This window comes from Brachyspira innocens ATCC 29796, assembly GCF_000384655.1.
GTDB classification, from domain to species: Bacteria; Spirochaetota; Brachyspiria; order Brachyspirales; family Brachyspiraceae; genus Brachyspira; species Brachyspira innocens.
This window is the reverse complement of sequence record NZ_ARQI01000116.1, coordinates 1-57,671: the sequence shown is the minus strand read 5'-3', so window position 1 is coordinate 57,671 and position 57,671 is coordinate 1. Positions and strand designations below refer to the sequence as shown.

Below are 57,671 nucleotides of genomic sequence, written 5' to 3'. Positions count from 1 at the left end.
ATACTCCTATATCATTAGAGCCGTCCTGATAGGTTCTTGAGGCACAAGTTTTGCATACGCCTACTTCACTAATCGGAGTTTTTTCTCTTGCTTCTTGAATAATATTAGCTATATTATTGCTGTTATTTCTTATATTATTATTGTTTCTTATATAAGGAGCATTATTACGTATACTTATTTCCATAATTTTATACCTCTTAAATATTATTAATTCTACCCCTATATTAGTAATTATAAACTTATAAGAATAAATATCAATACAGATTTATAATTATTACCTTGTTATGTTTACTAATTATTGATTTTTATTTGTTTTTTTAGTAAATTTTTATTTAGTAAGCATAGTTTTTTTATTTCCGATAATTGAATCGGTATTTTACAGCTTGGATTTTATGATGAAAAATATAATTATTTTTTTGTTTTTGATAATATTTTTTAATACATATTTATTCTCCGCTCAAAATGATGAGCTTATGGACTCTATAAGAGATAATAATATAGAAAGAATAAAAATTTTATTAAGAGACGGAGAAAATTTAGATTTATACAATATAAAATATGGAATGAGTCCTTTAATGTATGCCGCTCAGCTTGGTAATATAGATATAGTTAATGAACTTCTTGATTTCGGAGCTAAAGATTTTGATTTTTCTTTTTATGTAGCCTGTGCTGAAGGATATTGGGATATTGCAAAACAAATGATGAAAGCTGGTGCTAGTAATTATAATATAGCATTATCATATGCAGCACTTGGCGGAAAATTAGATATAGTAGAAGAGCTTATTAAACTTGGTGCTAAAGACCTTAATCCAGCTTTGGTTTCTGCTTGTGAAGGTGATAATTTAGAAGTAGTTAAATATTTAATAGATAAAGGTGCTAATGTTAACACAAGAGCTTATATAGAAGCATATAGAAATTATGAAGGTGCTGAGAAAAAATCTCCATTAACTGCTGCATCAAATATTGATATAATAAGAGAATTAGTAAATGCAGGTGCTACAAACTTAAATGAAGCTATTATATATAATGCTGTAATGGTATCTACTAATTTTGACAGCAGTTATTCTAAAGAAATATTTAATGAATATGTAGATTTAGGTGCTGATGTAAACTCTTTCAATATGGGAGACGGTAAAACTTTGCTTATGTACCTAATAGAAAAAAGGCAGTTAGATTTTGATTTGATTAAAAAAGTTATAGAGCTTGGTGCTGATGTTAATGCCCGCGACAGAAACGGAAATACCGTATTAATACGTGCTGTAATGTATGAATACGAATCTCCAGTTGAAGACCCTAGCTTAAACAGAAAAGTATACAGAACTATAGGAACACCTATTAATATAATAGAAGAACTTTTAAAAGCTGGTGCTAATCCTAAAGACAGAAACAGCTATGGAAATACGGCATACAGACTTGCTGCAAAAAAGAATAGAGATGATATCATTAAACTTTTTGATGAATATTCAAAGTAGTTTAAAAAGACATAATATTTTCTGAAACAATTTTATTTTTCAATTATTATATTTTTGTAAATGCATTATCAACTTTTTCCAGCATTCGCTATAAATTTTCGATAAAGTTTTTATCATTCGTATACAATTAATTAAAAACTCAATTATCATAACTTTATATGTTTTAAATGTATGACATTTTACAAAAATTATAAACTGCCCATAAATATAAACTTTACTAAATGCCGTTTTTGGCTGCAGGCGATAAAATATCGTTTTTATAGCTTTTACTTAGTATTTTATACTGTCACAAATAACTGCGGGGTATGAAATGTGCATAGCAATAGCCACAAATAAATAAGATTAAAAACAATTTTTTACAAACTTAAAAATTGTAAGTATAAATATATTATAAAGTATTTTATCATAATATTAAAAATTATTGACTTTTAGGTAAAAATAACATAAAATAGTATAGTTAATTAATATCAAATTTAATTTTTGTAATTGAAAATATTTTGTTATATTATAAAATATTAAAAAGTTATTTCCGATAATAAACTAACTTGTAAATATAAATGGAGGCATTTTAAATGGCAGAACAGCTAGAGCAACAAACTGCAGAAAGTACAGAAAGCAGAGCTGATGTTGAAGATAGTACCAACCTTGTTACTTTTAGACTAGGCAGCGGTGAATATGCTATAGATATCATGCAGGCTAAAGAGATAATTAAAATGGAAAAGATTACTCTTATACCTAATGCCCCAGATTTTGTAGAAGGTGTAATAAATTTACGCGGAAATATTATACCTATCATAGACTTAAAAAAGAGATTCCATTTAGAAGAAACTGAAGGCGATAAAAATACTGGTATCATTATTGTAAAAATAGAAGATGTTGATATGGGTATTATTATTGACTCCATATCTAAAGTAGTATCCATTTCAAATTCTGATATTCAGCCTCCTCCTCCAATGCTTTCTGGTATAGGGCAGAAATATATTAAAGGTGTAGGTAAATTAGAAGATAAATTGTTAGTTGTACTTGATTTGGAAAAATTATTTACTACTGATGAAGATGATGAACCTGATAAATAATATAAATATTATATGATAAAAAGAAAATTAATTAAAAAATAGCTGTTATTACTTTGCTTTCGCTGATAATAATGTCTAATATCTCGTCATTATCATCTTTTGGTATAGATGGCAGTATTTGATAGTCATAAGCTAAACCTATTCTAAGGGCATTTCTATTTCTTTTTAAGATATTATCATAATACCCCTTTCCAAATCCAAGTCTATTGCATTTCTCATCAAATGCCAATGCTGGAATAATAAACATAGAAACTTCATCAATACTGCAGTCTCTACAATATTCAAAAGGCTCTCCGTTACCAAACCTAGTATTTCTATTAATATCTTTATTATAATCAGTAATATATTTTAATTTCATGTTATGATCATCTATAAGAAAAGGAACAGATACTTTAATATTATTATCCATTGCATATTGAATAATTTTTTGAGTTTGTACTTCATGATTAAAGTCGATATATACACATATAGAAGTAAATTTACTAATATTAACTATATTTTTAAATTTTTTATATATAATATTACTTTTAGCTTCTATAAAAGAGTCATCTAAATTGTTTCTAATAAGTTTAAAAGAAGTTCTTATTAATTGTTTAGCTTCTTTTATATCAGAATCATTATGAAGAGAAGTTCTCATCTTTAAATTCTACTAATATTTCCTGTAATAGTTTATCGCGGATAATTTGGTCAATAATTTTTTGTGAAGCCATACCTATATCAATAAACTGCACAGCAAAACCTTTAGGCAAATCAGGTTTTTGATTATCATTATTAATCCAAACTACCTTAGCTTCAGTAAAGAGTTTAAAATCTTTGAAGGATATTGTAAGACCAAGCATATCACCTTTATCTGGTATATTAGTATCAGAAGATATATAAGCACCATTACCGCTTATTGAAAGGATATTTCTATCTATTGTGCCTCTAATTTTATCTTTATAAGCTATAATAACATTTAAAGGCCAATTTACTCTGGAATACTGTCTTCTTCTTTTAGAAGAATCTTCTGCATTACGAGATATTTCGGTAGTAATAGTATGTACAATTGTGTTTATATCAGTATTTTTAGGGAAAGTTAAGGCGTTAGGATAATCTTCTGCATTAAAGTTATCAGATATATCAGTAAGTACTAATCTTATTTGCGGATTTATCTTATTAATTTTATCTGTAAAAAACTTAATACTGTCTTTTTCATCTTCATTATATTTAATTATATAAAAATATATACTCAAATTATTTTCTATAATATATGCCAAAGATGAATTAGTATCCGTAAAACTGCTTATAGTAAATTGATCATTAAAAGCTGATTTATATTTATTTAATATAGAAGGGTCTTTTTCTATAATAACGCCTTTTACTTGTTCTTTATCCATTTTATTAAAACTCCTGTTAATACTTACTTTTTAAGTATAACATAATTTATTATTTATGCAATATTTTCAATAAAAAAATATAATACTAAATATATTTATAATTTTTATTTATATGTTATAATATACGGAAAATATATTATTTTTTATAGGAGTTATTTATGAGCGATATGAAAAGTAAAGCAAAAGAATTATGGGATAAGTTCTCATTGGATATTACATTAGATAAACTTAAATCTATATTTGATAAATCAAAAGAAATACTAAATTTATCTTCATCAGCACATCTTTCTAAGTTTTTAGATAAAATACAATTAATGATAGATATGATAGGAGATTATATAAACGGCAGCTATAAAAATATACCTTGGAAAACTATAGCTTCAATAGCAGGTGCATTAATATATATTATAATGCCCATAGATGCAATACCAGATATTATACCTATAGCTGGATTATTTGATGATGCTTTTATAATAGGACTATGTTTAAAATATTTTTCTGATGATTTAAATAAATACAAAACTTGGAAATACGGAGAAGATGCTGTTAATACAGAAGAAAATGCTGAAAATAAAGCAGATGATAATATCAATGAAGCAGAATATGAAATAGTTGATGATAATCACAAATAAAATACAATAGGAAAACAAAGTCTTGCAAAAAAGTGATTACAGCAAAGAAATTTTTACTAAAAGTATTAAATATTCAAAGGGTGTAGGTCCTAAATACGCAGAAATATTAGCAAAAAAAGGAATAGAAACACTATATGATTTAATAGCTTTTTTTCCAAGAACCTATGATGACAGAAGAAAAACGCTGAAACTTCATGAGGCATTAGAAAATAAAGAAAAAACAAGTGTTGTATATGTAGAAGTTCTTGATATATCCTCTTTTAATTTTCAGTATAAAAATAAACCTTTAGTTATAGTTACAGATGGAGCTGCAATATGCGAAGTACCTATTTACAGCGGAAGACTTCCCGCTGGAGTTACTAAAGGAGCTAAATTATATTTAACTGGAAAGTTTGTAAGAGGAAACAGAGGAAAACTTCAATGCAGAATGACAGAGTTTGAAAAGCCTTCTTCAAATGCATTATCATATGGCAAGATAGTTCCAATATATCCTCTTACTGAAGGGCTTTCTCAAAAAAAGTTAAGAACTCTAATCGTAGATGAGCTTGAAGTATTTGAAAAAAATATGAAATATGATATACCAAGCATTATTAAAAAAAAATACAGACTCAAAAGTTTTGTTCCTTCTATTATGGAGATGCATTTTCCTACATCATTTGAAGCTCTTGATGAAGCTAGAGAGAGTTTAATTTTTGAAGAGTTTCTAACTTTTCAGTATATACATTTAAGTGAGAGAAGACCTAATATTTTAATAAAAGATGAAAGATATAATTCTTCAAATCTGCTTGAAAAAGTAAAATCTGCTCTTCCTTTTGAACTTACCGAAGATCAATTAAATGCTATAAACGAAATAAAAAATGATTTATTTTCAAAAAAGCAAATGTTTAGACTTCTTCAAGGAGATGTAGGAGCTGGTAAAACTATAGTGGCATTTTTAACAGCATTGATACCAATAGAATCTGGATTTCAAACAGCATTTTTAGCACCCACCGAAATACTGGCTATACAGCATTATAATACTTTCAAAAAAATTATTAAATTAGCTGGACTTGAAGATACTATAAAAATAGATATACTCACCTCTTCTGTAAGTCAAAGCGAAAGAGGATATTTATTAAAAAGACTTAGAGAAGGTAAAAGCAATATATTAGTTGGAACGCATTCTATTATTTATGATGAGGTAATATTTAAAAATCTTTCTTATGCAATAGTAGATGAACAGCAGAGATTTGGAGTTGCCCAAAGAAATAAACTACTATCAAAAGGAAAAAATGTTGATTATCTTCTTATGACTGCAACCCCTATCCCTCAGTCATTGGCATTAACATTATTTGGAGAATTGGATTTATCAATTATAAAAACTCTTCCTAGCTCAAGAAAAGGAGTACTTACAAAATATAAAGAGCTTTATGAAAGAGATCATTGCTATAAATTCTTAAAAAACAGAATATCAAAAGGAGAACAGGGATATGTTGTTTTTCCACTCATAGAAAATAATGATTCTAGTTTTATAACTCTTTCAAGTGAGTTTCAGAGAGCTAAAGAAACATACTTTTCAGATATTCAAATAGAAATGATACATGGAAAAATGAAAGACGAAGAAAAAGAATATATAATGAACAGATTTGCAAAAGGAGAGATAAAAGTACTATTTTCAACTACTGTAATAGAAGTAGGTATTGATAATCCAAATGCCACAACTATATTAATTGAAGGAGCTGAGCGTTTTGGTTTATCACAGCTTCATCAGTTACGCGGACGAGTGGGAAGAGGTGATAAATTGGGCTACTGTTATCTTATACTACACAGCGAACTTAATGACATTATAAAAGAGAGAATTAATATAATATGCGAAACTACTGACGGATTTAAAATATCAGAAAAAGATCTTGAATTAAGAGGGGCTGGAGAGTTTTTAGGCGATAAGCAAAGCGGTATTCCAGATTTCAAACTTGGAAACATCATAAAAGATAAAGAAATAATGCGTAAGGCCAAAGATGAAATGCGTTCTTTACTTAAAGATGAAAACTCAAAAGAAACTTTTTACAAAGAAAATGAAGCGTTTATATTGAAAGCTAATTATCTAAAATCAAGAATAGTTAAAGATGAATAGTTTTTTATATATTTTAGTATTTTTATACAAATAAAAAATCACACTATAGTAATTTATTTTAAATAAAATATTCTGATTTAATATTGACAAAAACATCATATAATATATAATTATATTAACAGTACCCCCTGCACGTCACTTGATGATGTGGACCATTGGGGGACATTTTTTATTTATGGTTATTTTATGGATATAAAACATACTTATAAATATGAAGAACAGCTTCAAAAATTAAAAGATAGAGGCTGTATTATTAATGATGATAAAAAATGTATATCTATACTTGAATCAGTAAATTATTATCATTTTAGTGCTTATTTTTTACCTTTAAAACAAAGTAACGGAAGTTATATTAATGGTACTTCATTTGAAAAAGTTTTTAATATTTATGAGTTTGATAGAAAACTGCATACTATATTATTTAATGCATTAGAAGAGATATATATTTTTATTCGTGCTAAAATATCATATTATCATGTTCATAAATATGGAGCATTAGGATATTTAGATGAAACAAATTTTTATAATAAAAATGATGATTTAAAATATATAAATAAAAAGATAGAGTATCATAAAAAATTTATAGAAAAATTTAAAAGAGAAGTAAAAAATAATAATAAAGTATTATTCATTAAACATTATATAGATAAATATAATTCTAATTTTCCAATATGGGCAGCAACAAAAATATTTACTTTTGGTATGTTATCAACTTTTTTTGCTAATTTGAAATTAGAGGATCAGAAAATATTAGCAAAGGATATGTATAATATTACGGCTTATAAATTAGAAAGTTGGCTTCATTGCTGTACGGACTTAAGAAATATTTGTGCTCATTATGGGAGACTTTATTATAGAATTTTTCCATCTATTCCAAAAGGAATGAATAATTTAGATAATAATTCTGAGAGAAAGTTATGGGGAGCTATATTATCAGTTAAAGAATTATATCCTTTTAAAGAAAAGTGGAATAATGAAATATTATCAAATTTTATTAAACTTATTGATGAATATAAAAATGATATAGATTTTGTTCATATAGGATTTCCAGAAAAATGGAAAGATTATTTAAAAAAGTAGATATTCTTTTTAATTAATAAAATTTTATTTACATACCCACCCTTTATATTTTATTGTTTTATTTTAAAATTTTAATTTTTATTATTTTTATAGTCTAATTAAAAATTAAGGCACCCACCCAAGTTTTTATTAAGTTTAAAACTTTATTCAACGCACGGTCAGCGGAATTTTATATATAATTAAAATTAGAATTTCTAATGAGTTTATATTTATAAATTTAGCTTAACGTGCGTTGTGATGATTATAAGTTTAAATAAAGCTAGGGCGGGCATCATAATAACAGTAAAAGTAAATAAAGAAAAAGTATACAATAATAACAAAGAAAAATTTTCAATTAAAATGGGTGGGAGTTAGAATAAAGTTAAAAAATATAAAAGCCCCATTAAATAATGAGACTTTTATATTAAAGTAAATAATTATTATACTTCTTATAATTTCTATCTGTGTTCATCAAAAAAATTAAGAACTAATTTTATAATAAAAAATAAAATAGGATAGTAAATAAAAGGCAATATAATAGCAAGAAAAAATCCGCTGCTGGTTCTTATTGGGTATATAAACATAGAAACAAGCAATATAAATGGAAAGAATAAAATTCCTAAAATTACTATAAATATCCATTTTATTATAGTTAATAATAAAGAAGTTTTTGTCATTTTAGCTTTCACATTGACATCATATAATATTTCTTTATTTTCTATATTTTCATTTGTAAATGTACTTTTTAATTTAAAATATAAATTAAAAGCATTAGTCTGCATATTTGTTATTTTATAAAAAGAGTTTGATCTTAAGTTTATTTTAACTCCTTTTTCATAAAAAGTTTCATTCTTCTCTAATGTAAAATCTGCAATATTAAAATTTAAATTTTGATTATTTGATACGCTTACTAATTGAGTTTTATCAATTTCTAATTTTTGATTTAAGTAAATAATTATTTTTGGCATTTTACTTTTTTTTAAATTATTTGTGTATATAGTCATTTCTGAAGCAGTAATTTTTCCCACAGATATATCTGTACCTGTTTGTTCATTGCTTACACTTACATAATTACCTGAACAGCTTATTATAAAAGTTAGTAAAAAATTTAATAATATAATAATTTTTTTCATATAATCTCCTTAATATGATTATCAAATTATATATATTATACTTTCTTGCTATGACAAAAAATGTCGCATAAAAAAGAAGCCCCATTAAAAAATAGGACTTCTTTTATTTATTATTACTAATAAAAATTATTCTTTAATAAACTTTTTGAAATTAGCCACTTTTTCTTTGGCTACAGCAAGTCTCTTATCTTTGCTTTCTTTTACGCAAACCTCAAAATAGAATTTTATTTTAGGTTCAGTACCAGAAGGTCTTATAGTAATTTTTGTCTTATCTGCAAGTATGTATTGAAGTACATTAGATTTTGGAAGAGTGATGTCTTTTATTTTTTTACCTGTATTATCATAAACTTCTTTTTTCTCATAGTCGCTTATAGTTTCTACCTGAACACCTGAAATTTCTTTAGGTAAATTATCTCTATAATAAGTCATCAAATCAGCTATGGCTTTAGCTCCGTCAGCACCTTTTTTTGTAATAGAGATAGTCTCTTCATAGAAATATCCGTATTTTTCATAAATGCTTTCTAAATAATCAGCCAAAGTAATATTGTTTTCTTTACAATAAGCAAGTACTTCCGCAAGCATCAAACAAGAACTAACACCATCTTTATCGCGTACATTTGAATTAATACAATATCCGAAACTCTCTTCAAATCCAAATAGATATGTTCCTTCTTTATCTCTTTCTATAACATCAGCAATCCATTTAAAACCAGTAAGTACATCATAAAGTTTAACATTATTAGCATCAGTAATAGCCCTCGCAAGCTCAGTAGTTACTATTGTTTTTACTATGTACGGATTTTTAATATTTTTTTTGTTTGTAATGAGGTAGTATGCCATTATAGAGCCTATTTGATTACCTGTGAGATACATATAGCTTCCATCTTTAGTAAGCAAAGCACAACCCATTCTATCGCAGTCTGGATCAGTACCCATAACAAGTTCAGCACCTATTTCTTTGGCTTTATTAACTGCTATCTGCAATGCCTCAGGGTTTTCTGGGTTAGGAGATTCTACAGTAGGGAAATTTCCGTCTGGAGGCTGAGCACCTTCTAATGTTGTTAGATTGGTGAATCCTGCTTTTCTTAATGCCATAGGAACCATTTTGTATCCAGAACCATGAATAGGAGTATAAACTATTTTTATATTGCTGTGTTTTTTTATCAAATCTGGATTAACTAGATAGTTCATCAAATCATTCATATATTTATCTTCAATGTCTTTTCCTATAAATGTTACTCTAGAATTATCACCCATTTTTACTTCTTCAGGCTTAACTTTTAATACTTCATCTATTATGTTTTTGTCATGAGGCGGTATAACTTGAGCACCGTCAGTCCAATAAACTTTATAACCATTATATTCTTTAGGGTTATGGCTTGCAGTAACAACTATTCCAGCAATACAGCCCAAACTTCTAACAGCATAAGAAAGAAGTGAAATAGGGTGAATATCATCATATAAATAAACTTTTATACCATTTGAAGAAAGTATCTCAGCAGCAGCTTTTGAAAATACATCAGAATTATTTCTTGAATCATAGCCTATAGCAACTTTATAATCACTTCCTCCTTGTTTTAATATATAATTAGCAAGTCCCTGAGTAGCAACTCCAACAGTATATTTATTCATTCTGTTAGTACCAACTCCCATTATACCTCTAAGTCCGCCAGTACCAAACTCTAAATCCCTGTAAAACGCATCGGTTAATTCTTTTTCATTTCCTGCATCTAATAATGCTTTAATTTCTTTCTTTGTTTCTTCATCATATGGACCGTTAAGCCATGAATCTATTCTTGCTTTTACTTCTTGTTCCATTATACACACCTCTAATTTTTAAAAAATTCTATATATAAATTATAGTATACAACAACTATATAATCAAGTTAAAACTATTATGTTAATAATATTTTTCATATAATACTTTTTATTTTTATACAAATTCTATATTGTATACTTAGTTTAAAAATAATTTCAAGTTTCTAAAATAATACTATTAGCATATGTTTTGTAATATATACTGAAAATAAATATCATAATCTAGAAATTATCCACATTATAAAAGAAAGTACAATACTAGCTATAATACTTGTCATAAGAGGAAATGCAAAAGTAAAATTTTCTTTTTTTATTACTATATCACCGGGGAGTTTACCGAAAGGAATCTTTATATTAAGCAAAAAAAGTACGCCTATAACTATAAATATTATTCCTATAACTATAAAAATCTTAGCAAACTGAGTATTCATTATTTATTCAGACATCTTCTTATTCATTTTTTCTATATCTTTATCATGACCTGCAATAATTAGTATATCGCCTTCTACCATAGGCTCATCAGGATCTGGAGTACAATCTACGACAACTTTCTTTTCTCCCAATATGCCAACAGTTTCTTTTTTTATTGCCACAACATTAATTTTATATTTCTTTCTAAGGTCAAGCTCTTTAAAATTCTTGCCTGCCAAACCGCCATGAACAGGAAACTCTACTATAGAATGATATTCTGTCAGATCATAAAGCAAAACAGTATCCCCTACCTCAAGCTGCTCTGCTATGTGTATACCCATAGATTCTTCAGGGCTTACCAAATGCGTTATACCTATCATACTGAGTATCGCCTTATGCTTTTCATTTGAGTATCTGGCTATAATATTTTTAACATTAAGCTCTTTTAAAAGCAAAGCTGTTAATATACTCGTCATCATGTCCTCACCTATTGTAAGTATAACAGCATCGAATTTATTAATTTCAATAGCCTCTAATGCCTCTTTCTGAGTAGAATCAAGTCTCATAGCCTGAGTTACATTATTTTTTATAGCTTCTATCTCATTAATATCATTATCTATAGCAAATACCTCAATAGAAGGTTTCGTCATAAGCCTATTAATCAAAGCCTTACCTAAAGTTCCTACACCTATAACGGCATACTGCAGCATTTTAATACCCCTACATATTATTTAATTGATTTTATTATAGAATAATATAAAAAATTGTCAAAAAATAATTATTATAATTATAATAAAAACTATAAATAAAATCGTATATATTTTTATAATTTTGAATCTATATAAAATTATTAATATTATATCAGAATAAATCACATTATTATGTAATTATAATTTACTATATTATCAAATATATAAAAAAAATTTAAAAAAACAATGCTAAAATAAATTTTTTTTACACTTTATTTAAAATTATGTTATACTTATATTAAAAATAATAATAAAAATGAGGTCATAATATTTATGAAAAGAATAATATTAATATTAAGTATTTTATCAGCATTAGTAATTTCTTGTAACAGCAAACAAGCTCCTACAATAGGAGATAAACCATTAACAACTATTGTACCAAGCGATGATAAAACAGTAAGAGAAGGTACTTTATTATCTGATTGGGACGGAAGCACTCAGTCTTTAGCTATAAATGCATCTGTTAAAGTAAATAATACATCTGACAATAACACATCTTCAGCAAATGATAATACATCTCAAGGAAATACTCAAACTCCTGAAGGATATAATTTATTACAAAGATTATATTCTACTACTTGGTATCAGTCTGAAGAAGATTATGATGATGGAAGATTAGAAACTGAAGAAGAGTTCATATTATTCAATAGTGCATCTGAAATATGTAAAAGAGAATATGAAAATGGAAGAATTGACGGAAGAGATGAATATTCTACATTGGTATGGGTTGATGATGTTGCTCTTGATGTTCAAGATGATAAAAAAAGTAGAAATGCCTGCATAGTTCAAAATAAAGAAAGATACGATAATGATACAGAATATGAAGGATATTATTTAGTTGACAGAGATACTTTATATATAGTTGACGGCGATACGCAAGATGAAGTAAAAAGAAAATTAAATGATATAATAAGCGGCAATACTCAAAGATACACTGAAGATAAATTCGTACTTTCTACTAAAGCATTAAATTAATTTGCAGATAAAGCCAAAATAATATATAAAAACAGGGAGGCAGAAAAACCTCCTTGTTTTTTTATATAGATAAAGTTTTATTGTAATCATTTAAATTAACAATAAAACTTTATTAAATACAAAACAACCATTAATCATCATTATTAGCTTGATAATTTAATTTTACCAAATAATCTATTTTATCAACAACTTTAGAAAAAGGTTTCTCTACACTAATTAAAGCTCTTTCAACATCATGACCGTCTTCATCTTCAATATATATATCATAGTATAACTCTTTATGATCATATTCATTTTCAAAAGTGAGTCTTATAAATATAAAGTTATTAATATTAATTCTATCCATCTTAGGCTCATATTCCAAGCGTCTGATTTCAGTATTTAAAAGTTCTTTTCCCAAATTTTCTACTATAATAGTATAAATTGATTCTAACTCTTTTCTAATATAATGAACATTGTTGTCAAACATTATAAAAACTCCATAATAAATTTATTATATTTACTTAATATGTAATAAATATACCAAAATAAACCAAATTGTCAAAATATTTAATATTTATCCAATATAGAAGCTACCTCTTCATCTCCCAACTCTCTTGCAATACCCGCAAGCTCTTTAGCTTTTTTATTTCCCAAATTAGGATTGGCATTATTATTAAGAAGAAGCAAAGCAGCCTCAAAATTACTATTTTCTATAGCAGTAGAAAGAGCAGTTTCTCCGTCTTTATCTATTTTATTTACATCCGCACCATTCTCAAGCAAAATATTAATAGCTTCTATTGATATTTCACGTCCTGAAAAAGCTATTAATGGAGTTATACCTGATGCATTAGCTTTATTTATATTAGTAGTTTTAGATAATATTTTCACACTTTCTACATCATTAGCTATTAAAAGAGGCGTTATTCCCTCATCAGATATCAAATTAATATTAGCACCATTATCTGCTAAAAATGTTACTATATCAGCATTAGAGTTGTCCGCAGCAAAAAATAAAGGACTCCAACCATAATTATTAACAGCATTAACATCAGCATTGTTCATAACCAAAAGTTCAACAACATTATAATTACTGTCATATATTCCAATGCCCTGTCTTGACCATATATCTGCAGCATATAAAAGTGCTGTATAATTTCTTTTATTTTTTAAATTAACATCAGCATTATTTTGTATAAGAGCATTTACCAAATCAGCATATCCGTAATAAGAAGCTATCATTAAAGCTGTAGTACCCTCATCAAAAGTAACACTAAGATCATATTCAGTATCTTCCATATTTACTATATTTGTAGTTTCTGTAAGAGTATTATTAACATTACCAGAAGAAAGCAAATTTTTTATTATATCAATACAAGGGCTTTCTTCATATTTAGCTAAAGCCTCTTCTAACGGCATATCATGAACAATATTATCATCTATAAAAGAATTTTCATTAGTCTGTGCATTTTTATCAGTGTTAATATTAGAGCCTTGAGAACATGATACTACAAACATCAAAAATAAGAGCATGATGACTTTCATAATAATCTCCGTACGAGTTATTGTATACTAATATATTAACATAACTTATACATTATATCAAGAAATTATATTATACTTGTTTAATAATTAATTTTTTATTTTGTCATTTTTTGCATACACTGTCAAAACTTTTACCTACACAATATATAACTGAATTATAATTTTCCAAAAACAAATACATGTTTTTTAACATGTTTAATAGAATTGTTTAAAAAATGAATTTATTAATATTTATAAGTTTTTAATTTAATATTTTTTAATTATAGTTGCGGCTTTATACACCATGTGCCAAGTTCTTTTATGATGTATGTCCAACGCGACTGAAAAAAGTACCATTAGGTATGGTGTACGCCTCATTCTGTATGCTGTAGTCAGATGAGAACCCAAAAAATTTATATGTCTTAAAAATATAATGTACACAACATGTAAAACATTTGTTGTTTTAATCATTTATACTATATAATAACAAACTTGTGAAATTGTTTGCCAAGTAGTTTGAAAGATGTATAATAATATTAAAACAGTTCTAATTTTTTTATAATAAAAAAGGCCTGCAAAATACTGCAAGCCCTATAAAAATATTTATTATTTATTTATTCTTCCAAGAAGCTTTTCAGCAATGGCACGCCCAGTAGGAGTATTGGCAAGTCCTCCTTTAGCAGTTTCTCTAAATCTCTCGTCCATACCATCACCAACTTCTTTCATTGCAAGTACAACTTCATCAGGTGGTATTACACTCTTAAATCCTGCACAGGCAAGTTCAGCTGATACAATAGCATGAACAGCAGACATAACATTCTTACCCATACAAGGCACCTCAACAAAACCAGCAACAGGATCGCATATAAGACCAAGTACAGCTGATAATGACAAAGCAAAAGCATGAGCACATTCTTCTGGAGTACCACCCATAATCTCAGCACATGCTGATGAAGCCATAGCCGCAGCACTTCCGCATTCAGCCATACAGCCTCCGCCCGCACCTGCAAATGTAGCAATCTGTGCTATAATATCAGCAAGACCAGCTGCAGTAAACATTGATTTAACTATATCTTCTTTTTTGTATCCTCTATTTTCACATACTGTAAGTACGGCTGGCATTATTCCGCAGCTTCCTGCAGTAGGGGCTGCTATAATTTTACCCATACAAGCATTATATCCGCTTACAGCCATTGCTGCAGTTACTACCTCCCCTACAGTCTCGCCTAATATACTTTTTTTAGCTTTATAAAATTTCTCTACTATATCAACACATTCATTTTGCAAACCTGTTACAAAATTAAATTTATCTTTTTTACCGTTTTCAACAGACTCTTTCATTATGTCATAATAAGATGTCATCTTATCTATTATTGCCTGTCTGTCTGTTTTTTCACTTTTAGCTTCTATATCTATTACTATATCACTTATTTTTTTATTTTGCTCATTAGCTATAGCTACCAATGATTCTATAGATTTTATATCCATATTATATTATTCTCCGTATATATATTTTTTTATTATCTAAACACTCTTTAATACAATTTATCTAAAAATACAAAATCCCTTATATTTTTTATATTTCTTATTTTTTCTTCTATCTCTTTGGATATAACATTAGTCATACCTATAACAATAATAGCATATCCCTTATTAGGACCTTCAAACTGCGGTGTTACATTCATATTTTCAATATTAATATCATTTTCAAATATAATAGAAGTTACCTTAGCAATAATGCCGGGTACATCTTTGTTAACTATAGCAATAGTTGGAAAATCGCCCTTATAATGAACCTCTATACCATTTACCTTATCTAATACTATTAAACCTCCTCCAATAGATGAAGCTAGAATATTAATCTCATTACTTTCCCCTTTAGCCTCAATATAAACACTATTAGGGTGAAAAGCATCTCTTAAAGTTGTAGGTATAAATTCATATTTTAGATTAGCCTTCTCAGCAAGACTGTAGCTATCTCTAAGCCTAGGATCATCTGTCTCAAAGCCTAAAAGTCCAGCCAAAATAGCCTTATCCGTACCATGACCTTTCCAAGTCAAAGCAAAAGAACCATGAAGATAAATCTTTGCTTCTTTTACTTCCTCACCCAAAATTTTTTTGGCAAGTTTTCCTATACGGCAGGCTCCAGCTGTATGCGAACTTGAAGGACCTATCATTACAGGACCTATTATATCAAATAATGTAGCCATAATTTTCCTCCATTTATTTAACTATAATTTAACATATATAAACGATTTTTGTAACACATTATTTATTTTATTAAACAAAAAAACGAGAAAATAATAAAATTTTTTTAAATAAATTATTAATTTTTTAAATATTATTTACTTTATATAGTATTTTTTGGTAATATTTATTATATTATAATATACTTAAGAATGTATAAATAAAAAATATTTAGTTTATAAAAAGTTTAAAATAATAAACTTATTTCAAGTCCCACTTTAGTTTCATAGCCAAAATAACTTGAAGCCCCTCTAGGCTTACCATAACCCACTTTCAAAGATACAGCATATCTGTAAAACTCTACCCCAAGTCCGAAATTAACAGCTGCATGCCAAGGATCTTTTATAAGCCCTAATCTATCTTTTTTGTCCAAAATAGCTGCAATATTTATGCCTGTTATTAAGCTGATTTGATCTTTATACAAAGGAAATCTATAGTCAAGCCCTGTATGTATTCTAAATAATTGAGGACTGTTTCCTACAGCATTATATGAAATTTCAGAACCCAAATATATACTGAAATTTTTGATATAATAATAAACTGCTATAGAGCCGAATTCATAACTGCTTCCGCTCTTTATTGAAGTATCTCCCTTAAAACCATCTACCAAATGTGTTGACTGATGATACATTGGTATAAATCTTATTTTCATATTAATGCCTACAAGATTCTGAAGCCAAAGGTCAGCAAATACCATAAACTGCCCTGAAAAATCATATACATCAAATAGTCCGCTGTTTCTTCCAAGTATAGATATTTCCATAGCTCCGCCCATGCCTACAGAAAAATATTTATTTCTATAAAACATTATCTCACTTGCAAGGCGTCCTTCTACATATACAGATATTGATTTAAAATCCCAGTTAGCATCTGGAGCTATAAGCGATAAATTCTTTTCTACATTAAAATTTTTTCCAAACAATATACGTCCTATAAATGCCCTTGGATCCTGCCAGCCCATATAGTATTTATCAACACTGTATATACGAAAAGGGTTAGTAAAAGTATAATCATCTGATAAATAATTTAGTTCATTATTATTTAATTCATTTTCTTGAGGATACAAAAATAATGCTGACATAAATAAAAGCATTAATGATAAAATAATAGGTTTCATTTTTATTTCTCTATTTTTATTATTTTGTTATTATTTTGAATTGATATATAATAATATAATAAAGATTTTTTAACAATATATATTTATGCAAATAAAAAGGCAATGATAAAAAATTATCACTGCCTCATTTATGTATAATACTATTAATTCAATTTTTTAGGTATTCTGACATTCTTCAAAGCCTCTAATCTTTGAACTATTGCCTTTTCTACCTCAAAATTACTAGGCTCTACATTGTCAAAACTATATTTGCTTGCAAGCGTCAATGTTTCTTTTTCCTGAACATAATTACGCATTCTTCTGTAAATTAAAGACATTCTAAAAAGAGATAATTTTTGTCTGTATCCGTTAAGGTAAGACTGTCTGTAATAATCAATTGCAGCTGTACCTCTGTTTCTATTGCCGTAATGCTCTGCTAATCTGAAATATATTCTTCCTTTTTCTTTAGTTACATAAGTATTTTCAGCCATAGCAATAATTTCTTTTTCTATATTGGCATAATTATTTTCATCGATTAACTTTTCATAAATATATAAAAGACTAAAATAAGCATCTAATTTATAAGCAGGTATTGTAAGATTAGTAGCTAAATTAATAGCTTTTCTGTACTCTTCTATAGCCAAACGATAAGAAGCAGCACCGCCTTGCTCAGCAGGACTTCCGCCCTCTTTTTCATATATTAAACCTAAAAAATAATGAGCATCGGCATTGTTAGGATAGTACATTACCGTCTTATTCATAATGTATAAAGCATAAGGAATATCGCCGTTATATATGGCTCTCTTAGCCTCACCTATATATACCCAAGCAGGTTCTAATTTGCCGTTAAATAATGAACTATACATATTTGTATCTATTGTAACAGTTCTTACTGTATCAGCTGTTCTGTTTGGAATATTAAGAGACTGACCCTGTGCATATACATATAAAGTGCTAAGTACTAATATATTAAATATTAAAAATATACGTTTCATAAATAAGCTACATCAAAATAAATATTATTATATAAATACTTATCGGTATAATATAATTTTTACATTATATAATTTTTGCCTTAAATATATCAAATATTCATATACTTTTTCACTATTTCATCATCTTCCAAAGCTGTAAGTATTTCAACTCCGTCTTCTTTAACAGCTACTGTATGTTCATAATGAGCTGATAATGAGCCGTCTCTAGTGATAATAGTCCAATCATCATCTTCTATAAGTATGGCATGATGACCCATATTAACCATAGGCTCTATTGCTATAACCATATTAGTTTTAAGTATAGGTCCAGTACCCTGCTTTCCTCTGTTAGGTACAGCAGGCTCTTCATGCAAATTAGCTCCTACTCCATGACCTTGAAACTCTCTTACTAATGAATAACCAGCATCCTCTGCAGTTTTTTGTATGGCATAAGAAACATCGCCCAAATGAATACCATTTCTAATTTGTTTAATACCATTAAAAAATGACTCCATAGTTTTATCAATAAGCCTTGAAGCCTCTTCAGATACATTGCCTACTTTAAAAGTAAATGCCCTGTCTGAATGATAGCCTTTATAATATACGCCTATATCAAGACCTATTATGTCTCCGTCTTTTAATATCTTCTTTTTGCTCGGTATACCATGTATTACTTCATTATTAATAGAAGAACATATAGATCCTGGAAAAGGAGGATTACCATAACCTTTAAATGAAGGTTTGGCATTATGCTTTCTTATATAATCGTACACAAATTTATCTATCTCTTTAGTTGAAATGCCTGCCTGAACAATCTTTTCTACTTCTTTAAATACATTAGCCAATATATGACCGCTTTCACGCATTAAATTAATCTCAGCTGGAGTTTTTATTTTTATAGCCATTTTTTATATACCTTTATTAATTAAAAAATACTGCTGCTGTTTTGAGAATTGCCGCCAAAACTATTATTATCTGAAGATGATATATTATTTTCTATATTATTATTACTTTCTAAATTAGCAGATGAAGTATTATCAGCAGTATCAATAGATTGTTCTTCTAATTTTATGCCAGTAAATGATTCCTCAACAACTTTTGAAATATCTTTTTTCTGACCGCCCGTAATAGTCATTTCTCCCTGTATAACAGCACCCTCACCTACATCTATTTTAGGAGCTTCTATATTTCCTAAAACTCTTCCTGTTTCTATTAATATTACCTCTCTTCTCGCATCAATATTTCCAATCAAAGTGCCTGCTATTGTAATACTTTCTGTAATAATTGTACTCGTTTTTACTTTGCCGTTCGGACCTATAACCAAATGCCCATCTATTTTTAATTCGCCTTCAAATTTCCCGTCTATTTGAAAAGAACCTTTAACAATAAAAGTACCTTTAAATGATGAGCCGTCTCCTATAACGCTGTTTATCATATCTCTTTTTGCCATAAATGTTAATCTCCTAAATATATAGTTTGATTTTATAAGATACTTATAAAAAGTCAATATCATCAATTAGTAAGCTGTTACTATATAATAGTATAACATATTTTTATTATTTTTTCTATTTTTTGAGTTTACAAAAAAGCACTGTATCGCCGTCACAAGTAGAAAATATTCTTGTACACTATTTTCTGTTATTAATTTTATCAATAATTGCAGCCTTATAAAAATTTCTAAGTTATTATAAGTGATTATGCAGCAAAAAAAATTAGAAAATTTACAAAAGCATATAAATTAAAAATAGAAATAAAAAAATAATTTAAGTAAATACCCAAAATAATACATTAATTTTTTGAAATATTAATTATTCTTTTTAAATCCATTTTGCCTTCATATATAGCCTTACCTACTATAGCCCCATTAACATTCATGTCTTTTAATTTAACTATTTCTTCCTCAAAAGTAATACCTCCTGAAGCTATAATATTGCATGAAAGTTTTTCTCTTAACTCTTTATATATTTCTAAATTAGTACCAGATAATTTACCGTCTTTTGAAATATCCGTATATATGATAGTGTCAATACCCATTTTATCTAGTTTAATACAAAACTCTACAGAATCCTGTCTATTAATCTCTTTCCAGCCTTTTATAGCTATCATTCTGTCTCTTGAATCTATAGAAACTGCTATATTCTCTTTATATTTATTAATCATACTTTCTGTAAAATCAAGATTTTCAACAGCTGCAGTACCCAGTATAGTTCTTTTTACACCTATATCTAAATATCTTTTTATAGTATCTTCATTTCTTATACCGCCGCCTACTTCTACAAATAAACTGCATCTTTTTATTATCTTCTCTATTGTCTTAAAATTAATAGTCTCTCCGTCACTTGCACCGTCCAAATCAACAATATGAAGATATTCGCTTCCGCTTTCTACAAAAAAATCAAGAACTTCCAAAGGGTCTTTAAAATAAGTTGTTTTATTATTATAATCTCCCTCAACAAGTCTTACTACTTCTCCGTTTTTTAAATCTATTGCAGGTAATATATACATCTTTAATATCCTAAATAAATATAATTGTATTATAATATTATGAATTAGATACTTAGTCAAGAATTAATACAAATATGAATTGTTTAATAGCCATAGATATCCTTTTTGGTTTAAAAAAAGAAAGTATTCCTTATATTTAAATTAACACAAACAAACTAAAATGAATACCTATACAACAATATAATACAAATCAGAAAAAAAGATAGTATTAATAAAGCTAAAAATAAAATAGTATAAACTTTAAAACTTAATATTATAACTTATTATTATTGGAAAAGAAATTATAAAAAACAAGTCCTATAGAGAATAAGAGCAGAAAACCTAAAAATAGTACTAATAAACTTAAAGATAAAAAAATTATTAAAAAAATAGTAAAAGTCCATAAGAAATATAAAATGGTGAACTAAAAATAAAAAAAATTTTTAAAAAAGAAAATATTAAAATAGGTACTAAAGCTATTGAGACTATATTAAAAGAACATAATTTGTATTAAAAAAGAAGAAAATAATAAAAAAACATAGAGAAAAGCATGCTGTTTATATCAAAGAAGATATGCTCTGTATGCTTTCACAGCGAAAAAAATTACAAATAGATGTTAAATATGACTTTTTTGGATAAATAGTTTACTGCTGTAGATATAATAACAAAAATAAGTTTTAGACATTTATATGCTGAAAAAACGCAGATAAAAAAATATAGCTTTACTTCTAAAACAAATATAATATCAAAATTCATTTTATTTTTAAAAACTCCGATATAAATATAAAATAATTTAAAAATTTCAGGTTTTATTATGATTAAAGATTTATACATAAAAAATTTTAGAGGTTTTGACTCTATTAAAATAGATAATTTAAAAAAAATAAACTTTTTAGTTGGAAAAAATAACTCTGGTAAAACAAGCATACTTGAATCAATAATGCTTATACTTTCACAGTCACGTATTAATATTATAGAAAATATAAAAAATATAAGCAGAATTAAAGAAAATAAAATTGAAATCAAAACTCTTTTTTATAATTTTGATTATAATAACAGCATAAATTTTAATTATAATAAATATGACAATACAAACTATGATATAAATATTAACCCTATACTAAAAGATGGTAAAATATTTAATGATGATAATATAGAACTAAACTATAGTATCATTATTACAAATGAAGCTTCTGATTCTATAGAAGAAAAAAAATTAACCATTCCAAATATAAATAATACCATATATATGATGAACAGGAAAAATGAAAATATAGATAATAAAACAGAAGTATATATACCAAATATCATAGAATATCAATCTATTAGTAATTACTTAATAGAAATTATAAAAAATAAAAATGAACAGCAATTAATAGAAATGCTTTCATTTTTTAATAAAGATATAAAAGCAGTCAATGTCTTAAAAAATGATATATATCTTAATATTGAAGGAATAAATGAATTAGTATTATTAAATTTAATGGGAAGCGGATTAAAAAAATATTTATCTATAATACTCCCAATAATTGTAAATAAATTTAGTACAATTTTAGCTGATGAAATGGAAAACGGACTTGATAAAGAAAGCATTAGAAATTTATTAAAAAACATATTAAAATTAAGCAGAAATAATGATACTCAGATATTTTTTACAATAGAGAATCTTGAAATATTAAAATTATTATCTGAAATAGTTAATGAAGAATTTAATGATATAAAAGAAACCGTAAATATTATAAATATAGTAAATACAGGAAATGAAGGCTTTAAATCCTATAATTATAATACAGACAATTTAAATGAAATAACAGAAAGCATTTAATCATTTATATGATAGGATTGTTTCAAAACTAATTTTATTTATTAGACCTGTTGCAATTTTTTATATATTAATAATTAAAAATAATATTTATAATAATTAGTGTTTTGTGTAATAATGCATAGTAGTCACACTGTGTACTTCTCAATGGCAAAGCCTTTCAAATTTCTAAATTTAAAAATTTATTTTTTGACAAACTATATTTGTTCAGATATAAACTTAACAATTTTTATTAATACAAAAAAATAGGCCTGAAATTTATAACAACTTCAAGCCTATTTAGTACACAATTATAATATAATGATAATTACCACCATTTTTTATTTAAATCTGGTTTTCTTATATATTCTGGAAGAACTAATTCTTTTTTATCATCATTAGTAGTATTGTTATTATTTTCAGGTATATACTTAGAATCACCTCTCAAATAAGAAGCTATATTTTCATATCCATTATCATATGCCAAATCAGCAGCTGTATAACCGTCTCCATCTTTTATATTTTTATCAGCATTACATTTTTCTACCAATGCCATAACACTATCAATATTTCCATAAGCAGCTGAATAATGTAAAGCAGTATCTCCTGTAGAATCTTTTATATTAACATCAGCTCCTCCGTCTTGAACTAAAGATACTAAAGCATCAGAATTATCTTCTAAAGCAGCATAATGTATAGGGTACATACCTTCATTGTTGGCTATATTAACGCTTGATTTATCAGAAGAAACTATATTTTTTATAACATCAGAAGAAGCATACATTGCCGCATAATGAAGTGCGGTATTACCATCAGAGTTTTGCATTTTTGTATCAGCACCATATTTTAAAAGTACAGTAACTGTAGAAGGATTATCTTTCATAGAAGCCCAATGCAAAGGAGTATCATTTCCATTGTTGTCTGTTTCATTAACTAATGTTTTATCTTTTTCTAATAATAATATAACAGCATCATCATTTCCATTAGCAGAAGCCACATGTATAGGCATAGCTCCGTCTACATCATCTCTTGCTCTCATATTACATCCAGCCTCTATAAGAGTATATATTATATCAGCATTTCCTATATATGAAGCAGTTATTAAAGGAGTAGCTCCTCCCAAATACCAATTATCCAAAGTAGCTTCATAAGGCAGTTTTACTTCTTTATTAATATCTTTATAAGAAAGCAAAGCCTCTACAGAATCTAGGCTATTATTGATAACAGCTAAATGCAAAGGAGAATATCCGTTTTCATCTACGAAGTTAGGATTAACGCCTTCTTTTATTAGAGTATTTATAGCTATTATATCATTATTTTTTACAGCAACTAAAAGTTCAAGCTGTTTAACATCAAGAGGTTTTTGTTCATTATCTTTAGTATCATATCCAGCAGTAGCATTCTGTTCTGGAACAGATTCCTCAGCTATTTCACCTTGCATATTATCATCTATAGCTTCTCTAGCATCTGCCTCTTGAGTTTCTTCTGCTGCATTTTCTTCTGTATTATTATCAGCAACAACTGTTTCATCATCAGTTACTTCTTCAGTGTCTTCTCTTGCTATATTTCCAGTTAAATAATTTCTTACATCATCACGTCTTGCATAATATACAGGATTATTACCGTCTTTAGTTAAACTCTCTTTATCAGCCCCCAAATCAACAAGAGTCTGAACTGTTTGAAGTGAAGAGAAAGCAGCAGCATAATGAAGAGCAGTCCAGCCGTCTGCATCTTTTGCTTCTATATCTGCACCATTTTCCATTAATAATTTAACTGTGTCTGGCTTATCTTTCATGGAAGCCCAATGCAAAGGAGTATTTCCTCTATTGTCTGTATCATTTATTGCAGTAGGATCTTTCTCTAAAAGTATTTTTACTACTTCATTATTTCCATTAGCTGATGCCATATGTATAGCCATACTTCCGTCAACATCATCTTTAGCTTTGATATTAGCATTATTATCAAGCAAAGCTTTTACTATATTTGCATCGCCTATATATGATGCCAAAATCAAAGGACTTGCCCCGCCTAAATACCAGCCGTCTATGCTTACCTTCATATCTAGTTTGGAATTAACATTTATATTTTCATCTTTAAGCAAAGCATTTACAGTATTTAAGTCTCTATTATAAATTGCTCTATGTAAAGGAGTATACCCTTCCCCGTCCAATACATTTATATCTATATCTGGAGAGCTAGATAATATATTTGATACATTATCTGCGTTTTTTTCATTAATAGCATTAAACAAGCTAGTTTCATTGGTTGTTAATGCGAATATAGAATAACTAAAAGTTAAGAATATAGCTAAGAATTTAATACGTTTCACTTCTGATACTCCAATTTTATAAATTATCAATAATAAGTATATTAGATAATAAATAAATATCAAGTACAATAAAAAATTTATACATAAAATTTTACTTTAAATAATTTTTTATAAAAACAATAATTATGAAAACTTGAAATAAAAAATAATTATGATAAAATGTTTGATACAAATAAGGAATGAGGTCTCCTTAGATTATTGACATTATCAAATAATCAAACCGCTTAATATTATTCACTATAAAAAATATAAAAGCTGATGACTTCTGCAAATTTTATGATTTTTTAAGTTATTAAAAGATAAGTATATCTTTAATACCAAATTATAAATTGCAGACAGCAGTTTTATATTTTATCAAATCTTAAAAAATCAAATACAATTAAAAAGGATTTAATCTTATGCTTCTCAGTTTGGCATTAATATTTTTATGCGGAATGTTTTTAGGAAAAATATTTTCTCTATTAAAACTCCCCTCTCTTTTGGGGCTTATTATAACGGGAATTATACTAGGTCCATATTGTTTAAATCTATTAGACGGCTCAATACTTTCAATATCTGCAGATTTAAGAGAATTGGCTCTTATTATCATACTTACACGTGCTGGGCTTAATCTTGATATAGAAGACTTAAAAAGAGTAGGACGTCCTGCAATACTAATGTGTTTTATCCCAGCAAGTTTTGAAATAATAGGAATGGTTTTAATAGCTCCAAGACTTTTTAATATTACTTTATTTGAAGCAGCTTTAATGGGTTCGGTTGTAGCTGCTGTTTCTCCTGCTGTACTTGTTCCTAAAATGCTTAAACTTATTGATGAAAGATACGGCACTAATAAAAGTATACCTCAATTACTTATGGCAGGTGCTTCTGTTGATGATATATTTGTAATAGTGTTATTTGCTTCTTTTACTTCTTTAGTTAAAGGCGGAAGTGTTTCAGCACTTGATTTTTTGAAAATACCTACTTCTATAATATTTGGGCTTTTAATAGGTGTGATAATAGCATTGATACTTACAAAATTTTTTACTAGATTTCATATAAGAGACAGTGCCAAAGTGGTAATAATATTAAGCATATCATTTATACTTGTAACAATAGAAAACTCTATATCAAAGGTTTTTAATGGTATTATAGGATTTTCTGGTCTTCTTGCTGTTATGAGTGTAGGAGCATTTTTAAAAGCTAAAAAACAAGAATTATCAAAAAGACTATCTTTAAAATATTCCAAACTATGGGTAGCAGCTGAAATTATGCTTTTTGTGCTTGTAGGTGCTGCTGTCAATATAAAATATGCTCTAAATACTGGCTTTACTGGTATTTTACTCATATTCGCTGTATTAATCTTTAGAATGCTTGGAGTTTTAATTTCTCTAATAAAAACTAATCTAAATAAAAAAGAGAGAATATTCAGCATGATTGCCTACTGTCCGAAAGCAACTGTACAGGCTGCGATAGGTTCAATTCCTTTATCTTTGGGTTTTGCTTCAGGCGAAATCATACTCACTATAGCAGTACTTGCAATACTTATAACTGCTCCTTTAGGGTCTTTTGCAATAGAGTTTTTTTATAAAAGATTATTAGAGCATGAATAATTAAATAAAGACTTCTTAAAAATAACTTTTATATACTTTTTTTAAGAAGTCTAATTTATAAATTATGATATTTATTTTCCAGTATTTTCTCTAATACATTGAACAGATAAATCATCAACTGTTAAATCATTATATCCTTCAAGAGAAAATTTAACTTGCAGCTTTACTTTAGAGTACTCTCCATCTTGTAATTTATTTTTCATTTTATCCACACCATCTTTAGATAAAACAACCATATCATTAAACGTAATAGTAAAATCTTCTTTAACTAATCCTATATCTTTAGAAGCGGGATCAGAATTATCAAATGTTAATGCTGTAACTGTAACACTGGCATTTTCTATTTGAAATGTCAAGTTAGGATCTTTACATGTAGACTGAAAATCAATACCTACTGAACCTGATTCAAAATTATAACTGTGTAATCTTAATTCAATAACTTCATCTCTTCCTGATATATATTCAAATTCAGGAAAATTTTTATTTTGTCCTGTTTGTCCAGTATTTCCTCCATTATCTGAGCTGCTTCCTCCATTGTTGTTATTAGGATTTGAAGGACTATTGCAGCTAAATATCAACAACATCACAGATAACATTAATAGTAATTTTTTAATCATTTTTATTTCTCCTTTTTTAAAAATAAAATTATTTTATATTAACTTATACTTATTTTTGCAATAGCAAAAAAGCTTATAAGATAATAAGCCAGAGTAATTAAAGTAATTAATGAAAAATTAGAATATAGTTTCTTTATTAAGTATAAAAAACTATATAGCGGTGCGGTGCGGTGCGGTGCGGTGCGGTGCGGTGCGGTTATATAATACATTTTATACCTTTTAGTAATTTTAAATTATATATTATTTATTCAATACTTAATACGTATTTTTTTAATAATTTCCGATTTTTTTTTGAATAAATATTAAAAAAATATAGTAAAATTTTTATTTTTTAGTGTATACTCAAACAAATACAGTTTGTCAACAATTAGTTTTTCAAATTTATTATTTGTAGAAAAATACAGTTGTGCTGTAGGCAATCTAAAGAACTGCATTTTTTGGCTTAAATATATAATTTACATGTAAAACATTTACTTAAATAATAATTAATATTATTAAATTAGCATAAAACAACAAACTCATAAAATTGTTTGTCAAGTACTTTTGAAACAAGTCTAATATAAAACTTTTTATATATTACTATTTGAAAAAATGTTTCTTATACATTATAATATTTTGTAAATAAATTTAATAATGAAGAATAAAATATGATTAATATAGCATTACCCAAAGGAAGACTAGTAAATAAAGTGTATACTCTGTTTGAAAAAATAGGCTATGAAAACAAAGAAATACTAGAAGATAACAGAAAACTAGTATTTGAAAATAAGGATAAAAATGTACGCTACCTTATAGTAAAGCCTTCGGATGTTGGAATATATGTTGAGAAAGGAGTTGCTGATATCGGCATTGTAGGAAAGGATATACTTCTTGAAAATAATCATGATGTATATGAACTTCTTGATTTGAAATTTGGAAAATGTAAGGTTTGTATGGCTTCTGTTAACGGATATAAAGAGGATATTGAAAGAAGATTAAGAGTTGCTACAAAGTATGTTAATATATCAAAAAATTATTTTAATTCTATAAACAGAGATGTTGAAATAATAAAATTAAACGGATCTATTGAGTTGGCACCTATACTCAATTTATCTGATGTGATAGTTGATATAGTAGAGACTGGAAGCACTTTAAGAGAAAATAACCTTGTAATTATAAAAGATATTATTGATTATATAAGTGCAAGATTAATAGTGAATAAAGTAAGCTATAAGTTTAAAAATGATTTAATAAAGAAAATAGTGAAAAATATAGAAGAAGTTTTATAAGGAATTAGTATTATGATAAAAGTAATTAATTATAAAGAATGCAAATCATTAGATGATATATTATTAAGAAGTCAATTCAGTTATGATGATGTTAATGAAAAGGTAAAAGCAATACTTGAAGATGTTAAACAAAATGGAGATAATGCTTTAAAAAAGTATGCAAAGATGTTTGACAATGCTAATATAGAAAATATAGAAGTAACAGAAAAAGAAATAGAAGAAGCATATAACAGAGTTGATGAAAAGTTTAAAGAAACATTAAAACTAGCTTATAACAACATAGAAAAATTCCATAAAAAACAATTAAGAAACAGTTTTATAACCAATGAAGAAGATGGTATAGTTATGGGACAGATTATAAACCCTATAGAAAAAGTAGGAGTTTATATACCTGGTGGTACGGCAGTTTATCCTTCAACAGTGCTTATGAATGTTATACCTGCAAAAGTAGCTGGAGTAAATGAAATAATATTAGTATCTCCTCCAAACAAAGAAGGCAAAATTAGTGATAATATATTAGCTGCAGCAAAAATAGCAGGAGTAAATAAAGTTTTCAAAACAGGCGGTGCTCAGGCAATAGCGGCTTTAAGTTACGGCACAGAATCTATACCAAAAGTATATAAAATAGTAGGACCTGGTAATATATATGTTGCTATGGCTAAAAGACTTGTATATGGAGAGGTGTCTATTGATATGGTGGCAGGCCCTAGCGAAGTATTAATAATATCAGATGAAACTGCAAATCCTATATATATAGCCTCTGACATGCTTGCACAGGCTGAACATGATAAATTAGCTTCAAGTATATTAATAACAACAAGTGAATATATAGCAGAAAAAGTAAAAGAAGAATTATATAAACAGTTAGAAAAATTAAGCCGTAAGGATATAGCAATGGAATCTATAGAAAATAACGGCAGAATAATAATAACAGAAACTATAGATGAGGCAGTATATATAAGCAATGAAATAGCACCAGAGCATTTAGAGATAAGCATAAAAGATCCATTCTCTGTATTAAGCAAAATAAAAAATGCAGGATCAATATTTTTGGGTAATTATACTCCTGAAGCATTGGGCGATTATTTGTCTGGTGCTAATCATGTAATACCTACAAGCGGAACAGCGAAATTTGCTTCCCCTTTATCAGTAGATGACTTTATAAAAAAATCTTATATAACATACTACACTAAAGAGGCATTAGAAAAAGTGAAAGACAATATAATTAACTTTGCAGAGCATGAAAGTTTAGGAGCACATGCCAATTCTGTAAAAGTAAGGTTCTAATTATATATGAGCTTTAATATAATAAAAGGTGATTGTCTTGAAGTACTCGATACTATAGAAGAAAACTCTATAGATATGATATTTGCTGATCCTCCTTATAATCTTTCAAATAATGGAATAACTTGTCATGCTGGTAAAATGGTTAGCGTAAATAAGGGTGAATGGGATAAAAGTTTAGGTTTTGAAGAAGATACAGCTTTTCATGAGGCTTGGATATCAAAATGCAGAAGAGTTTTGAAAGATGAAGGCACTATATGGATAAGCGGTACTAATCATAGTATATATAAATGCGGATATATATTAGAAAAATTAGGCTTTTATATATTAAATGATATAGTTTGGTATAAGCCTAATGCCGCACCCAATTTAAGCTGTAAGGTATTTACTCATAGCCATGAAACTATTCTTTGGGCTAAAAAAAATAAAAATGCAAAACATTATTATAATTATGATCTTATGAAAAATATGGATTTTGAAGATGATAAATTAAAATCCAAGGGTAAACAAATGAGAAGTGTATGGTCAATATCTTCACCGTCAAAAAGTGAAAAAACACATGGTAAACACCCTACTCAAAAACCATTGAAACTTTTAACTAGAATAATATTAGCATCAACAAAAGAAAATGACACTATTTTGGATCCTTTTAATGGATCTGGTACTACGGCAGCAGCATGCAAAATAATAGGAAATAGAAACTATATAGGAATAGAAATAGATGAAAATTACATAGAACTTACAAATAAAAGACTTAATGATATTGATAATAAGGAGAGTTTTTTATGAGCAGTAATTCTTGGAAAGCTATATTTGATAAATATAATATAAATAATCATAATTTTGATAAAGAACCATTTTATATTAATGCTAAAATGATCAAAGATGCTACTAAAGATTTTAAGACAACTTCAGAAAAAGAAGTAAGGATTTTATGTAAGCAAGATCATAGAGACAGCAGACCAGATATATTTATAGAAAAAGAATTATTTATACTTCCTATAAAAAATGGAGAATATGCTATAATAAAAGGAGAAGGATACATTGATATACCAGATATAACTTCTAAAGTTTTAAAATATGATTCAAAATTAGAATTTGATTTAGATACTGCTAAAGTAGGTAATTCAGAAATGCAGCATTTAGATTTTGCCTATGCTTCAAGTATCATAAGAACTTTTACAGAAGATGATACTCTTGTACTTACAATAAGAGGAAGAAAATATACTCCTAAATTTTCTTTTTATGTAGGAAAAATATTAATAGAAGCTGAGAGTGTTCAAACAGAAGTTGATGCAGGATACGAAGGTAAAAATAATGTTGTATTAATAGAAGCTAAAAATTCACAAACTAAAGACACTATTATAAGACAATTATACTATCCATATAGACAATGGTCTGAATATACAAATAAAAATGTACGAACATTATTTTTTGAAAAAAGAAATAGAGAATATTTAATTTGGGAGTTTAGATTTAAAGATATAAATAATTATAATAGTATTTATTTATATAAAGAAGCTAAATATATTATTAACTGATTATATAAATAAATACAAAAATTATAATTAATATTATTTACTTTCTTTTATAACATTATTATGAACAAAGAACATCATATTGATGAAAACATAAAGTATCATCATGCTTGCTATTATAAGCTCAAATATAGAAATAATATTCCATATATAAAAATACTCACCATTAATACTTTTTGAATAATTAGCATATTTAAGCAAAGCCTGAGCCCCAACAGCTAATGGGAAAGTATAAGCTGCAAACAAAGGTATAAACTTAATTCTAAAAGCCCTTATAAGAGATAAATAAACCTTAAATGTAGTAAATAACCCCAAAGCTAAAAGAAAATTAAGTAAAGCTGTATTGTAAGTCTGAAAAGCTGTTAAATAACCGCATAAACAAAGATTAGCAGGAGCACCCATTACAGCAAAAGCTGGAAATCTGTCATCAGGCAAAGGTTCATGAAAAATAATTCTATAAAATATAAAAGGAAATATTATAATATAAAGAATAGTTCCTATATAAACTATTATCTGAGACACTTGAGGAAAACCCATATTAGCACCAGCAACAGCAGCTACAACTATACCAACAGGAGGAACAAACCAGCTAGGAAGCATATGTTCTAAATCTTTCAAGTTAATTCTATGTGCTATAAATGTAAAAGCAAATATTATATGTACAGCAATTGCAATAAACCACATAGCTATACCAAGCGGTCTTACAAACTGAACCACAGAAGATGATATAACCATAACTGCCATATCAAGAGTAGGAATAGTACTTCCTGCAACTGGGTGTTCTAAATCATTAAGGAAAGCCCCAAATGATGAAAATATTTTAGTTATAATTGTAAGTATTAAAATAGATGAGATTACAGCACCAATATAAGCAAAATATTTAATACCAGTAAATATAGTCCAAGCATTAAATATACCTCCTATACCAAGTGCCAAACCAGTAAGAGCCAAAGGCATTTTATTAATTTTGTTTATCATTTTATTACACTTTATTGTTTGAATATATTAAGAATTATAAAAAGAGGTTCTCATATTGTAATGAAAACCTCTTCTTAATTAAATTATTTATACAGTTATTTGCATAACTTCTTCTTCTTTATCGGTGGTTTCCACATTATTCTTTTTATCTAAATCACCGCTATGTTTGTTATAAACATGCAATTTATTATATAATTTAACACCAGTACCTGCAGGTATTAAATGACCTATAATAACATTTTCTTTAAGTCCTAGAAGTTTATCAACTTTTCCTTTAATAGCAGCATTAGTTAAAACTTTAGTAGTTTCTTGGAAAGAAGCAGAAGATATAAAGCTTTCAGTATTTAAAGCAGCTTTAGTTAATCCTAAAAGTACAGGCTTACCGCTTGCAGGAGAACCGCCTGCTTCTTCATAGCGTTTATTTTCTTCTTCAAACTCATATTTATCTACATACTGACCTACAATATATTTAGTGTCGCCAGGATCAGTAATTTCAAGTCTTCTTAACATCTGTCTTATTATAAGAGCAAAGTGTTTATCATTAATACCTACACCCTGCTGCTTATATACACCTTGAATCTCTTCAAGCAAATAAGTCTGTAAAGCCAAATCTCCCTGAGTTTCTAGTATGTCATGAGGATTTATCTTACCAGCACATAACTGAGTACCAGTTTTTACATAGTCTCCGTTTCTTACAAGAAGCATCTTACCATGAGGAACCAAATGTTTAGTTTCATCAAATTCATTTCTGATTTTAACTACTTTTTTACCTTTATGAGAACCGCCTATTTCAACCTCACCGTCAATACCAGCAATAATAGCAGTATCTTTAGGTTTTTGAGCTTCAAGTAATTCCTGTACTCTAGGAAGACCTCCAGTAATATCTCTACTTTTTTGCTGTATACGAGTAGTTTTAGCTATAACCTCACCTATTTCAACCTTTTGGTTATTTTCAACCATAAGCTGAGCACCATTAGGTATATCTGTTTCAAAAGGCTCACCTTCTCCTGTAATTAATATCTTAGGCTGCATACTAGCATCTTTAAACTCCTGAATGATATTAGTTACGTTTCCAGTCTGTTCGTCTATAGACTCAACCAAAGTTCTTCCAGGAATAATATCCTGCCATCTTACAATACCTGATTTTTCAGAGATGATAGGTTCGTTATAAGTATCAAAGCTAGCTATAACAGTATTAGGTTCAATAAATACATGTTCATCAACTTTATATTCACTTCCTACTTTAATAGCAATAGAGTGTTTAACACCTGTAATCATTACATATTTATCATCATCAGTAACTATCAAAGTACCATTATGAGTAGCTTTTATTTCACTTCCGTCTTTAGTATTGGCAATAACGTCTCCTATAAGAACCTTAGCATTATTTTCAACTAATAATTCTTTTATAGTGTTTTTCTCGAATTTTTCAAGTACACGTCTTATAACCAAATCACCCTTTCTAGCAGTAATTTTTACACCATTAGGCTGAACAACATAATTTGAGAATTGTTCTATATATATAGGATAATTAACTTTAACTTCATTTTCTTCAACCATCTGAGTAGCAACACCACCGATGTGGAAAGTTCTCATTGTAAGCTGAGTACCTGGCTGACCAATACTTTGAGCCGCAACAACACCAACAGCCTCACCAATAGAAGCAAGATTATTAGTAGATAAACTTCTTCCATAGCATTTCTGACAAACTCCCATTCTGCTTTCACAAGTAAGAGGGTGTCTTATTCTTATTTTCTCTATACCAGCTTTTTCTATAATGTCCCCAATCTCTTCAGTAATTTCAGTATTAGCAGGACAAATAAGTTCTTTAGTAACTGGATGATAAATATATTCATTACTGAAGAAACCAACTATACGGTTTTTAAGAGGATCAATAATTTCGTCCCCAGATTTTATAGCTTCTATTTCAATACCTTTAACAGTACCGCAGTCATGCTCAGAAACAACCACCCCAATAGCAACATCTACTAACCTTCTAGTAAGATAACCAGCATTAGAAGTTTTTAATGCAGTATCGGCAAGACCTTTTCTAGCACCGTGAGTAGAAATAAAGTATTCCTGTACAGTAAGACCTTCTTTAAAGTTAGATATAATAGGAAGCTCAATAATTTCACCAGAAGGTTTAGCCATAAGTCCACGCATACTAGCAAGCTGTCTTATCTGCTGTTTAGAACCTCTAGCTCCAGAGTCTGCCATTATATATACTGGATTAAATCCGTCTTGGTCTTGTCTTAAATTATCCATCATAGCTTCTGTTATTTTACCTTCAACAGTAGTCCAAAGGTCGATAACTTTCTGCTTTTTCTCATCTGTAGTAATAACACCATTTTGATATTGAGTTTCAATGAACTCTACCTGTTTAGTAGCCTCTTCTATTTCATGTTTTTTCATCGGAGGTATAAGTATATCAGCTATAGAAATAGTAGAACCAAATACAGTAGCACTCTTATATCCAAGCTCTTTAATATCATCAAGCATATTAACTGTTACAGCTGTACCATGTTTTAAATATACTTCATGAATAAATTTAGCTAAATCTTTACTGTTAAAATCTCTGTTTTGGAATCTAAAATCTTCTGGAATAACTTCATTAAATTTTAATCTTCCAACAGAAGTTTCAAGGAATTCTTCTTCACCGTCTTTATTTTTCATTAGTACTTTAATTCTAGCTTCAAGCTCAACCAAATCATTATCATAAGCAAGAAGTGCATCTTTAGGAGAAGAGAAGATTTTTCCCTCACCTTTAATACCAGTTCTTAATTTAGTTAAATAACTAATACCAAGTACTATATCTTGAGTAGGGTTAACAATAGGCTCTCCATTTGCAGGGTTTAATATATTATGAGGAGCAAGCATCAAAGTCCAAGCCTCAATCTGGGCCTCAGCAGAAAGAGGCGTGTGAACTGCCATCTGGTCGCCGTCAAAGTCAGCATTGTAAGCGTGACAAACTAATGGGTGAAGCTGAATAGCCTTACCTTCAACAAGTACTGGTTCAAATGCCTGAATACCAAGTCTGTGAAGTGTAGGAGCTCTGTTTAATAGAACTGGATGCTCTTTAGCTATTTCTTCTAATACACCCCAAACTTCTTCTCTGCCCTCTTCTACAAATCTTTTTGCAGATTTTATATTATGAGCTGAATTGATTTCAACTAATTTTTTCATAATAAATGGTTTGAATAATTCAACAGCCATTTTTTTAGGAAGACCGCATTGATGCATTTTTAGTCTAGGACCAGCAACAATAACCGAACGTCCGGAATAGTCAACACGCTTACCCAAAAGGTTTTGTCTGAAACGTCCCTGCTTACCTTTAAGCATATCAGAAAGCGATTTTAAAGGTCTGTTACCAGGTCCCTTAACTACTTTTTTACGTCTGCTGTTATCAAATAAAGCATCAACAGCCTCCTGAAGCATTCTTTTTTCATTTCTTATAATGATATCAGGAGCTCTTAAAACTAATAATCTTCTTAAACGTATATTTCTATTAATAACTCTTCTATAGAGATCATTCAAGTCTGAAGTAGCGAAACGTCCTCCGTCAAGCTGAACCATAGGTCTTAAATCTGGAGGAATAACTGGCACTACATCAAGTATCATCCAAGTAGGATCATTTCCGCTAGCCTTAAAGTCTTCAAAGATTTCAAGACGCTTTCTCAAACGTCTGTCGCTCTTCTCTCCTTTTTTAATCATCTCTTCTCTGAGCTTTCTAATCTCTTCGTCCATATCAAGGTCTTTAAGCATATCACGTATGCCCTCAGCACCTATACCTATTCTTATATTATCACCGTATCTGTCTAAAGCCTCATTATATTCATCTTCAGTTAAAAGATCGCCTTTTGAATATGCACTATCGCCTGCATCAATAACAACGTATCTTTCAAAATAAAGTACGCTTCTTAAATGAGCAATATTCATATTAAGAAGAAGTCCTATTCTTGAAGGAGTATTTCTATAATACCAAATATGAGCAACAGGAGCAGCCAATTCTATATGCCCCATTCTCTCACGTCTTACCTTAAAATGAGTAACTTCAACACCGCATTTATCACAAACTACACCTTTATAACGAATGCTTTTAAACTTACCGCAGTAACATTCATATTCTTTAGTAGTTCCGAATATCTTTTCACAAAAAAGTCCGTCTCTTTCAGGTCTTAAAGTTCTGTAGTTAATAGTTTCTGGTTTTTTTACCTCACCATAACTCCATTCTCTCATAACCTGAGGACTTGCTATACTAATTTTTATTTGGTCAAAGTTTGAAAATTGCATATACTTAAACTTCTCCTAATTATTTAAAAATCTGTGTTTTCTTTTTAGTTTTTTGTCTAAGTTCTTTTTCAGTAGAAGGAAGCTGATTGCCTTCTTCATCATGAATAGTAATATTAAGACCCAAACCTCTAAGCTCCTGAACTAATACGTTAAAGCTTTCTGGTATACCCGGAGAAGATATAACATCGCCTTTAACAATAGATTCATATATTCTAGCACGTCCTGTCATATCATCTGATTTAACAGTTAAGAACTCTTGAAGCATATTTGCAGCTCCATAAGCCTCTAATGCCCAAACTTCCATCTCTCCTAAACGCTGACCTCCGAATTGAGATTTACCTCCCAAAGGCTGCTGAGTAACAAGTGAGTAAGGACCTGTACTTCTAGCATGTACTTTATCTTCAACTAAGTGATTAAGTTTAAGCATGTACATGTATCCTACAGCTACTTCATTTTTGAAAGGCTCTCCTGTTCTTCCGTCATAAAGTCTAACCTTTCCATTAGGATTCATACCGCTTGTAACAAATGCTTCTCTCAATGCCTCTTCTTTTGGTCCTTCAAATACTGGACAAGCATATTTAAGTCCCATTTTATGACCAGACCAACCAAGTAACATCTCAATTACCTGACCTATATTCATACGTGAAGGTACACCTAATGGGTTAAGACATATATCTACTGGAGTACCGTCTTCCAAGAAAGGCATATCTTCTATTGGCATAATTCTAGCAACGACCCCTTTGTTACCGTGACGTCCTGCCATTTTATCGCCTTCCTGTATTATACGTTTCTTAGCTAAAAATACTTTTACTACTTCCTCAACTCCCGGCTTCAATTCATCTCCGTTTTCTCTGCTGTATACTCTTACATCTATAACTGTACCGTCCTTACCATGAGGAACTCTTAAAGAAGTATCTTTTACATCTCTTGCTTTTTCACCGAATATTGAGTGAAGAAGTCTGTATTCTGGAGTTATTTCAGTTTCACCTTTTGGTGTTACTTTACCTACTAATATATCGCCTGCTTTTACTTTAGCACCTATTCTCACAATACCTCTTTCATCTAGGTTTTTGAAAGCAGAATCTGATACATTAGGTATATCTCTAGTAATATTTTCTTTATCTAATTTTGTTTCGCGTGCTTCTACAGAAAACTCTTCTATGTGAATGGAAGTAAATACATCTTCCTGAACTAATCTTCTGCTTAAAAGTATAGCGTCCTCGAAGTTGTATCCTTCAAAGATCATGAAAGCAGCTAAAACATTTCTTCCAAGTGCTAACTCACCATGATCAGTTGCAGGCCCGTCAGCTAGAAGTCCTCCAGCTTTAACTACATCGCCTACATTTACAACTGGTCTTTGGTGATAATTTGTATCTTGGTTAGTTCTTTGATATTTTACTAATTCATAAACATCAAAATCATCATCACTGTTCTGTTTTGTAGGTTTAATTATAATCTCATCATGTACAACTTTTATAACTTTTCCAGCTCTTTTTGCATGTACTGCTATTCCAGTACCCGGCTGACAAATTTTTGCCTCTACACCTGTTCCTACAATAGGAGCTTCTGGATAGAGCAAAGGAACACTTTGACGCTGCATGTTTGAACCCATTAAAGCTCTGTTAGCATCGTCATGCTCCAAGAATGGTATTAATGAACTTGAAAGAGAAACTATCTGCTGAGGTGAAACGTCCATATACTGAACCTGATCTGGTGAAGAATATGGGAATTCACTTCTGTATCTTGTTGATATAAGATTTTCTTTAAATGTTCCATCTTCGTTTAAAGGAGCATTAGCATCAGCAATATGGTATCTCTCCTCATCATGTGCTGTTAAGTATTCTATTTCATCTGTTACTTTTCCGTCTATAACTTTTCTGTATGGAGTTTCTAAAAATCCATGTTTATTAATTTTAGCGTAAGTAGCAAGCGAAACTATAAGTCCGATATTTGGTCCTTCAGGAGTTTCAATAGGACATATTTTACCATAGTGAGTATGGTGTACGTCTCTTACTTCAAAACCTGCTCTGTCTCTAGTAAGACCGCCCGGACCTAATGCGTTTAATCTTCTTTTATGTGTAATCTCTGATAATGGATTGTTCTGATCCATGAACTGAGATAATTGGCTTGTACCGTAAAACTCTTTTATTACAGCCTGTATAAGTTTAATGCTTACAAGAGACTGAGGAGTTACTGCTTCCATATCCTGCATTTGCATTCTTTCTTTGGCTATACGCTCCATTCTAGTAAATCCAGCTTTTATTTGTATAGCAAGCAATTCTCCTACGCTTCTTACACGTCTGTTTCCTAAGTGATCTATATCATCTAACTGTTCTTCATTAATAAATACTTTTATTAAAAAACGAATAGTTTCTATTATATCTTTATGTCTTAAAACTTTATCCTGTTCGCTTTCAGGGAAGTTTAATCTTTTATTAATTTTATAACGTCCTACATCACCCAAAGCATATAATTTAGGGTCAAATACTAAGTCATTACATGTTCTTACAACGTTTTCTATTAAAGCAGGCTCACCTGGTCTTATAACATTGTATATTTTTGTACATGCTTCTTCTTGGTTTTTAGTAGTGTCTTTATCTAAAGTATTAATTATAGTAACATTATCTTTTATTGCTTCCATATTTAATACTGATATTTCTTTAATGCCGCTCATTAAAAGTCTTTCAGCAAGGTTTGTATTGATAAGCTCGCCCGGGTTTAATATAATTTCATCTGGGTTTTCTGTATCAAATACTGTAGAATAAGAACGTCTTCCTATTAGGGCTTCTTTCTTTTCATCATCTGAAAGTTTTTCTAATGAAATATTATCTACTTCATAAAATAATTTCAAAATTTCTTCATTAGTTGTGATACCAATAGCTCTTAAAAATACTGTAACAGGAAGTTTTTTCTTTCTGTCTATTCTAACATACATAATGTCTTTTTTGGTATCAAGCTCAAATTCAAGCCAAGTACCTCTGTCTGGAATGATTTTGGCTACGAACATAGCATCTCTGTCGCTTCTATTGAAAACAACACCAGGAGATCTGTGAATTTGAGAAACTACAACACGTTCAGCACCATTAATTATAAATGTGCCTCTGTCTGTCATAGCAGGTATATCGCCTACAAAAATTTCTTGTTCTATAATTCTTTCTGGGTCTCTTACAGTTAATTGAACTTTTATTTTAAAAGGATAAGCGTAAGTTTTATCTCTTCTTCTGGCTTCTTTTTCTGTAATTTTAGGCTCTCCTATAGAATAGGAGATGAATTCTATCTGCATTTTTTCGTTGGAAGCCACTATAGGGAATATTGAAGTTAATACTTCCTGCAATCCTTCATTTTTTCTTTTATTTTCAGGTACATCCTTTTGAAGGAAGCTCTCGTATGACTCTTTCTGTATAGCGAGGAGATCAGGAGGTTCTATTACGGAAGCAGAACGTGAAAAGTTTACACGTCCATTTTCTATCCTATATTTCTTTGCGAACTCTACCCCTCGTTCTGGATATACTTTATTATCTATCTGAATGTTATTGGCCATATTAAAAGATCTCCACAATTAAACGCTTTTTATAATAGACTTGATAAAAATAGTAATAAGAAGGGTACAAGCGTATCATACCCTTCTTAATATTTAAATCATTAAATGTTAATGATATATTTACAAAAATAATTATTTAACTTCAACTTTACCGCCTGCAGCTTCCAATTGTTTTTTGATTGCTGCTGCTTCATCTTTAGAAACGCCTGATTTGATAGTTTCTCCGCCTTTTTCTACTGCATCTTTAGCTTCTTTTAAGCCTAAACCGCTAACTGCTCTAACTTCTTTAATAAGAGCGATTTTTTTATCAGCTTCAAAACCTGTAAGAATGATATCAAATTCATTTTTTTCTTCTTCTGCTGGAGCTGCTGCACCGCCTGCTGGAGCTGCTGCTACTGCTGCAACTGGCATAGCTGCTGTTACATTAAATTTTTCTTTAATAGCTTCTACTAATTCATGAAGCTCTATAACTTTCATTTCTTCTATTGCTTGTAATATTTCTTCTTTACTTAAAGCCATTGTTTATCTCCTTAAAAATGTTTAATAATTTTCTTTATTTTTAATAATTTTCCAGCATATTAAGCTGATTTTTTCTTTTCTTCTTCAACACTGTCAAGCACATAAGCAAGCTCTGATATAATGCTTTGCAAGCTGTTTGCAAAACTTGATATAGGAGACTCGAGTGCTGTAACAAGATGAGAAAGCAAAACTTCTCTTGGCGGAATGTTAGCTACAACTTGTACTTGTGCTGGGTCAAGCAAATCTTCACCCATATAGCCGCCTTTGATTTTTATTTTGTCATTTTTCTTAGATGCTTCGCTTATTACTTTAGCTGCACCAGGTACATCTTCCTTAGCAAATACTACTGCTGTAGGATTGACAAACATTTCATCTTTTACTTCTCTGCCTAACTCTTTTAAAGCAATATCAACTAAAGAGTTTTTACATATTTTCATTGAAGAAGAAGTCTTAGCTAATTCACGTCTTAAATCTGTAAGCTGAGATACTGTTACTCCTCTGTAATCGAAGAATACTAGTCCTGCACAGCCGCCAATACTTTCTTTAAGAAATGATACTGTTTCAATGTTTTTCTTATTAGGCATACTACCACCTCTATTATATTAAACCATTTCGCTGTAACTATTCATATAATGGGATCACAAAATATGACTTCGCTAAAAACAAAACAGGTTTATCGCTAAATTAATTACATTTTGATTTTTTTATGATCTATTTTTATACCTACACCCATTGTAGATGTTACACCTACTGCTTTAATGTATTCACCTTTCAAATCTGTAGGTTTTTTTCTTAAAATTTCATCATAGAATGCTTTGAAATTTTCATTTAATTGAGAAGCATTCATAGAAGCCTTACCAATACCCATTCTTACTATACCATTTTTATCTGCTCTGTATTCCATTCTTCCAGCTTTGAAACTTTTTACAGCCTGAGCTATATCAAGTGTAACTGTTCCTGTTTTTGGGTTAGGCATAAGACCTTTTCTTCCGAGAATTTGTCCTAATTTACCTACTTCTTTCATCAAATCTGGTGTAGAAATAGCAACATCAAAGTCAGTATATCCGCCTTTAACTTTATCTATCAAATCTTCAAAACCAACTTCCATAGCTCCTGCTGCTTTTGCCTCATCAGCTTTCTCACCTTGAGCAAATACTACTACTCTTTTTTCTTTACCAAATGCATTTGGGAATGATAATGTATCTCTTATTGAGTGTTTTGGTAATATATTAAGGTTTATTGTTACCTCAATAGTTTCATCAAATTTACAGGTAGCGTTTTTCTTAGCTAAATCAATAGCCTCTTCTACTGAATAGAGTTTTAATCTCTCTACTTGTTTACGTATAGCGTCGTAACGTTTGCCACCTATTTTCTTTTCTTTTGTTGCCATAATTATTTTCTTCCTTTTCTTTCAAACGTCTACTTCCATTTATTCTAATCAATAAATGGTATGCCTCTTAAATATTATTCTACTTTTATACCCATAGCACGAGCTGTACCCGCAACTATCTTTTTAGCTGCTTCTATATCATTAGCTGACATATAAGCCATTTTTTCCTGAGCTATTTCTTCAAGCTGCTTTTGATTGATTGTAGCAACTTTAGTTTTATTAGGCTCTCCAGAACCTTTTTCTATGCCCAATTTTTTCTTAATTAATGTAGAAGTAGATGTACCTTTAGTAACAAAGGTATATGTTTTATCTTCATATACTGTTATATAGGTATTTAATATTTGCCCTTTCATTTTAGAAGTTTTTGCATTAAAATCTTTAACGAAAGCGGCTATTTGTATCTGCTTCTGACCTAATGCTGGTCCTAATGGTGGAGCAGGTGTTGCCTCTCCGCCCGGTATGCGAACCTTTACAATACCAACTACTCTTTTAGCCATTTTTACTACCTCTTGATTTATTTATTTTTTATAATTTCTTTACTTTGCTAAACTCTAATTCTGTAGGAGTACTTCTGCCGAATATCTCTATTTTTACAGTTACTTTACCTTTATCAGAATTAATATTTTCTATAACTCCATTCAAACCATTGAAAGGTCCATCTATTACCTGAACCTTTTCCCCTATATCAAATTCCATTCCTATAATTTCATTTATCTCTGTTTTAGATTTTTCATCTCTATTTTCAAATATACGGGCAACATCTGCTTCACTTAAAGGAGTAGGTATTATATTACCTTCTTCTTTAGTTGTAGCATGACTACCTATAAAACCAGCAACACCCGGAGTACGTCTAACCATAGACTGTGTTGCATCGTTCATTATCATTTTTACCAAAACATATCCAGGATAAAAAAATTCTTCTTTAGATACTTTCTTACCATTTTTTGTAGAAGTTACAGTTTCAGAAGGTATATATATATCAACTATCAAATCAGACATTCCGCTTTCTTTAGCTCTTTTCTCTATACGTTCACGAACTTTATTTTCATAACCATGCTGAGTATGAACTATATACCATTTATAATCTTTTATATCAGCCATTTCTTCAGACATATTTTTCACCTATTATATCTATTTTTTCTCATGTAGCGAATAGCAAAATATATTACGAAAAGCACAACTACAGCCAATATCAATACCAATGTAATTTTTGAAGATATTAATCCGCCTAAAACAGAACCATCTAACAAAGCCCTCACTACAAATGTTACAATATAATCAGCAGCTCCCAAAAAAACAGAGGCTACTATAAGTAAAATTATAACCACAACTGTTTGATTTATAACATCCTGACGAGTAGGCCATACACTTCTTTCAAAAAGCTCTTTTTTTATTTCCTGTATAGAATTCAAAAAACTATTTTTCTTTTTATCTGCCATAAAGCTTACCTTAAATTATTTTTTAATAATTAAGAACTATTCAGGTCAGACAGGAGTCGAACCTGCAACACCCGGTTTTGGAGACCGGTGCTCTACCAATTGAACTACTGACCCAAAATTTATAAATATATTCTTAAAAAAGAAGTATTTATCTTGATACTTTTAATTCCTTATGAATCGTATGTTTTTTATCATGAGGACAATATTTTTTTAGTTCTAATTTTTCTGGTACATTTTGTTTATTTTTAGTTGTTATATAATTTTTTCTTTTACATTCTGTACATTGAAGATGTATTTGTTCGGTTTTTACTTTAGCACCTGCCATTGTTAGCTCCTCAAATTTATATGACCTATAATTTACAAGGTATTCTATTATATACCCAAAAACAATTTATGTCAACAACTAAATACAAAAATAATATTTTTATATAAAAACTATAAAAACATTATTTTTAATAGTATTAAGCTATTGAAAAACAGATAAGATATATATATAATTTATAGCAAATTTTTTAAAACGGAAAATTAAATATGAAACTCATTAAACAATTTACAATCATTTTTTCTATATACTCTATCGCTGATATTTTAAGCAAAACATTAAAACTTCCAATACCCGGAAATGTAATAGGAATGATACTTCTCTTTATACTGCTTATGCTTGGAATAGTAAAAGAAAATCACATAGACGAAGCAAGCGATATATTAATAGCAAATATGTCAATGCTTTTTATACCAGGTACTTTGGCTATAATGGACGAATACAAATATGTAAAAGATGAAATTATACCTTTTGTAATCATATGTGTATTTATGGTAGTAGTTATTATGGCTGCTACTGGATTATCTGCTCAAATATTTGAAAAATTATTATCAAAATTGAGAAAATAGTATTAAAAAATAATAATTGGAGATTAATTATGAAAGAACTATTTATACAAAATCCTATAATACCAATAGTAATAACTTTAATAGCATATATAATATCATACACTATATATATAAAAACTAAATTACCTATACTTACCCCACTAGTAACCAGTGTAATATTAGTAGGCTTTTCTCTATACTTCATGAAAGTACCATACAGCGTGTATAATGAAAGCGGCGGTAAATTTATAAATGCTCTTGTGGGACCTGCAACTGTAGTTTTAGCTCTTCCTATATACAGAAACCTTCCTATACTTAAAGCAAATCTAGCAGTTATATTAATAAGCATAGCGATAGGAAGCTCTATAGGAATAACTGGTATATTTATATCAGCAAAATTATTAGGTATATCTGAAGAGTTATTTCCTTCACTATTAACGAAATCGGTTACAACTGCAATTGCCGTAGATATTACTGCAAATATGGGAGGAATGAGATCCATTACTGTTTTATCTGTTATTATTTCTGGAGTGGTTGGTGCTATAATTGCCCCTTTTGTATGCAAGATATTTAAAATAAAATCACCTCTAGCTATAGGTCTTGCAATAGGAACAGCTTCGCATGCTGTGGGAACAAGTAAAGCTATAGAAATGGGAGAGACAGAAGGAGCTATGTCTGGACTTGCTATAGGAGTTGCTGGAGCTTTAACTGTTGTACTTCTTCCTATTCTTTATAAACTGCTTTTAATGATATGGGCTTAAATCTATCTTATATTAGATTCCATAATATTTACTATATCATTATTTCTAAAATACACATTGAATGTATTCTCATCATCACCGCATTCTACTCTTGACTCTATACTGCCGTCCTCATTTATCTTTATCAGTATTTTATATATATCTATATTATTATACCAATCATCATCTACATCTTTAAACATAAAGTCCCCATAAGCATTTTTAAGCTCCTCTCTTGAATCAGAAAGTACTTTAACATGAGATTTCAAATTATTAATAATATCCTCAAGTTTCCAAACCTTATGTATACCTATATCAAATAATGTTTCCAAATGCTTACCAAAAACTTTCATAGGCTTAAATACTTTATACAATTCCCAATCATCTTCTTTTATATTAGCATCTGCTACATCAACTAAATCTTCTATATTTATCATAAATTATCTCCAAAAAATATATTTTATCAGTCAATTTTTTTATTAACTATATAAAGTAAAGGCAAAGCAACACCTGCAAATATTATTAAACTATAAAAAATACCTTCTATATCCAAATAATATTTGTATTCAGTGATAGATGCTTCTTTTCTAAAAGGAGTAGGCTTGCTGTCGCCGTCTGGTCCTTTGCATTCCTGCTCTGAGAATAAAACTAAAAGCATAAATGATAATATAAATAAATATTTCTTCATATAAAATAATCTCTTTTTTCTATATAAAATTTTAGTATATTAAAAAAAATTAATAAGTCAATACTTAATTCCCATAAGTGTAAAATTTCTTTAAGTAAATATTTTAAATAGAAATTTATATATATCACATTTAATAAAACAATCATATTTTTAATTACTATATATGGTTATTTTTTTATTTTTAGATTATAATATTTTTCAAAATAATATTAAAAAAGAAGAAATAAATATCATGAACGAAAATACTATAGTTTCTAAATTAACAAAAATATATGAAGAGTACGGATATAAAAAAATAAAATTAAGCAAATTTGAAGATTATAATCTATACAATAATTATAAAGATTTTCTTCAAACAGAACATATACTCACATTTATGAATCTCAATGGAAATCTTCAGTCATTAAGACCAGATGTTACATTATCAATAGTAAAAAAAGTTCTAAAAGATAATGATAAATACACAAAAAAATTATACTACATAGAAGATATTTATAAAATAGATGAAGTTTCAAATGAATATGAAGAAATACAGCAGGTGGGTGTTGAAATAATAGGAACTTTAACTAAATATTCAAATTTAGAAATTATAAGTATGGCAATAGATAGTCTAAAGACAATAAATAAAGAATATATACTAGAAATATCAAGTATAGATTTTATTTCTGCTTTAATAGATGAGCTTAACCTAGATGAAGATAAAAAATTAGAGATTCTTAAATTAATATACAGCAAAAATAAACATGATTTAGAAAAAACATTAATATTAGATAATATAGATGATAAATTAAAAAGCTATATCATATCATTAATAGACATATCTGGAAACTATAAAAAAGTATTAGAAAAAATAGAAAATATAATAATAAACAAAAAAATGCAGCAGGCATATGATGAATTAAAAAGCCTATTAGGAGTATTTGAAAACTATAATAACTTTGAAAATATACTTTTAGATTTCTCCATAGAAAGTAAATTAGGATACTATAACGGAATAATTTTTAAAGGATATATTAAAGGCAATAATGATGCCGTACTTTCTGGAGGAAGATACGATAAATTATTAGATAAGTTCAATGCCCATACACAAAATAAGAAAAATAAAAAAAACGCTATAGGCTTTGCTGTTTATATGGATAAATTATACAAAAAAGATACAGAAAAAAATGAATATGACTTTGACATATTAATACTCTATAAAAGCGGTGATGAAAAGGAATTATTAAATAAAGTACATAGTTTTATAAGAGAAGGAAAGAAAGTAAGAACAGATATATATACTGATGAATATAATACAGAATATAATTATAAACAAAAATATATATTTGATAATAATACTTTAATATAATTATTATTAATTAACTTTATTTTTATTATCAAACAATACTATTCTTGTAACTGTAGGATTAAGTTTTACTATAGTTCCATCATCAAGTTTATGTTCGGTTAACATATTATTAGTTTTTTTTAAGTTTAATTTTTTTACTTTTTTAGGCATATAATCCTCCTTTATTTAAAAGTATATAAATAATAATGCAATTGTCAAGAAAATATGAAAAAATATTATTTTATCAGGATTTTTTAACACATTACTAAATATTATTGAAAAATAAAATTATATAATAGAATACTAATTAAAAATATAAATACTTTTCTTCACATTATATTTAATTATAAGTAAATTTACCTTACTCTTATAAAATTATACTTAACTGTTTTATATATAACAACTCTAATATATAAAAAGTGAAATTTATAAATAATTAAATTTGAATTAATCTAAAACTATTATAATAATTTTATTTTATTTAATTTTTATAGATTGTACTTTACAATAAAAATATTTTATAAAAAATTTATTTTTGACAAACTATAATTGTTTAGGTACATACTAAAAATTATATACTCTAATTGTATAAAATACAACAAATATATTAGACTTGTTTCAAAACTAAATTTATTAATATTTATAAATTTTTAATTTAATATTTTTAAATTATAGTTGGGGCTTTGCCCCAAGCCCCACTTCTTTTGGTGACCCAAAGAAGCAAAAAGACTGAATGTTTATATACTAAAAGAATAAATTATACAACATGTAAAACATATAAATTATATAATAATTAATATTATATAATTTAGCATAAAACAATAAACTATTAAAATTATTTGTCAAGTACTTTTGAAACAAATCTATTAATAATTACAACATTATAAATTGGAGAATGCAAAATATATTTATTTCTTCACTCTTTGGCAACTATCTTTAAGTAACTCAAAAATGCTTCATCTTCACAAATAGTTTTGCCCTCATCATCAGATAGTTTTGCTACAGGTTTGCCATTAACACTTTGAAGTTTCATCACTATATTTAAAGGCTTAGAAACTGGTTCAAAATCATTTGTGATATAGGTACCTATACCAAATGTTACTTTAGCTTCATCTTTAAACTCTTTGTATATAACATATGCTTTATCAAAATTTAGGCTGTCGCTAAAAAGCAGAGTTTTTGTTTTAGGATCTACTCTAAGACTTTTGTAATGATTTATAACTTTATATCCCCAAGTTATAGGATCTCCAGAATCATGCCTTATTCCGTCATAAAGTTTTGCAAAATACAAATCAAAATCTTTTAAAAATTTATCAGTACCCAATGTATCGGATAATGCTATACCTAAATCGCCTCTGTATTCATTAACCCAAGACTGAAGCATAAATTTCTGACTTTCTGCAAGCCTTACTTTATCTAATGCCTGCCCTATTTGATAATATTCATGAGCATTTGTACCTACGGCAAGCAAATCATATTTTTTAGCAAAATAAACATTACTAGTACCAACCAAACAGGAAGACGGAAGTTTTTTCTTTAGTATATCAACAACTTTATTCTGCCAATCAAAAGAAAATCTTCTTCTAGTTCCAAACTCTGAAAGTTTAAATCCATTTTCTTCCTTATGCATAGGTATTAATTTATCATCTATTTTTTTTAATAAATTAATCTCAGCCTGTTCATATGCTTTTCTTCCATTATCTTCTTTACAAACAGTATATGTATAATAAATCTCGCTAATCATAGCAAGCATAGGTATTTCCCAAAGTATAGTCTGATACCAAGGACCTTCTATTTCAACAGTTAATTTATCATTATCAAATAAGGCTTTTACATGTTCTTCTAAAGGTCTGTATAGTTTTAAAAACTCTATATAATCCTTTTTTATAAATCTCAAAGAAGCCAAATATTCAAGTTCATCTTTTTTGAAATTTAAGCTGCTGAAATACTTTATTTGTCTTAAAAGCTCCTCATGCATCTCAAAAGTCCACTCTAGTATATTCCTGCTTTTAAATACATAACGCACCCAAACATCAGAGAACTGTCTTAAAGCACATTGCTGCATGGTGAATTTATATAAATCAGTATCTAATAAACTATTTATTATAGGCTTCATAATTTAATCCTTATTATTTTTATTCATTTTATCAAAAGCCTTTGATATCTTGTAAAGCCTGTAAATACCAGAAACAAAACCAACAAATATACCTATTATTGTAAATAAAGGCCTGCTGTTAAAATGTTTGTCTGCATAATGCCCTACAAAAGCCAAACCAAGTACCATACTTCCAAACTCAGCTCCAAGTGCTGCATATCTTACAGCGTTTTTTAAGTTCTTATTCTCCATCTTCATATTCTAAAGTAGTAAATATCAAAGGATTAACATATTTTGTAGCTATTTTAAGATCATAGTCAAAAATACCAGTCTTGGCATTTCCTAATATTTCACCCTTTTTTACAGTCATCTTCTCAGATACTGCCGAAGTAGCAAGTCCGCTGTATCTTGTAACAACACCAAATCTATGATAAATAGTGATGGTAAATCCGCTGTCTTTATCATATGACACATCATTAACAGTACCTGAAGCAGCCGCTCTTATCAAAGTACCAGCTATAGTTTCAAAACCTATACCCTTAGATATGATAGATCCGTCCTGATATGGTCTTGATATAACAGCGTATCTTGAATCTATAGGAAGTATTGAAGGAATAGATTCAAGCGAATTATTTTTAGAGTTGATATTTGCTCTTAATTCTTCTAAATATAATCTTATTTTTTCTAATTCATCTGCCCTTGAGTTCATAAGCATGATATTATCTACATAGTTATTAGAAAAAGATATAGCATTATTATCTATTTTTAATATACCAGCAATATTAGACATATCTATTATATAATAATCATTAGTTACTACTGAATTAAAAATAGTTTCCAATGAATTTATCTCTGCCAATTTATCTTTATAGCTTCCGCTTAATATTTCTGTTTTACTTGCAAGTACAGTATTTTTGGTTAGAAAAGAAAAAGTAGAAAGTAATGCTGAAATAATAATAATAATAATTATAATTAAAGAATATACTGGAATTGATAACGTTTTAGTTTTCTTTTTAGAATGCGGTATAAACATAAAAAATATTTTATGCGTAAGAAACTGACCAATTTTTTTAAAAAACAAATAAAACGCAGAAGGTTTTTTATTAATATATTTACTACTTTTTTTTCTCTTATTTTTTATATGCATCATAATCTGCTGCCTAATAATTGATAACTATTTTATCAAAATATTGATATTTAATCAATAATAATAAAACAGTTAAAATGCCTATTTTGTAGTATATACATCAACCAAAGCCTCATACATTTGATTTGCTAATTCTCTTATAGCTTTGATGCTTCCAAACTGCCATTCATGTATAAAAGCAGATTCTATAAGTACTGAAGGCACATCTTTTTTTATTTCCTGTTTATTATAAGCATTTTCATAAGCATCGCCTATAACTATTAATCCTCTCAAAGATATTCCTTCTTTAATTAATTCATCTTTATCATAAAATTTCCATACATTATTAGGAAGTACTCTGTCATGACCTATAACAGGAGAGATTTTATATTTTTCCTGCATATGTTCAGATAATTTATAAGCAACCTGCATAGAAGCTGGAAACTCTTTATTATAAGGACTTACTATAACATGAAAACCAGAAGTTTTAGCCCTTCTACTGATATAAGGCATATAATCAAAATGTATACTAAGCAAAAGGTCAAAATTATTATCTATAGCATAATGTCTTATAGCATACATCTCTAAAGTCTGATATCTTGTTAAATTTCCGCTTCTCTCTTCGCCTTTTACTTTTGTATTGTATATTCCTAAAAGCTCAGCATAATTATTAGTCATATATTCTTTAATAGGTCTGCTGTAATATGCTCCGTCTCTGCTTAAAAAATATTCAAATCTGTCATCTTCTGAAAGTATTTTAGCTAATTCTCTAGCTACTCTTAAATTAACATAATATTCATAACCCAAATATCCTAATGCTCCTTTTGTAGCAGCATTATGACCTGGATCTATAAGTATCCTAATTTTTCTATTTTCTATTATATCATTAAATTTCTCACTAGGCGTAGAAACTTTATTTACTTCGCTTTCTCTTACTATATTTTCAGAAACTTTAGTATTTGCTGTAACAATAAGCGATGAGAAAGATACAATTATTAAAACGATAATAACTACTGAAAAAATTATAAAACGGTTTTTGTTATTCATAGTAATTAAATTATCGTAAAGAATTTTATTAAATTAAAGCCCAAGTAAATAATTTTTATATTATAAACTGATGATATTACACAAATAAATATTTTTTAATTAATTATTAGAAATTATAATATTGCCATTATTTAAATCTTTAAATTTGAAAGCTATTATCCTAATTTCTATAAGAATATCATTATTATTCTTTAGAGCTTTTCTTGAAAATAAAACAGTAACTTCTATTTGTTTACTAGTATCAGAATATAAATCCCTCTCTTTAAACAAAAAAGTATCTTCTTTTATCTGCTCGCCTTTCTCTCCAGAAGCTATTTTTTTATATATAGAATCATAAAGTTTTGAAAAATGAGCATACTCTTTTATAATAATATCTTTATACTTATTTACATTATCATCTATAATAATTCCGATAGACATCAAATATAAACCCTCTATACACTTAAAGCCCAATCAATATCTTCTTTTGTTATTTCTGCCTCTTCAGAAATAAAATATGGATATAAATCTACTTCATCTCCTATATTAAGAAAATCCCATATTTTAAATTGGTGACTTATATCACTAATTTCTTTTGCTTTAAAATTATTATATATATGCATTGTAACAGTGTATAGAGCATCTATTTCTATTGACGATAAATTTGATATATCAGGCTCTTTTAAGCTAAAAAATAAACGGGCATCATTATTCTTTTCTCCCTCTCTTATAGCTATAGCATTATCATTCTTGAGTATATTTAAAATTTTTAATATATTCTTAGGTACAGGACCAAATTGTCTTTTTATATATGTATCTTCCGTTAATGTTTTACCAGTTTTTCTAAGTAAAATACCATCTGTAAATAATAATATTTTATTTAATTTTATAGAACCTAATTTATAAGGATTTTCACATTTATCTATTATATAATGAACTGCATTTTTATATTTATCTTCCATAATGAATATCTCCAAAATTTTATAACACAATTTTATATAAAATGACAAAAATAATTTTTAATTATTTAATTTCTTCTTTGGACTTTTCTTCTTCAGATTTTTCTGGAACTATGTTATTTATAGAATCAGCAATTTCTGTAATACGCACACCGAAACATTCATCTATTACAACAACTTCCCCTCTTGCTATAAGCTTACCATTAACAAGCAAATCTACAGGCTCACCCGCCAATTTCTGAAGCTCTATAATAGAACCCTCTCCGAGACTTAATATTTCTCTTACAGTTAAACGTGCTCTTCCTAATTCTACAGTTACATTAATAGTAACGTCCATAAGCAAACTGATATTGCCTGAATTGTTAGGATTATTAGTTACTGTCTTTTTATCTGCCATTATTTTACTTCTGTATATTTATAATAAGTATATTATATATGTTTAAAATATAATTTCAATTAAGTTATAAAAAAAATTTTATTATTTATTTAAAATAAAAAAGCGAGGATTTTAGTCCCCGCTTTAATTTATTGGTAATTATTTTAACTTATATTATCTAGGTTTATTAGTAAGTCTGTCCATAGGATTAATAATATCAGTAACACGAACACCGAAGTTTTCATCTATTACTACAACCTCACCTTTAGCTATTAATTTACCATTAACAAGCAAATCTACAGGCTCACCAGCTAATTTTTGAAGCTCTATGATAGAACCTTCACCAAGTCCTAAAATATCTCTGATAGTCATAGTAGCTCTTCCTAGTTCTACGGTCATATTCATGGTAACGTCCATAAGAAGACCGATATTACCAGTTCCTTGTACATCAGAAGCAGGCATTAAAGAATTAAACTCTGCATGCTGTACGCCAAGCTGAGGACCAGAATCAAATGCCTGATTATCTACAAGTCCAGCCATAGGGTTTGAAGCAGCACTACTGCTAGCACTAGAAGCTGCTGCATTTGAAGCAGGAGCTTGAGAAGATGAAGAAGCAGAACCTAAAAGGCTTTGTAATAAAGGCAGTTCCAAAGCAAATACATATGGAGCATTTTCCACTTCACCTTCAATAGACAAAGAACCGCTTACTATAGCCAAAGGTCCAGGTATATTAATACTGAAAGCATCTTCTAGTATAGAAGTTTCTATAGGAGAATTAGTAAAACTGCCTCCAAACCTAGAAGATAAAGCACTGTCAGAAACTCCCACCATTTGAGAGAAAGCCTCTTTTAATACCTGAGCTACCATATCATTTAAAGCAGCTTCTTTTTGTCCCATCATAAGAGAAGCAACTATTAAAGCCTCATTTTCTCCCATGAAATAGTAAACATTTCCAGTAATAGAGCCTGTATAACCTACTTTAGCTTCTATCATTTTACCAGAAAGCATTTGATGTAAGTTATTAACATCTCCAACTGTAGTAGTAATATTAGTAATGGATACACTTTTAGTAGAAATAGATGATAGCGAAAATGCTTGGTTTTCTGCTATCATTTTAGCAGCTTCATTAAAAAGTTGTTTATCTACATTTCCGCCGCCATTACTAGATGTTTTGGAATCGCCTCCAAAAGCTTCATCGGCACCTTTTAGCAAAGCTTCTATTTCGTCTTGAGATAATGCACCGTCACTCATCATAACCTTAATCCTCCTCTTTTAATAAATCGTCTTCGGTTATATCAGCCTCTCCATCCATAACACCTGTAAGCTGTACAGCCATTCTGCTGCCTGATATACCAGGACGACATAAGAATTTCTTTCTGTTTCCTATCTTGAATATAACAGGATCTGTAATCTTAGTATCAGTAAACTTAACAACATCGCCTTTCTGAAGATTGAGAATGTCTGATAGCGGTAATTGCATAGATCCAAGTTCCGCCGAAGTTTCAACAAATATATTTTGTAATTTTTCTTTTATTATCTTTAAATTTTCGCTAGTGCTTCCTCTTCTAATAGATGCATACCAATACTGAGCTGAAAACTTAGAAAGTATAGGCTCAATAGTAATATATGGTATACAAAAGTTCATCATACCTTCCACATCGGCTACTTTAGTCTCTAAAGTAATAAGTACAACCATGTCATTAGGGCTAACCATCTGAGCAAACTGAGGGTTAGTTTCTATAGAACCCAAACGCGGTCTTAAGTCTATTACCTGAGACCAAGCCTCCCTTAAGTTACCAAGTATTCTTACTATAATACCTTCCATAACTGATAACTCAATATCTGTAAGCTCCCTATTTAAATTCTTAGGACTCTCACCAGGTCCCCCAAACAATCTATCAATTATAGTAAAAGTGATAGATGGGTCAATCTCTAGTATAGAACTGCCTTTCAAAGGGTCCATACTAACTATAGCCAAAGTAGAAGGATTACTAACACTTCTTATAAACTCTTCATAAGTAAGCTGGTCTACGCTTGCTACGTGAATACCTACTAATGTTCTTAATTGTGCTGATAATGAAGTTGTAGTAACACGTGCGAAGTTTTCATGCATCATTTGAAGCGTTCTAATTTGGTCTTTTGAAAACTTATCCGGACGTTTGAAGTCGTATATCTTTATCTTTCTATGCTCTACTTCTACACGTTTAGTATCAATATTATCTAAACTTTCACCAGATGATATAGCACTTAGTAACGCATCTATTTCGCTTTGTGACAATACTTCTGTCATACGAGTATCCTTCTATAAATATTTTTTCCGTTCTTCTTTAATTAGCTTAATAAGAAGTTATCAAATAATATACCATCTATTTGACCATTTCTAAGCATACTATTAATCTCTCGCTTAATATCAGCTTTTAACTGCTCTCTGCCTTCATTAGTTCTTAACTGATCATAAGTATAAGAACTAAGTATTGTAGTAATTCTGTCTCTTATCATATAGAATCTTTCTGGAAGTTCTACTGCAAGCTGTTTCACATTAGTAGTATAAGTTAATATTATACTTACCTTTACATATCTAGCTACGTCCATGTCAGCTGTGTTTACATTGAACTCTGGATCTATACGATATATTGATGGAGGCGGCTGTTTTACCATATCATCCACTACTCCGCCTTGAACCCCTGCAGCTTTGCCTACACTTTTAGAAACAAAAAATGCTATAAGCCCAGATATTAAAGCCACAACTAAAATGGCAGCAACTCCCATAAGGATTTTTACAATCATAGGGCTTAAACCAAATTTCTTCTTTGGTGCAGCTTCGGCTTGCTCTTCTTCGCCTTCATCCAATTCTTCGTCTAAGTTTTCTTCGTCTGCCATATAATTTCCTCACTTAAATTAATATGTTTGTTTTCAATTATATAACAGTAAAATAAAATTAGCAACTCTTATGTTAACTTTAACTTTTTTTACTGTCCTTATATATAATATCGGTAAAGTATCAAAACACTTAACATATTTTTTATGCAAAAGTAAAAAAATAATTATGTTGATTTTTTTCTTTTTAATCGTTATAATCTTTAAAAATTGATTAATTTCATAAAAATAAAGCAATATCTTAAGGAGTATTAAAATGAGAGTTTTATTAAAAGCTGAAGAATATGAAAAAGTTCTTCCTAGATTAGCAGCCGAAATCATAGAAAAAGAAGATATTGAAAAGCTCGCTATTGTAGGAATAAGAAGACGCGGTGATTTTCTTGGTATAAGATTAAAAAAACTTTTAGAAGAAAAAGTAAAAACAGAAATACCTATTGGGGCAATAGACATTAATCTTTATAGAGATGATTTATCTTCTCTTTCAGAGTTTCCTGAAATTAAAGAAACTGATATACCTTTTGATATTACTGGAAAAACTATACTTCTTGTAGATGATGTACTTTATACAGGAAGAACTATTAGGGCGGCTTTGAATGCTTTATTTGAATATGGAAGACCTAAAAAAGTAGCATTATTGGTATTGGTTGATAGATTCGGAAGAGAACTTCCTGTATCTGCTAATTATGTTGGACTTGCTCTTAATGTACCAGAAGATCAGTATGTATCTGTAAGAGTGAAGGAATTGGAAGGTGAAGATTTGGTACTTTTAAAAGATAGAAATTAGAGATGTTGCAATTATGTATTTTACACAATTACACAATAATATAACTATATACATGTAAAAAATCGCAATAGATAATAATAGGTTATAATAAAAAAGGGGCTTATTTAAGCCCCTTTTATTTTTAATCACTAAATTTCCTAAATAATGATGAATACATATCATAAAACTCTGTTTTAGAGAAGTCATTTAAATCCTCAGGCGACATCTTTTCTACTATATTTTTGAAATAACCAAAGAGCTTTTTAAATTTATTAATTTCATTTTCTGATAATAAAATATCCTGTTTAGAACTGTATTCATTACTGCTTCCGCTTGTTTCTTCTGACTCAAATAATTTGATAGCATAATCCAAATCAGATTGAGTTATCTCTCCGTCAAAATCATCATCATCACTGCTATTGGAAGGCTTATGTTCTTCTTCTTCAATTAGTATAGGTCCATTATCATCACCCAATTTAAACTCATCTTCAACCGCTACACTGCTGTCTACATTATCTTTCTCTATAGTTTGTAATTCTTTTTCTTCAGACATATTCGTCTCCTTATTTAAAAGCTCTTCCATAGAATCAAAATTTTCTACAGATTTAACTTTAGTTTCTTCTTGAGCATTATTTTCATTTTTATTATCAGCTATACGTATAAGTTCTTCTCCGTCTTCCTCTTCATTACCCTTGATAATATTTTCAAGCATATTTAAATCAGAATCACGTATCTCATCTATTTTAGCATCATCAGTGGATAAAATACTTTGAAGATCTTCATCTACAGTATTATCTTCTGTTTTATCCACATTGTTTTCATATATTTCTTTTTCTTCAAGTATATCATCGTCTTTTAAATCATCTTTTTTATCATTTTCTTTAACTTCTTCTTGTAATTCATCATTATCTACTGTTGGTTTTTCTGATGTTTCTTCTTCATCTGAAGTAGTTTGATGTTCAGAGTTCAAATAACTATGATACATCGCTTTTTCTTCTTCAGATAAATCTTCCTCTGCATGATTGTCTACTTTATCCAAATAGCCCTCATACATAGCCTTGTCTTCGTCTGTCAAATCTTCTTCATTATTGATGATTTCTTCTTCTGGTAATTCTTCTTTTAT

58 protein-coding genes and 1 tRNA gene (1 of these 59 running past the window's edge) are annotated in these 57,671 nt (G+C 28.6%); 16 read left to right on the top strand and 43 right to left on the bottom strand.

The genetic code is table 11. The features are described from left to right. Window positions 1-184: the start of a hypothetical protein gene (locus F811_RS0109340; RefSeq protein WP_020004982.1), read on the bottom strand. The gene continues 248 nt to the left of window position 1, outside the view; only the first 184 of its 432 coding nucleotides appear in the window; the start codon lies at window positions 182-184; its stop codon lies beyond the left edge, outside the window. Between the two features lie 211 nt (window positions 185-395). Between F811_RS0109340 and F811_RS0109335 the strand changes: the two genes are divergently transcribed. Next, a complete protein-coding gene (locus F811_RS0109335; protein ID WP_020004981.1) occupies window positions 396-1,472 on the top strand; it encodes an ankyrin repeat domain-containing protein in 1,077 nt (358 codons plus the stop codon). Between the two features lie 572 nt (window positions 1,473-2,044). Further along, window positions 2,045-2,548: a chemotaxis protein CheW gene (locus tag F811_RS0109330; RefSeq protein WP_020004980.1), complete on the top strand. Its 504-nt coding sequence runs from the start codon at window positions 2,045-2,047 to the stop codon at window positions 2,546-2,548. 31 nt (window positions 2,549-2,579) lie between these two features. Here F811_RS0109330 and F811_RS0109325 read toward each other — a convergent pair whose 3' ends face one another. Next, window positions 2,580-3,185, bottom strand: coding sequence for a 5-formyltetrahydrofolate cyclo-ligase (locus F811_RS0109325; RefSeq protein ID WP_020004979.1), 606 nt, complete (start codon window positions 3,183-3,185; stop codon window positions 2,580-2,582). Then, on the bottom strand, window positions 3,166-3,924 hold the full coding sequence (locus F811_RS0109320; protein ID WP_020004978.1) for a PilZ domain-containing protein: 759 nt from the start codon (window positions 3,922-3,924) through the stop codon (window positions 3,166-3,168). The genes F811_RS0109325 and F811_RS0109320 overlap by 20 nt, the downstream gene beginning before the upstream one ends. Window positions 3,925-4,082: 158 nt before the next feature. Between F811_RS0109320 and F811_RS0109315 the strand changes: the two genes are divergently transcribed. From F811_RS0109315 to F811_RS0109305, 3 genes are all read left to right on the top strand, one after another. Continuing rightward, window positions 4,083-4,556, top strand: a complete 474-nt coding sequence (locus F811_RS0109315; RefSeq protein WP_020004977.1) for a YkvA family protein — start codon at window positions 4,083-4,085, stop codon at window positions 4,554-4,556. Window positions 4,557-4,578: 22 nt separating this feature from the next. Then, window positions 4,579-6,669, top strand: coding sequence for an ATP-dependent DNA helicase RecG (recG, locus tag F811_RS0109310; RefSeq protein WP_020004976.1), 2,091 nt, complete (start codon window positions 4,579-4,581; stop codon window positions 6,667-6,669). 186 nt (window positions 6,670-6,855) lie between these two features. Then, a complete protein-coding gene (locus F811_RS0109305) occupies window positions 6,856-7,749 on the top strand; it encodes an Abi family protein (protein ID WP_020004975.1) in 894 nt (297 codons plus the stop codon). Window positions 7,750-8,186: 437 nt separating this feature from the next. Here F811_RS0109305 and F811_RS0109300 read toward each other — a convergent pair whose 3' ends face one another. The 4 genes from F811_RS0109300 to F811_RS0109285 all read right to left on the bottom strand — a co-directional run bounded on the left by F811_RS0109300 (window position 8,187) and on the right by F811_RS0109285 (window position 11,800). Next, on the bottom strand, window positions 8,187-8,861 hold the full coding sequence (locus F811_RS0109300; protein WP_020004973.1) for a hypothetical protein: 675 nt from the start codon (window positions 8,859-8,861) through the stop codon (window positions 8,187-8,189). 126 nt (window positions 8,862-8,987) lie between these two features. Then, on the bottom strand, window positions 8,988-10,679 hold the full coding sequence (locus tag F811_RS0109295; protein ID WP_020004972.1) for a phospho-sugar mutase: 1,692 nt from the start codon (window positions 10,677-10,679) through the stop codon (window positions 8,988-8,990). 215 nt (window positions 10,680-10,894) lie between these two features. Next, window positions 10,895-11,110 carry a DUF2905 domain-containing protein gene (locus F811_RS0109290; protein WP_020004971.1) on the bottom strand — a complete coding sequence of 72 codons (216 nt, stop codon included), beginning with the start codon at window positions 11,108-11,110 and terminating at the stop codon, window positions 10,895-10,897. Between the two features lie 3 nt (window positions 11,111-11,113). After that, window positions 11,114-11,800 carry a potassium channel family protein gene (locus tag F811_RS0109285; protein WP_013114515.1) on the bottom strand — a complete coding sequence of 229 codons (687 nt, stop codon included), beginning with the start codon at window positions 11,798-11,800 and terminating at the stop codon, window positions 11,114-11,116. Between the two features lie 312 nt (window positions 11,801-12,112). Here F811_RS0109285 and F811_RS0109280 point away from each other — a divergent pair, with 312 nt between their 5' ends. Continuing rightward, a complete protein-coding gene (locus tag F811_RS0109280; RefSeq protein WP_020004970.1) occupies window positions 12,113-12,814 on the top strand; it encodes a hypothetical protein in 702 nt (233 codons plus the stop codon). A gap of 130 nt (window positions 12,815-12,944) precedes the next feature. Here F811_RS0109280 and F811_RS0109275 read toward each other — a convergent pair whose 3' ends face one another. The 9 genes from F811_RS0109275 to hisA form a co-directional block, all read right to left on the bottom strand. Beyond that, window positions 12,945-13,283 (bottom strand): hypothetical protein, encoded by a 339-nt coding sequence (locus F811_RS0109275; protein ID WP_013114513.1) that lies wholly within the window; start codon window positions 13,281-13,283, stop codon window positions 12,945-12,947. Window positions 13,284-13,363: 80 nt separating this feature from the next. Further along, window positions 13,364-14,338: an ankyrin repeat domain-containing protein gene (locus F811_RS0109270; protein WP_026364405.1), complete on the bottom strand. Its 975-nt coding sequence runs from the start codon at window positions 14,336-14,338 to the stop codon at window positions 13,364-13,366. Between the two features lie 585 nt (window positions 14,339-14,923). Further along, entirely contained in the window at window positions 14,924-15,805 is an 882-nt protein-coding gene (gene sdaAA, locus F811_RS0109265) for an L-serine ammonia-lyase, iron-sulfur-dependent, subunit alpha (RefSeq protein WP_020004968.1), read from the bottom strand. Between the two features lie 47 nt (window positions 15,806-15,852). Then, a complete protein-coding gene (gene sdaAB / locus F811_RS0109260; RefSeq protein WP_020004967.1) occupies window positions 15,853-16,527 on the bottom strand; it encodes an L-serine ammonia-lyase, iron-sulfur-dependent subunit beta in 675 nt (224 codons plus the stop codon). A 224-nt stretch (window positions 16,528-16,751) separates the two neighbouring features. Beyond that, window positions 16,752-17,681: a hypothetical protein gene (locus F811_RS0109255; RefSeq protein ID WP_020004966.1), complete on the bottom strand. Its 930-nt coding sequence runs from the start codon at window positions 17,679-17,681 to the stop codon at window positions 16,752-16,754. A gap of 143 nt (window positions 17,682-17,824) precedes the next feature. Then, on the bottom strand, window positions 17,825-18,655 hold the full coding sequence (locus F811_RS0109250) for a tetratricopeptide repeat protein (RefSeq protein WP_020004965.1): 831 nt from the start codon (window positions 18,653-18,655) through the stop codon (window positions 17,825-17,827). 89 nt (window positions 18,656-18,744) lie between these two features. Then, on the bottom strand, window positions 18,745-19,539 hold the full coding sequence (gene map, locus F811_RS0109245; RefSeq protein ID WP_020004964.1) for a type I methionyl aminopeptidase: 795 nt from the start codon (window positions 19,537-19,539) through the stop codon (window positions 18,745-18,747). Window positions 19,540-19,559: 20 nt separating this feature from the next. Further along, window positions 19,560-20,084: a bactofilin family protein gene (locus F811_RS0109240; RefSeq protein WP_020004963.1), complete on the bottom strand. Its 525-nt coding sequence runs from the start codon at window positions 20,082-20,084 to the stop codon at window positions 19,560-19,562. A gap of 338 nt (window positions 20,085-20,422) precedes the next feature. After that, on the bottom strand, window positions 20,423-21,139 hold the full coding sequence (hisA, locus tag F811_RS0109235) for a 1-(5-phosphoribosyl)-5-[(5-phosphoribosylamino)methylideneamino]imidazole-4-carboxamide isomerase (RefSeq protein WP_020004962.1): 717 nt from the start codon (window positions 21,137-21,139) through the stop codon (window positions 20,423-20,425). 793 nt (window positions 21,140-21,932) lie between these two features. On the opposite strand from hisA, the gene F811_RS0109230 reads away from it, so the two are divergent. Then, a complete protein-coding gene (locus F811_RS0109230; protein WP_020004961.1) occupies window positions 21,933-22,943 on the top strand; it encodes an AAA family ATPase in 1,011 nt (336 codons plus the stop codon). A gap of 304 nt (window positions 22,944-23,247) precedes the next feature. Here the strand turns inward: F811_RS0109230 and F811_RS0109225 are convergent, their stop codons facing one another. Further along, window positions 23,248-25,248: an ankyrin repeat domain-containing protein gene (locus tag F811_RS0109225; RefSeq protein ID WP_020004960.1), complete on the bottom strand. Its 2,001-nt coding sequence runs from the start codon at window positions 25,246-25,248 to the stop codon at window positions 23,248-23,250. Window positions 25,249-25,646: 398 nt separating this feature from the next. Between F811_RS0109225 and F811_RS0109220 the strand changes: the two genes are divergently transcribed. Beyond that, the gene (locus F811_RS0109220; protein ID WP_020004959.1) at window positions 25,647-26,837 is read left to right on the top strand and encodes a cation:proton antiporter; all 1,191 of its coding nucleotides are present in this window, start codon (window positions 25,647-25,649) and stop codon (window positions 26,835-26,837) included. A 71-nt stretch (window positions 26,838-26,908) separates the two neighbouring features. Here F811_RS0109220 and F811_RS0109215 read toward each other — a convergent pair whose 3' ends face one another. Further along, window positions 26,909-27,421 carry a hypothetical protein gene (locus tag F811_RS0109215; RefSeq protein ID WP_245555849.1) on the bottom strand — a complete coding sequence of 171 codons (513 nt, stop codon included), beginning with the start codon at window positions 27,419-27,421 and terminating at the stop codon, window positions 26,909-26,911. 680 nt (window positions 27,422-28,101) lie between these two features. On the opposite strand from F811_RS0109215, the gene hisG reads away from it, so the two are divergent. From hisG to F811_RS0109195, 4 genes are read left to right on the top strand one after another with little or no spacing between them, the layout of a single operon-like run. Further along, window positions 28,102-28,722, top strand: coding sequence for an ATP phosphoribosyltransferase (hisG, locus tag F811_RS0109210; protein ID WP_020004957.1), 621 nt, complete (start codon window positions 28,102-28,104; stop codon window positions 28,720-28,722). Between the two features lie 12 nt (window positions 28,723-28,734). Further along, entirely contained in the window at window positions 28,735-30,009 is a 1,275-nt protein-coding gene (hisD, locus tag F811_RS0109205; RefSeq protein ID WP_020004956.1) for a histidinol dehydrogenase, read from the top strand. 6 nt (window positions 30,010-30,015) lie between these two features. Continuing rightward, window positions 30,016-30,795, top strand: a complete 780-nt coding sequence (locus F811_RS0109200; RefSeq protein WP_020004955.1) for a DNA-methyltransferase — start codon at window positions 30,016-30,018, stop codon at window positions 30,793-30,795. Next, the gene (locus F811_RS0109195; RefSeq protein ID WP_020004954.1) at window positions 30,792-31,547 is read left to right on the top strand and encodes a type II restriction enzyme; all 756 of its coding nucleotides are present in this window, start codon (window positions 30,792-30,794) and stop codon (window positions 31,545-31,547) included. The genes F811_RS0109200 and F811_RS0109195 overlap by 4 nt, the downstream gene beginning before the upstream one ends. Window positions 31,548-31,580: 33 nt before the next feature. Here the strand turns inward: F811_RS0109195 and F811_RS0109190 are convergent, their stop codons facing one another. The 11 genes from F811_RS0109190 to rpmG form a co-directional block, all read right to left on the bottom strand. Then, window positions 31,581-32,522, bottom strand: a complete 942-nt coding sequence (locus F811_RS0109190) for a TDT family transporter (RefSeq protein WP_020004953.1) — start codon at window positions 32,520-32,522, stop codon at window positions 31,581-31,583. A gap of 87 nt (window positions 32,523-32,609) precedes the next feature. After that, on the bottom strand, window positions 32,610-36,812 hold the full coding sequence (rpoC, locus tag F811_RS0109185; RefSeq protein WP_020004952.1) for a DNA-directed RNA polymerase subunit beta': 4,203 nt from the start codon (window positions 36,810-36,812) through the stop codon (window positions 32,610-32,612). A 19-nt stretch (window positions 36,813-36,831) separates the two neighbouring features. After that, the gene (gene rpoB / locus F811_RS0109180) at window positions 36,832-40,353 is read right to left on the bottom strand and encodes a DNA-directed RNA polymerase subunit beta (protein ID WP_020004951.1); all 3,522 of its coding nucleotides are present in this window, start codon (window positions 40,351-40,353) and stop codon (window positions 36,832-36,834) included. Between the two features lie 132 nt (window positions 40,354-40,485). Beyond that, window positions 40,486-40,872 carry a 50S ribosomal protein L7/L12 gene (rplL, locus tag F811_RS0109175; RefSeq protein ID WP_013114408.1) on the bottom strand — a complete coding sequence of 129 codons (387 nt, stop codon included), beginning with the start codon at window positions 40,870-40,872 and terminating at the stop codon, window positions 40,486-40,488. A gap of 59 nt (window positions 40,873-40,931) precedes the next feature. Then, entirely contained in the window at window positions 40,932-41,456 is a 525-nt protein-coding gene (gene rplJ / locus F811_RS0109170; RefSeq protein WP_020004950.1) for a 50S ribosomal protein L10, read from the bottom strand. Between the two features lie 104 nt (window positions 41,457-41,560). Then, window positions 41,561-42,262 carry a 50S ribosomal protein L1 gene (rplA, locus tag F811_RS0109165; protein ID WP_013114406.1) on the bottom strand — a complete coding sequence of 234 codons (702 nt, stop codon included), beginning with the start codon at window positions 42,260-42,262 and terminating at the stop codon, window positions 41,561-41,563. A 74-nt stretch (window positions 42,263-42,336) separates the two neighbouring features. Then, a complete protein-coding gene (gene rplK / locus F811_RS0109160; protein WP_020004949.1) occupies window positions 42,337-42,759 on the bottom strand; it encodes a 50S ribosomal protein L11 in 423 nt (140 codons plus the stop codon). A gap of 28 nt (window positions 42,760-42,787) precedes the next feature. Beyond that, window positions 42,788-43,375 carry a transcription termination/antitermination protein NusG gene (gene nusG, locus F811_RS0109155; protein WP_020004948.1) on the bottom strand — a complete coding sequence of 196 codons (588 nt, stop codon included), beginning with the start codon at window positions 43,373-43,375 and terminating at the stop codon, window positions 42,788-42,790. Between the two features lie 5 nt (window positions 43,376-43,380). Next, window positions 43,381-43,701: a preprotein translocase subunit SecE gene (secE, locus tag F811_RS0109150; RefSeq protein WP_020004947.1), complete on the bottom strand. Its 321-nt coding sequence runs from the start codon at window positions 43,699-43,701 to the stop codon at window positions 43,381-43,383. Between the two features lie 41 nt (window positions 43,702-43,742). Next, window positions 43,743-43,815, bottom strand: a tRNA-Trp gene (locus F811_RS0109145). Window positions 43,816-43,849: 34 nt separating this feature from the next. Next, window positions 43,850-44,026: a 50S ribosomal protein L33 gene (rpmG, locus tag F811_RS0109140; protein ID WP_008723772.1), complete on the bottom strand. Its 177-nt coding sequence runs from the start codon at window positions 44,024-44,026 to the stop codon at window positions 43,850-43,852. A 206-nt stretch (window positions 44,027-44,232) separates the two neighbouring features. On the opposite strand from rpmG, the gene F811_RS0109135 reads away from it, so the two are divergent. Both F811_RS0109135 and F811_RS0109130 read left to right on the top strand, forming a co-directional pair. After that, window positions 44,233-44,592: a CidA/LrgA family protein gene (locus tag F811_RS0109135; protein ID WP_020004946.1), complete on the top strand. Its 360-nt coding sequence runs from the start codon at window positions 44,233-44,235 to the stop codon at window positions 44,590-44,592. A 29-nt stretch (window positions 44,593-44,621) separates the two neighbouring features. After that, on the top strand, window positions 44,622-45,332 hold the full coding sequence (locus tag F811_RS0109130; protein ID WP_020004945.1) for an LrgB family protein: 711 nt from the start codon (window positions 44,622-44,624) through the stop codon (window positions 45,330-45,332). 2 nt (window positions 45,333-45,334) lie between these two features. On the opposite strand, the gene F811_RS0109125 is transcribed toward F811_RS0109130, so the two are convergent. Beyond that, window positions 45,335-45,748 carry a hypothetical protein gene (locus tag F811_RS0109125; protein ID WP_020004944.1) on the bottom strand — a complete coding sequence of 138 codons (414 nt, stop codon included), beginning with the start codon at window positions 45,746-45,748 and terminating at the stop codon, window positions 45,335-45,337. A 26-nt stretch (window positions 45,749-45,774) separates the two neighbouring features. After that, entirely contained in the window at window positions 45,775-45,999 is a 225-nt protein-coding gene (locus F811_RS0109120; RefSeq protein WP_020004943.1) for a hypothetical protein, read from the bottom strand. Between the two features lie 232 nt (window positions 46,000-46,231). Between F811_RS0109120 and F811_RS0109110 the strand changes: the two genes are divergently transcribed. Then, window positions 46,232-47,347, top strand: coding sequence for an ATP phosphoribosyltransferase regulatory subunit (locus F811_RS0109110; RefSeq protein WP_026364404.1), 1,116 nt, complete (start codon window positions 46,232-46,234; stop codon window positions 47,345-47,347). Window positions 47,348-47,353: 6 nt separating this feature from the next. On the opposite strand, the gene F811_RS16775 is transcribed toward F811_RS0109110, so the two are convergent. The 11 genes from F811_RS16775 to F811_RS0109055 form a co-directional block, all read right to left on the bottom strand. Beyond that, window positions 47,354-47,497, bottom strand: a complete 144-nt coding sequence (locus F811_RS16775) for a hypothetical protein (RefSeq protein WP_020004940.1) — start codon at window positions 47,495-47,497, stop codon at window positions 47,354-47,356. Between the two features lie 745 nt (window positions 47,498-48,242). Then, complete coding sequence (gene pncB / locus F811_RS0109100) at window positions 48,243-49,442, bottom strand: nicotinate phosphoribosyltransferase (RefSeq protein WP_020004939.1); 1,200 nt, start codon at window positions 49,440-49,442, stop codon at window positions 48,243-48,245. 3 nt (window positions 49,443-49,445) lie between these two features. After that, window positions 49,446-49,673, bottom strand: a complete 228-nt coding sequence (locus tag F811_RS0109095; protein ID WP_020004938.1) for an AtpZ/AtpI family protein — start codon at window positions 49,671-49,673, stop codon at window positions 49,446-49,448. Next, window positions 49,663-50,568 (bottom strand): peptidoglycan DD-metalloendopeptidase family protein, encoded by a 906-nt coding sequence (locus F811_RS0109090; RefSeq protein ID WP_026364402.1) that lies wholly within the window; start codon window positions 50,566-50,568, stop codon window positions 49,663-49,665. The genes F811_RS0109095 and F811_RS0109090 overlap by 11 nt, the downstream gene beginning before the upstream one ends. Before the next feature lie 81 nt (window positions 50,569-50,649). Further along, a complete protein-coding gene (locus tag F811_RS0109085; RefSeq protein ID WP_020004936.1) occupies window positions 50,650-51,594 on the bottom strand; it encodes an N-acetylmuramoyl-L-alanine amidase family protein in 945 nt (314 codons plus the stop codon). A 99-nt stretch (window positions 51,595-51,693) separates the two neighbouring features. Next, a complete protein-coding gene (locus F811_RS0109080; RefSeq protein ID WP_020004935.1) occupies window positions 51,694-52,014 on the bottom strand; it encodes a hypothetical protein in 321 nt (106 codons plus the stop codon). 14 nt (window positions 52,015-52,028) lie between these two features. Next, window positions 52,029-52,535: a Panacea domain-containing protein gene (locus tag F811_RS0109075; RefSeq protein WP_020004934.1), complete on the bottom strand. Its 507-nt coding sequence runs from the start codon at window positions 52,533-52,535 to the stop codon at window positions 52,029-52,031. 61 nt (window positions 52,536-52,596) lie between these two features. Continuing rightward, entirely contained in the window at window positions 52,597-52,929 is a 333-nt protein-coding gene (gene fliN / locus F811_RS0109070; protein ID WP_020004933.1) for a flagellar motor switch protein FliN, read from the bottom strand. A 153-nt stretch (window positions 52,930-53,082) separates the two neighbouring features. Next, a complete protein-coding gene (gene fliN, locus F811_RS0109065; RefSeq protein WP_020004932.1) occupies window positions 53,083-54,162 on the bottom strand; it encodes a flagellar motor switch protein FliN in 1,080 nt (359 codons plus the stop codon). Between the two features lie 4 nt (window positions 54,163-54,166). Then, a complete protein-coding gene (gene fliM, locus F811_RS0109060; protein ID WP_008722421.1) occupies window positions 54,167-55,198 on the bottom strand; it encodes a flagellar motor switch protein FliM in 1,032 nt (343 codons plus the stop codon). 41 nt (window positions 55,199-55,239) lie between these two features. Further along, window positions 55,240-55,788 carry a flagellar basal body-associated FliL family protein gene (locus tag F811_RS0109055; protein ID WP_013114389.1) on the bottom strand — a complete coding sequence of 183 codons (549 nt, stop codon included), beginning with the start codon at window positions 55,786-55,788 and terminating at the stop codon, window positions 55,240-55,242. A 253-nt stretch (window positions 55,789-56,041) separates the two neighbouring features. Here F811_RS0109055 and pyrR point away from each other — a divergent pair, with 253 nt between their 5' ends. Continuing rightward, window positions 56,042-56,569 (top strand): bifunctional pyr operon transcriptional regulator/uracil phosphoribosyltransferase PyrR, encoded by a 528-nt coding sequence (gene pyrR, locus F811_RS0109050; protein WP_020004931.1) that lies wholly within the window; start codon window positions 56,042-56,044, stop codon window positions 56,567-56,569. A 121-nt stretch (window positions 56,570-56,690) separates the two neighbouring features. Here the strand turns inward: pyrR and F811_RS16770 are convergent. Beyond that, window positions 56,691-57,671, bottom strand: a 981-nt coding sequence (locus F811_RS16770; protein ID WP_020004930.1) for a hypothetical protein, incomplete at its 5' end; no start/stop codon positions are given.

What these genes read in the sequence shown, in the direction of transcription:
- F811_RS0109335 (WP_020004981.1), top strand. Translation starts at nt 396, where the DNA reads ATGAAAAATATAATTATTTTTTTGTTTTTGATAATATTTTTTAATACA.
- F811_RS0109330 (WP_020004980.1), top strand. Translation starts at nt 2,045, where the DNA reads ATGGCAGAACAGCTAGAGCAACAAACTGCAGAAAGTACAGAAAGCAGA.
- F811_RS0109325 (WP_020004979.1), bottom strand. Translation starts at nt 3,185, where the DNA reads ATGAGAACTTCTCTTCATAATGATTCTGATATAAAAGAAGCTAAACAA.
- F811_RS0109320 (WP_020004978.1), bottom strand. Translation starts at nt 3,924, where the DNA reads ATGGATAAAGAACAAGTAAAAGGCGTTATTATAGAAAAAGACCCTTCT.
- F811_RS0109315 (WP_020004977.1), top strand. Translation starts at nt 4,083, where the DNA reads ATGAGCGATATGAAAAGTAAAGCAAAAGAATTATGGGATAAGTTCTCA.
- F811_RS0109305 (WP_020004975.1), top strand. Translation starts at nt 6,856, where the DNA reads ATGGATATAAAACATACTTATAAATATGAAGAACAGCTTCAAAAATTA.
- F811_RS0109300 (WP_020004973.1), bottom strand. Translation starts at nt 8,861, where the DNA reads ATGAAAAAAATTATTATATTATTAAATTTTTTACTAACTTTTATAATA.
- F811_RS0109295 (WP_020004972.1), bottom strand. Translation starts at nt 10,679, where the DNA reads ATGGAACAAGAAGTAAAAGCAAGAATAGATTCATGGCTTAACGGTCCA.
- F811_RS0109290 (WP_020004971.1), bottom strand. Translation starts at nt 11,110, where the DNA reads ATGAATACTCAGTTTGCTAAGATTTTTATAGTTATAGGAATAATATTT.
- F811_RS0109285 (WP_013114515.1), bottom strand. Translation starts at nt 11,800, where the DNA reads ATGCTGCAGTATGCCGTTATAGGTGTAGGAACTTTAGGTAAGGCTTTG.
- F811_RS0109280 (WP_020004970.1), top strand. Translation starts at nt 12,113, where the DNA reads ATGAAAAGAATAATATTAATATTAAGTATTTTATCAGCATTAGTAATT.
- F811_RS0109275 (WP_013114513.1), bottom strand. Translation starts at nt 13,283, where the DNA reads ATGTTTGACAACAATGTTCATTATATTAGAAAAGAGTTAGAATCAATT.
- F811_RS0109270 (WP_026364405.1), bottom strand. Translation starts at nt 14,338, where the DNA reads ATGAAAGTCATCATGCTCTTATTTTTGATGTTTGTAGTATCATGTTCT.
- sdaAA (WP_020004968.1), bottom strand. Translation starts at nt 15,805, where the DNA reads ATGGATATAAAATCTATAGAATCATTGGTAGCTATAGCTAATGAGCAA.
- sdaAB (WP_020004967.1), bottom strand. Translation starts at nt 16,527, where the DNA reads ATGGCTACATTATTTGATATAATAGGTCCTGTAATGATAGGTCCTTCA.
- F811_RS0109255 (WP_020004966.1), bottom strand. Translation starts at nt 17,681, where the DNA reads ATGAAACCTATTATTTTATCATTAATGCTTTTATTTATGTCAGCATTA.
- F811_RS0109250 (WP_020004965.1), bottom strand. Translation starts at nt 18,655, where the DNA reads ATGAAACGTATATTTTTAATATTTAATATATTAGTACTTAGCACTTTA.
- map (WP_020004964.1), bottom strand. Translation starts at nt 19,539, where the DNA reads ATGGCTATAAAAATAAAAACTCCAGCTGAGATTAATTTAATGCGTGAA.
- F811_RS0109240 (WP_020004963.1), bottom strand. Translation starts at nt 20,084, where the DNA reads ATGGCAAAAAGAGATATGATAAACAGCGTTATAGGAGACGGCTCATCA.
- hisA (WP_020004962.1), bottom strand. Translation starts at nt 21,139, where the DNA reads ATGTATATATTACCTGCAATAGATTTAAAAAACGGAGAAGTAGTAAGA.
- F811_RS0109230 (WP_020004961.1), top strand. Translation starts at nt 21,933, where the DNA reads ATGATTAAAGATTTATACATAAAAAATTTTAGAGGTTTTGACTCTATT.
- F811_RS0109220 (WP_020004959.1), top strand. Translation starts at nt 25,647, where the DNA reads ATGCTTCTCAGTTTGGCATTAATATTTTTATGCGGAATGTTTTTAGGA.
- F811_RS0109215 (WP_245555849.1), bottom strand. Translation starts at nt 27,421, where the DNA reads ATGTTGTTGATATTTAGCTGCAATAGTCCTTCAAATCCTAATAACAAC.
- hisG (WP_020004957.1), top strand. Translation starts at nt 28,102, where the DNA reads ATGATTAATATAGCATTACCCAAAGGAAGACTAGTAAATAAAGTGTAT.
- hisD (WP_020004956.1), top strand. Translation starts at nt 28,735, where the DNA reads ATGATAAAAGTAATTAATTATAAAGAATGCAAATCATTAGATGATATA.
- F811_RS0109200 (WP_020004955.1), top strand. Translation starts at nt 30,016, where the DNA reads ATGAGCTTTAATATAATAAAAGGTGATTGTCTTGAAGTACTCGATACT.
- F811_RS0109195 (WP_020004954.1), top strand. Translation starts at nt 30,792, where the DNA reads ATGAGCAGTAATTCTTGGAAAGCTATATTTGATAAATATAATATAAAT.
- F811_RS0109190 (WP_020004953.1), bottom strand. Translation starts at nt 32,522, where the DNA reads ATGATAAACAAAATTAATAAAATGCCTTTGGCTCTTACTGGTTTGGCA.
- rpoC (WP_020004952.1), bottom strand. Translation starts at nt 36,812, where the DNA reads ATGCAATTTTCAAACTTTGACCAAATAAAAATTAGTATAGCAAGTCCT.
- rpoB (WP_020004951.1), bottom strand. Translation starts at nt 40,353, where the DNA reads ATGGCCAATAACATTCAGATAGATAATAAAGTATATCCAGAACGAGGG.
- rplL (WP_013114408.1), bottom strand. Translation starts at nt 40,872, where the DNA reads ATGGCTTTAAGTAAAGAAGAAATATTACAAGCAATAGAAGAAATGAAA.
- rplJ (WP_020004950.1), bottom strand. Translation starts at nt 41,456, where the DNA reads ATGCCTAATAAGAAAAACATTGAAACAGTATCATTTCTTAAAGAAAGT.
- rplA (WP_013114406.1), bottom strand. Translation starts at nt 42,262, where the DNA reads ATGGCAACAAAAGAAAAGAAAATAGGTGGCAAACGTTACGACGCTATA.
- rplK (WP_020004949.1), bottom strand. Translation starts at nt 42,759, where the DNA reads ATGGCTAAAAGAGTAGTTGGTATTGTAAAGGTTCGCATACCGGGCGGA.
- nusG (WP_020004948.1), bottom strand. Translation starts at nt 43,375, where the DNA reads ATGTCTGAAGAAATGGCTGATATAAAAGATTATAAATGGTATATAGTT.
- secE (WP_020004947.1), bottom strand. Translation starts at nt 43,701, where the DNA reads ATGGCAGATAAAAAGAAAAATAGTTTTTTGAATTCTATACAGGAAATA.
- rpmG (WP_008723772.1), bottom strand. Translation starts at nt 44,026, where the DNA reads ATGGCAGGTGCTAAAGTAAAAACCGAACAAATACATCTTCAATGTACA.
- F811_RS0109135 (WP_020004946.1), top strand. Translation starts at nt 44,233, where the DNA reads ATGAAACTCATTAAACAATTTACAATCATTTTTTCTATATACTCTATC.
- F811_RS0109130 (WP_020004945.1), top strand. Translation starts at nt 44,622, where the DNA reads ATGAAAGAACTATTTATACAAAATCCTATAATACCAATAGTAATAACT.
- F811_RS0109125 (WP_020004944.1), bottom strand. Translation starts at nt 45,748, where the DNA reads ATGATAAATATAGAAGATTTAGTTGATGTAGCAGATGCTAATATAAAA.
- F811_RS0109120 (WP_020004943.1), bottom strand. Translation starts at nt 45,999, where the DNA reads ATGAAGAAATATTTATTTATATTATCATTTATGCTTTTAGTTTTATTC.
- F811_RS0109110 (WP_026364404.1), top strand. Translation starts at nt 46,232, where the DNA reads ATGAACGAAAATACTATAGTTTCTAAATTAACAAAAATATATGAAGAG.
- F811_RS16775 (WP_020004940.1), bottom strand. Translation starts at nt 47,497, where the DNA reads ATGCCTAAAAAAGTAAAAAAATTAAACTTAAAAAAAACTAATAATATG.
- pncB (WP_020004939.1), bottom strand. Translation starts at nt 49,442, where the DNA reads ATGAAGCCTATAATAAATAGTTTATTAGATACTGATTTATATAAATTC.
- F811_RS0109095 (WP_020004938.1), bottom strand. Translation starts at nt 49,673, where the DNA reads ATGGAGAATAAGAACTTAAAAAACGCTGTAAGATATGCAGCACTTGGA.
- F811_RS0109090 (WP_026364402.1), bottom strand. Translation starts at nt 50,568, where the DNA reads ATGCATATAAAAAATAAGAGAAAAAAAAGTAGTAAATATATTAATAAA.
- F811_RS0109085 (WP_020004936.1), bottom strand. Translation starts at nt 51,594, where the DNA reads ATGAATAACAAAAACCGTTTTATAATTTTTTCAGTAGTTATTATCGTT.
- F811_RS0109080 (WP_020004935.1), bottom strand. Translation starts at nt 52,014, where the DNA reads ATGTCTATCGGAATTATTATAGATGATAATGTAAATAAGTATAAAGAT.
- F811_RS0109075 (WP_020004934.1), bottom strand. Translation starts at nt 52,535, where the DNA reads ATGGAAGATAAATATAAAAATGCAGTTCATTATATAATAGATAAATGT.
- fliN (WP_020004933.1), bottom strand. Translation starts at nt 52,929, where the DNA reads ATGGCAGATAAAAAGACAGTAACTAATAATCCTAACAATTCAGGCAAT.
- fliN (WP_020004932.1), bottom strand. Translation starts at nt 54,162, where the DNA reads ATGATGAGTGACGGTGCATTATCTCAAGACGAAATAGAAGCTTTGCTA.
- fliM (WP_008722421.1), bottom strand. Translation starts at nt 55,198, where the DNA reads ATGACAGAAGTATTGTCACAAAGCGAAATAGATGCGTTACTAAGTGCT.
- F811_RS0109055 (WP_013114389.1), bottom strand. Translation starts at nt 55,788, where the DNA reads ATGGCAGACGAAGAAAACTTAGACGAAGAATTGGATGAAGGCGAAGAA.
- pyrR (WP_020004931.1), top strand. Translation starts at nt 56,042, where the DNA reads ATGAGAGTTTTATTAAAAGCTGAAGAATATGAAAAAGTTCTTCCTAGA.